The sequence below is a fragment of the Halostagnicola alkaliphila genome, assembly GCF_055379965.1.
Genome location: NZ_AP043826.1, coordinates 2,513,383 through 2,570,069 on the forward strand (window position 1 = coordinate 2,513,383; position 56,687 = coordinate 2,570,069).

Annotated in this window: 55 protein-coding genes and 1 tRNA gene (2 of these 56 only partly in view); 25 read left to right on the top strand and 31 right to left on the bottom strand. The window is 60.8% G+C overall.

Translation table 11 applies throughout. The annotated features are described in order from the left end of the window. Nucleotides 1-1,230, top strand: the 3' portion of a protein-coding gene (locus ACZ5C7_RS17840) for a cytochrome P450 (RefSeq protein ID WP_464377619.1). The gene continues 27 nt to the left of window position 1, outside the view; the window shows 1,230 of its 1,257 coding nt (coding positions 28-1,257); its start codon lies beyond the left edge, outside the window; it ends in the stop codon at nt 1,228-1,230. An 89-nt stretch (nt 1,231-1,319) separates the two neighbouring features. Here ACZ5C7_RS17840 and ACZ5C7_RS17845 read toward each other — a convergent pair whose 3' ends face one another. From ACZ5C7_RS17845 to ACZ5C7_RS17870, 6 genes are all read right to left on the bottom strand, one after another. Continuing rightward, nucleotides 1,320-2,174 carry a polysaccharide deacetylase family protein gene (locus tag ACZ5C7_RS17845; RefSeq protein WP_464377620.1) on the bottom strand — a complete coding sequence of 285 codons (855 nt, stop codon included), beginning with the start codon at nt 2,172-2,174 and terminating at the stop codon, nt 1,320-1,322. Nucleotides 2,175-2,296: 122 nt separating this feature from the next. Further along, on the bottom strand, nt 2,297-2,749 hold the full coding sequence (locus ACZ5C7_RS17850; RefSeq protein WP_464377621.1) for a DUF5518 domain-containing protein: 453 nt from the start codon (nt 2,747-2,749) through the stop codon (nt 2,297-2,299). A 373-nt stretch (nt 2,750-3,122) separates the two neighbouring features. Further along, nucleotides 3,123-3,737 carry a hypothetical protein gene (locus tag ACZ5C7_RS17855; RefSeq protein WP_464377622.1) on the bottom strand — a complete coding sequence of 205 codons (615 nt, stop codon included), beginning with the start codon at nt 3,735-3,737 and terminating at the stop codon, nt 3,123-3,125. 442 nt (nt 3,738-4,179) lie between these two features. Then, nucleotides 4,180-4,518, bottom strand: a complete 339-nt coding sequence (locus ACZ5C7_RS17860) for a hypothetical protein (protein WP_464377623.1) — start codon at nt 4,516-4,518, stop codon at nt 4,180-4,182. Between the two features lie 497 nt (nt 4,519-5,015). Continuing rightward, entirely contained in the window at nt 5,016-5,771 is a 756-nt protein-coding gene (locus ACZ5C7_RS17865; RefSeq protein ID WP_464377624.1) for an MBL fold metallo-hydrolase, read from the bottom strand. 73 nt (nt 5,772-5,844) lie between these two features. Beyond that, on the bottom strand, nt 5,845-6,582 hold the full coding sequence (locus tag ACZ5C7_RS17870; RefSeq protein WP_464377625.1) for a fumarylacetoacetate hydrolase family protein: 738 nt from the start codon (nt 6,580-6,582) through the stop codon (nt 5,845-5,847). 409 nt (nt 6,583-6,991) lie between these two features. Here ACZ5C7_RS17870 and ACZ5C7_RS17875 point away from each other — a divergent pair, with 409 nt between their 5' ends. Then, complete coding sequence (locus ACZ5C7_RS17875) at nt 6,992-9,319, top strand: PQQ-dependent sugar dehydrogenase (protein WP_464377626.1); 2,328 nt, start codon at nt 6,992-6,994, stop codon at nt 9,317-9,319. A 49-nt stretch (nt 9,320-9,368) separates the two neighbouring features. On the opposite strand, the gene ACZ5C7_RS17880 is transcribed toward ACZ5C7_RS17875, so the two are convergent. Next, nucleotides 9,369-10,217, bottom strand: a complete 849-nt coding sequence (locus ACZ5C7_RS17880; RefSeq protein WP_464377627.1) for a sugar phosphate isomerase/epimerase family protein — start codon at nt 10,215-10,217, stop codon at nt 9,369-9,371. Nucleotides 10,218-10,475: 258 nt separating this feature from the next. Between ACZ5C7_RS17880 and ACZ5C7_RS17885 the strand changes: the two genes are divergently transcribed. Further along, on the top strand, nt 10,476-12,782 hold the full coding sequence (locus ACZ5C7_RS17885; protein WP_464377628.1) for a PQQ-dependent sugar dehydrogenase: 2,307 nt from the start codon (nt 10,476-10,478) through the stop codon (nt 12,780-12,782). 128 nt (nt 12,783-12,910) lie between these two features. On the opposite strand, the gene ACZ5C7_RS17890 is transcribed toward ACZ5C7_RS17885, so the two are convergent. Together ACZ5C7_RS17890 and ACZ5C7_RS17895 are read right to left on the bottom strand one after the other, a co-directional pair. Further along, on the bottom strand, nt 12,911-13,870 hold the full coding sequence (locus ACZ5C7_RS17890; RefSeq protein ID WP_464377629.1) for a UbiA family prenyltransferase: 960 nt from the start codon (nt 13,868-13,870) through the stop codon (nt 12,911-12,913). A gap of 114 nt (nt 13,871-13,984) precedes the next feature. After that, entirely contained in the window at nt 13,985-14,785 is an 801-nt protein-coding gene (locus tag ACZ5C7_RS17895; protein ID WP_464377630.1) for a TatD family hydrolase, read from the bottom strand. A gap of 250 nt (nt 14,786-15,035) precedes the next feature. Between ACZ5C7_RS17895 and ACZ5C7_RS17900 the strand changes: the two genes are divergently transcribed. The 6 genes from ACZ5C7_RS17900 (at nt 15,036) to ACZ5C7_RS17925 (ending at nt 19,350) form a co-directional block, all read left to right on the top strand. Then, a complete protein-coding gene (locus ACZ5C7_RS17900) occupies nt 15,036-16,268 on the top strand; it encodes an inositol-3-phosphate synthase (protein ID WP_464377631.1) in 1,233 nt (410 codons plus the stop codon). A 61-nt stretch (nt 16,269-16,329) separates the two neighbouring features. Continuing rightward, the gene (locus tag ACZ5C7_RS17905; protein ID WP_464377632.1) at nt 16,330-17,685 is read left to right on the top strand and encodes an alkaline phosphatase family protein; all 1,356 of its coding nucleotides are present in this window, start codon (nt 16,330-16,332) and stop codon (nt 17,683-17,685) included. 160 nt (nt 17,686-17,845) lie between these two features. After that, nucleotides 17,846-17,920 (top strand) — tRNA-Glu (locus ACZ5C7_RS17910). Between the two features lie 447 nt (nt 17,921-18,367). Next, complete coding sequence (locus ACZ5C7_RS17915; RefSeq protein ID WP_464377633.1) at nt 18,368-18,637, top strand: PadR family transcriptional regulator; 270 nt, start codon at nt 18,368-18,370, stop codon at nt 18,635-18,637. A gap of 187 nt (nt 18,638-18,824) precedes the next feature. After that, the gene (locus tag ACZ5C7_RS17920) at nt 18,825-19,010 is read left to right on the top strand and encodes a hypothetical protein (RefSeq protein WP_464377634.1); all 186 of its coding nucleotides are present in this window, start codon (nt 18,825-18,827) and stop codon (nt 19,008-19,010) included. 112 nt (nt 19,011-19,122) lie between these two features. Then, entirely contained in the window at nt 19,123-19,350 is a 228-nt protein-coding gene (locus ACZ5C7_RS17925) for a DUF5795 family protein (protein ID WP_464377635.1), read from the top strand. A 68-nt stretch (nt 19,351-19,418) separates the two neighbouring features. Here ACZ5C7_RS17925 and ACZ5C7_RS17930 read toward each other — a convergent pair whose 3' ends face one another. Continuing rightward, entirely contained in the window at nt 19,419-20,291 is an 873-nt protein-coding gene (locus ACZ5C7_RS17930) for a UbiA family prenyltransferase (RefSeq protein ID WP_464377636.1), read from the bottom strand. 415 nt (nt 20,292-20,706) lie between these two features. On the opposite strand from ACZ5C7_RS17930, the gene sucC reads away from it, so the two are divergent. After that, complete coding sequence (sucC, locus tag ACZ5C7_RS17935) at nt 20,707-21,858, top strand: ADP-forming succinate--CoA ligase subunit beta (RefSeq protein WP_464377637.1); 1,152 nt, start codon at nt 20,707-20,709, stop codon at nt 21,856-21,858. Beyond that, nucleotides 21,855-22,727, top strand: coding sequence for a succinate--CoA ligase subunit alpha (gene sucD / locus ACZ5C7_RS17940; protein WP_464377638.1), 873 nt, complete (start codon nt 21,855-21,857; stop codon nt 22,725-22,727). Before sucC ends, sucD begins: the two co-directional genes overlap by 4 nt. Before the next feature lie 23 nt (nt 22,728-22,750). Here sucD and ACZ5C7_RS17945 read toward each other — a convergent pair whose 3' ends face one another. Beyond that, nucleotides 22,751-23,242 (bottom strand): pyridoxamine 5'-phosphate oxidase family protein, encoded by a 492-nt coding sequence (locus tag ACZ5C7_RS17945; RefSeq protein ID WP_464377639.1) that lies wholly within the window; start codon nt 23,240-23,242, stop codon nt 22,751-22,753. A gap of 137 nt (nt 23,243-23,379) precedes the next feature. Beyond that, entirely contained in the window at nt 23,380-23,754 is a 375-nt protein-coding gene (locus tag ACZ5C7_RS17950) for a hypothetical protein (protein WP_464377640.1), read from the bottom strand. A gap of 438 nt (nt 23,755-24,192) precedes the next feature. Between ACZ5C7_RS17950 and bioB the strand changes: the two genes are divergently transcribed. Next, complete coding sequence (gene bioB, locus ACZ5C7_RS17955; RefSeq protein WP_464377641.1) at nt 24,193-25,356, top strand: biotin synthase BioB; 1,164 nt, start codon at nt 24,193-24,195, stop codon at nt 25,354-25,356. A 111-nt stretch (nt 25,357-25,467) separates the two neighbouring features. Then, on the top strand, nt 25,468-26,583 hold the full coding sequence (locus ACZ5C7_RS17960; protein WP_464377642.1) for a transcriptional regulator: 1,116 nt from the start codon (nt 25,468-25,470) through the stop codon (nt 26,581-26,583). Nucleotides 26,584-26,674: 91 nt separating this feature from the next. On the opposite strand, the gene ACZ5C7_RS17965 is transcribed toward ACZ5C7_RS17960, so the two are convergent. Next, a complete protein-coding gene (locus tag ACZ5C7_RS17965; RefSeq protein ID WP_464377643.1) occupies nt 26,675-26,848 on the bottom strand; it encodes a DUF1059 domain-containing protein in 174 nt (57 codons plus the stop codon). A 584-nt stretch (nt 26,849-27,432) separates the two neighbouring features. Next, entirely contained in the window at nt 27,433-27,696 is a 264-nt protein-coding gene (locus ACZ5C7_RS17970) for a glutathione S-transferase N-terminal domain-containing protein (protein WP_464377644.1), read from the bottom strand. 193 nt (nt 27,697-27,889) lie between these two features. Between ACZ5C7_RS17970 and ACZ5C7_RS17975 the strand changes: the two genes are divergently transcribed. The 3 genes from ACZ5C7_RS17975 (at nt 27,890) to ACZ5C7_RS17985 (ending at nt 30,763) form a co-directional block, all read left to right on the top strand. Further along, nucleotides 27,890-29,524, top strand: coding sequence for a hypothetical protein (locus ACZ5C7_RS17975; RefSeq protein ID WP_464377645.1), 1,635 nt, complete (start codon nt 27,890-27,892; stop codon nt 29,522-29,524). Nucleotides 29,525-29,630: 106 nt separating this feature from the next. After that, nucleotides 29,631-30,386 carry an ABC transporter ATP-binding protein gene (locus ACZ5C7_RS17980; protein ID WP_464377646.1) on the top strand — a complete coding sequence of 252 codons (756 nt, stop codon included), beginning with the start codon at nt 29,631-29,633 and terminating at the stop codon, nt 30,384-30,386. 71 nt (nt 30,387-30,457) lie between these two features. Next, nucleotides 30,458-30,763 (top strand): hypothetical protein, encoded by a 306-nt coding sequence (locus tag ACZ5C7_RS17985; RefSeq protein WP_464377647.1) that lies wholly within the window; start codon nt 30,458-30,460, stop codon nt 30,761-30,763. Nucleotides 30,764-30,778: 15 nt separating this feature from the next. Here the strand turns inward: ACZ5C7_RS17985 and ACZ5C7_RS17990 are convergent, their stop codons facing one another. Further along, nucleotides 30,779-33,457 (bottom strand): heavy metal translocating P-type ATPase, encoded by a 2,679-nt coding sequence (locus ACZ5C7_RS17990; protein ID WP_464377648.1) that lies wholly within the window; start codon nt 33,455-33,457, stop codon nt 30,779-30,781. A gap of 116 nt (nt 33,458-33,573) precedes the next feature. Further along, nucleotides 33,574-34,374: a sulfite exporter TauE/SafE family protein gene (locus tag ACZ5C7_RS17995; protein ID WP_464377649.1), complete on the bottom strand. Its 801-nt coding sequence runs from the start codon at nt 34,372-34,374 to the stop codon at nt 33,574-33,576. A gap of 185 nt (nt 34,375-34,559) precedes the next feature. Between ACZ5C7_RS17995 and ACZ5C7_RS18000 the strand changes: the two genes are divergently transcribed. After that, a complete protein-coding gene (locus tag ACZ5C7_RS18000) occupies nt 34,560-35,981 on the top strand; it encodes an MATE family efflux transporter (protein ID WP_464377650.1) in 1,422 nt (473 codons plus the stop codon). A gap of 33 nt (nt 35,982-36,014) precedes the next feature. On the opposite strand, the gene ACZ5C7_RS18005 is transcribed toward ACZ5C7_RS18000, so the two are convergent. From ACZ5C7_RS18005 to ACZ5C7_RS18015, 3 genes are read right to left on the bottom strand one after another with little or no spacing between them, the layout of a single operon-like run. After that, entirely contained in the window at nt 36,015-36,848 is an 834-nt protein-coding gene (locus ACZ5C7_RS18005) for an undecaprenyl-diphosphate phosphatase (protein ID WP_464377651.1), read from the bottom strand. Between the two features lie 49 nt (nt 36,849-36,897). Beyond that, complete coding sequence (gene glmS / locus ACZ5C7_RS18010; RefSeq protein ID WP_464377652.1) at nt 36,898-38,808, bottom strand: glutamine--fructose-6-phosphate transaminase (isomerizing); 1,911 nt, start codon at nt 38,806-38,808, stop codon at nt 36,898-36,900. Nucleotides 38,809-38,810: 2 nt separating this feature from the next. Then, nucleotides 38,811-39,983 (bottom strand): sugar phosphate nucleotidyltransferase, encoded by a 1,173-nt coding sequence (locus ACZ5C7_RS18015; protein ID WP_464377653.1) that lies wholly within the window; start codon nt 39,981-39,983, stop codon nt 38,811-38,813. A gap of 113 nt (nt 39,984-40,096) precedes the next feature. On the opposite strand from ACZ5C7_RS18015, the gene ACZ5C7_RS18020 reads away from it, so the two are divergent. From ACZ5C7_RS18020 to ACZ5C7_RS18040, 5 genes are all read left to right on the top strand, one after another. After that, nucleotides 40,097-40,948, top strand: a complete 852-nt coding sequence (locus ACZ5C7_RS18020) for a TatD family hydrolase (protein WP_464377654.1) — start codon at nt 40,097-40,099, stop codon at nt 40,946-40,948. 130 nt (nt 40,949-41,078) lie between these two features. Continuing rightward, on the top strand, nt 41,079-41,657 hold the full coding sequence (locus tag ACZ5C7_RS18025) for a DUF2150 family protein (RefSeq protein ID WP_464377655.1): 579 nt from the start codon (nt 41,079-41,081) through the stop codon (nt 41,655-41,657). A gap of 103 nt (nt 41,658-41,760) precedes the next feature. Beyond that, nucleotides 41,761-42,387 (top strand): GNAT family N-acetyltransferase, encoded by a 627-nt coding sequence (locus ACZ5C7_RS18030; protein WP_464377656.1) that lies wholly within the window; start codon nt 41,761-41,763, stop codon nt 42,385-42,387. A 180-nt stretch (nt 42,388-42,567) separates the two neighbouring features. Then, nucleotides 42,568-44,250, top strand: a complete 1,683-nt coding sequence (locus ACZ5C7_RS18035) for an acyl-CoA mutase large subunit family protein (protein ID WP_464377657.1) — start codon at nt 42,568-42,570, stop codon at nt 44,248-44,250. A gap of 124 nt (nt 44,251-44,374) precedes the next feature. Beyond that, nucleotides 44,375-44,695, top strand: a complete 321-nt coding sequence (locus ACZ5C7_RS18040) for a hypothetical protein (protein WP_464377658.1) — start codon at nt 44,375-44,377, stop codon at nt 44,693-44,695. Nucleotides 44,696-44,851: 156 nt separating this feature from the next. Here the strand turns inward: ACZ5C7_RS18040 and ACZ5C7_RS18045 are convergent, their stop codons facing one another. Together ACZ5C7_RS18045 and ACZ5C7_RS18050 are read right to left on the bottom strand one after the other, a co-directional pair. Continuing rightward, nucleotides 44,852-45,421: a hypothetical protein gene (locus ACZ5C7_RS18045; protein ID WP_464377659.1), complete on the bottom strand. Its 570-nt coding sequence runs from the start codon at nt 45,419-45,421 to the stop codon at nt 44,852-44,854. Nucleotides 45,422-45,543: 122 nt separating this feature from the next. Next, a complete protein-coding gene (locus ACZ5C7_RS18050) occupies nt 45,544-46,128 on the bottom strand; it encodes a thymidine kinase (RefSeq protein ID WP_464377660.1) in 585 nt (194 codons plus the stop codon). Between the two features lie 135 nt (nt 46,129-46,263). Between ACZ5C7_RS18050 and ACZ5C7_RS18055 the strand changes: the two genes are divergently transcribed. Further along, complete coding sequence (locus ACZ5C7_RS18055; protein WP_464377661.1) at nt 46,264-46,920, top strand: hypothetical protein; 657 nt, start codon at nt 46,264-46,266, stop codon at nt 46,918-46,920. A 133-nt stretch (nt 46,921-47,053) separates the two neighbouring features. On the opposite strand, the gene ACZ5C7_RS18060 is transcribed toward ACZ5C7_RS18055, so the two are convergent. After that, entirely contained in the window at nt 47,054-47,989 is a 936-nt protein-coding gene (locus ACZ5C7_RS18060) for an HhH-GPD family protein (protein WP_464377662.1), read from the bottom strand. A gap of 116 nt (nt 47,990-48,105) precedes the next feature. Here ACZ5C7_RS18060 and ACZ5C7_RS18065 point away from each other — a divergent pair, with 116 nt between their 5' ends. After that, a complete protein-coding gene (locus ACZ5C7_RS18065; protein WP_464377663.1) occupies nt 48,106-48,429 on the top strand; it encodes a hypothetical protein in 324 nt (107 codons plus the stop codon). 128 nt (nt 48,430-48,557) lie between these two features. Beyond that, nucleotides 48,558-49,052 carry a hypothetical protein gene (locus tag ACZ5C7_RS18070; RefSeq protein ID WP_464377664.1) on the top strand — a complete coding sequence of 165 codons (495 nt, stop codon included), beginning with the start codon at nt 48,558-48,560 and terminating at the stop codon, nt 49,050-49,052. Between the two features lie 93 nt (nt 49,053-49,145). On the opposite strand, the gene ACZ5C7_RS18075 is transcribed toward ACZ5C7_RS18070, so the two are convergent. The 9 genes from ACZ5C7_RS18075 to glpR all read right to left on the bottom strand — a co-directional run. After that, nucleotides 49,146-49,976: a hypothetical protein gene (locus ACZ5C7_RS18075; protein ID WP_464377665.1), complete on the bottom strand. Its 831-nt coding sequence runs from the start codon at nt 49,974-49,976 to the stop codon at nt 49,146-49,148. Nucleotides 49,977-50,252: 276 nt separating this feature from the next. Continuing rightward, nucleotides 50,253-51,089, bottom strand: coding sequence for a class 1 fructose-bisphosphatase (locus ACZ5C7_RS18080; protein WP_464377666.1), 837 nt, complete (start codon nt 51,087-51,089; stop codon nt 50,253-50,255). Between the two features lie 64 nt (nt 51,090-51,153). Then, complete coding sequence (locus ACZ5C7_RS18085; protein ID WP_464377667.1) at nt 51,154-51,615, bottom strand: PTS fructose transporter subunit IIB; 462 nt, start codon at nt 51,613-51,615, stop codon at nt 51,154-51,156. After that, the gene (ptsP, locus tag ACZ5C7_RS18090; RefSeq protein ID WP_464377668.1) at nt 51,612-53,306 is read right to left on the bottom strand and encodes a phosphoenolpyruvate--protein phosphotransferase; all 1,695 of its coding nucleotides are present in this window, start codon (nt 53,304-53,306) and stop codon (nt 51,612-51,614) included. The genes ACZ5C7_RS18085 and ptsP overlap by 4 nt, the downstream gene beginning before the upstream one ends. Before the next feature lie 4 nt (nt 53,307-53,310). After that, nucleotides 53,311-53,601 (bottom strand): HPr family phosphocarrier protein, encoded by a 291-nt coding sequence (locus tag ACZ5C7_RS18095; protein ID WP_464377669.1) that lies wholly within the window; start codon nt 53,599-53,601, stop codon nt 53,311-53,313. Then, nucleotides 53,598-54,074, bottom strand: a complete 477-nt coding sequence (locus tag ACZ5C7_RS18100; protein WP_464377670.1) for a PTS sugar transporter subunit IIA — start codon at nt 54,072-54,074, stop codon at nt 53,598-53,600. Before ACZ5C7_RS18100 ends, ACZ5C7_RS18095 begins: the two co-directional genes overlap by 4 nt. Before the next feature lie 41 nt (nt 54,075-54,115). Further along, nucleotides 54,116-55,315, bottom strand: coding sequence for a PTS fructose transporter subunit IIC (locus ACZ5C7_RS18105; protein WP_464377671.1), 1,200 nt, complete (start codon nt 55,313-55,315; stop codon nt 54,116-54,118). 231 nt (nt 55,316-55,546) lie between these two features. Next, nucleotides 55,547-56,473: a 1-phosphofructokinase gene (pfkB, locus tag ACZ5C7_RS18110; RefSeq protein WP_464377672.1), complete on the bottom strand. Its 927-nt coding sequence runs from the start codon at nt 56,471-56,473 to the stop codon at nt 55,547-55,549. Beyond that, nucleotides 56,470-56,687: the final stretch of an HTH-type transcriptional regulator GlpR gene (gene glpR / locus ACZ5C7_RS18115; RefSeq protein ID WP_464377673.1), read on the bottom strand. 550 nt of this gene lie beyond the right edge of the window; 218 of the gene's 768 nt are visible here — the last part of the coding sequence; its start codon lies off the right edge, out of view; the stop codon is at nt 56,470-56,472. Before glpR ends, pfkB begins: the two co-directional genes overlap by 4 nt.

A 56,687-nucleotide genomic window follows, 5' to 3' on the forward strand; every position in this document is an offset into this window, starting at 1 on the left:
GTTGGCCAGCCACCGGAAGCTATCCGAAGCAGCGAGGGGCAGCTCTCGCCGTTCGGGTGGTACGCTGAAATGCGCCAAGATACCCCCGTCCACTTTGACGAGCAACGAGAGACATGGGACGTATTCGGGTACGAAGCCGTCAACCGCGTGCTCAAAGATCACGATGCGTTTACGGCCAACCGGTCTATAGACGATAGCGATCCACAGGACAGCAACAAAGGAGACGAGTCCTCGAGTAGCCGTGAAGACGATATGCCGATGCTACAGACGATGATTACGACCGACCCGCCGGAGCAGACTCGACTCCGAGGATTCGTCGACGAGCGATTCCAGCCGGGTGCAATACGAGAGTATCAACCGCGAGTGGAGGAGTTGACCAAGGAACTATTGGACGACCTCGAGGGGAAAGAGCAGTTCGATTTCGTCGACGAGTTTGCAATTCCGCTCCCCGTCATCGTCATCGCCGAATTGCTTGACATTCCCGCCGAACGTCGCGATCAGTTCAAAGCGTGGTCGGATGCGCTCGTTTCGCGACCCGAAGACGACACCGAGGCAGAGATGAAACGGGTACAAGGGGAACGACAACAGGCCCAACAGGAGATGGGGCGATACTTCGCGAAGTTGTTGGCGGAGCGTCAGGGGGGAGACGGTGACGACCTCATCACGCTCGCAGCGAACACTGAGGACCTGTCCAGAGGAGAGAAAGTCGGGTTCTGTATGCTGCTCCTCCTCGCGGGCAACATCACCACGACGAATCTCCTCACCAACGCGATCTGGTCCCTCGAAGAACAGGAGCTGACGGACGCGGTCCGCACGGGAGAAATCGACCATCAACAGGCCGTAGAGGAAGTGCTCCGATACCGCTCCCCGATCCAATCGTTGAAGCGTATCGCCGTCGAGGACGTCGAACTCAACGGAGCTCACATTCAGGCCGGAGACGTCGTCACGCTCTGGCTGGGTGCGGCAAACCGCGATCCCGAACGCTTCGACGCCCCGGAAGCGTTCCGACCGGACCGAAAGCCAAACCGCCACATCGCGTTCGGAACGGGGGTCCACTTCTGTTTGGGCGCACATCTCGCCCGGATGGAAGCGGACGTCGCCCTAAATCAACTGCTCGAGCGCTTCGACAGGCTGGATGCTGACCTCTCGAATCTCGAGCCGCTGAGCGGCCTCTACGGTCTCGAGTCGCTCCCCTGTGAAGTGAGCGAAAACGAAACGCCTGCACAATAGCACGGCTCCCGCAGTTGACGGGAGCGCGTGACCGGAACCGGTTTTCGGCGAGCGGTTTTCCTTGATTCTCCACACTCCGCCCGAAGCAGCTACTCGACACCGGTCGGATTGCGTTCGCGAAAGTCGTCGGCGACCGTTTGCATTCGCTCGAACTCGACGCCGTCTCGAGAGGACATGTGCTCGAACAGGTTCTCGAGTCTGGAGATCCGGTGTGCTTGCCCGATCACCTGCGGGTGGAGCGTGAGAACGTAGACTCCGTTATCGACGTTCTCGACCATCCAGTCGAACTGGTCGCGCCACTTCCGGAAGATCATCTCTTCGTCGGTATACCCCATCCGGTGGGGGTTGGCCCACGTGTAGGTAAACGGCGGAAAGTCGTCGCGCTCCCACGACGGCGGGAGCTCGACGATATCGGTCGGCTCACCCCGCTCGTAGGGTGCGTCCGCCGGCGCGCGCCAGCCCCGTCGAAGGTAGTGCGGTTCGAAATCCGCGGCCATCACGCTTGAGTCCCACTCGAAGCCGAGCTCGAGCAGGATATCGAGGGTGTGCTCGGAAAAGTCCCACGCGGGCGAGGCGTAGCCGGTCGGGCGCTCTCCCGTGAGCGCGACGATGCTCTCGATGCCGCGTTCGATGTCCGCTTTTTCGGCCTCCCTGCTTTCGTAACTCGAAGGGCCGCGGTGGGTCCAACCGTGGTGCTGGATTCCGTGGCCCGCGTCGGCGACCGCCTCGCAGGCCGCCGGGAAGCTCTCGATCGTGTGCCCCGGAATGCACCATGTCGAGGGAAGGTCGTGTTCGTCGTGGAGGTCGAGCAGACGGGGCGTTCCGACGTCGGCTCCGTAGACCCCTCGAGAGTGTCGCGTCGGCATGTCCCAGGCGTCGAACGCCCAGAGCCACGTCGAGACGGCGTCGAAGTGATACGAGACGCAAACCGTTGGGTTGGGCATGACCATTCGACGACGCACGGGAAAATATAGCTAACACGACCTCAATGGTGTCATAGAACGGTTCGCATACCTTCTTCACGACTACCCGACGAACGATAAGTACAGGTAGTACACATAGCACGCTAAGTAGCGAGTTGTCCGTTCAATAGACGATAATTACCTACTTTTCCAGTGAGCCAATTTCCGAGTATCGCACCGACCATCCCTACCAGTACAGAAACTCCAATACTGACGGCAGACATGAAAATAACAGCCATAATTTGAAAACCACCGAATCCTAGTGGCTGGCTCAATCCTGAGATGAACACAAGTAGGTCAAGGAACGGCCATAATACCGGTAGCGCAGCGACAAGCCCAGTTCGTTTCCCAATTTGACCGGCCTCTATCCCACGTCTATTGGCAAGGAATCCGACGAGTAAACCTGCGAAAAACATAGGAGAAACAGGGAGGCTGAAGTCGGGGTACGATTGCCAATAGAGGATGATTGTAAACGGAGTGGACGCGAGACCAGCAATGATTGCATATCGCCAAACTTCATCAGAGAGTGTATCTGAGATAGTCTGAAGGCGACTCATAGCTGTTTGTTTGAGATTATATGATATAAGCCCGTTGCTCACTTCGCACGTGTAGTGAACGGATAGTTCAGTCCAAATGGCTTGAAAGGAACACCATGGGAATCGTTCTATGACATCCTTCACACGACCTCACCACAGTGACTCTGGTATGTCCCTGAGAACACGAATCCAGAACTCAGTCGATGTTCGTGTAGATGCCCGGGTCATTCGCCGTGCAGGTCGTCCGAATTCTTCTGTTCAGTTGGAAATTCTTCTCTGTGACAGTATGTATAAATAGTCATCTATCTCCAATATCGCTATTGCGTACAAGACCTAGCGTCTGAATCACCGCGGGTAATAATCAATTCTTGGAGGGTAGAACTGATGAATATCATCATACAGGCTCAGCAACAATTTCATACTCTACGTCAGCGGGTATGAGCACTTCGAACGTGGCTTCAATTTCCTTGTCCTCACCTACACTTTCAAGCTTGCGAGGCGGTTCTTCCACATCATATCCTTGAGTATCTCTATACTCAAGTCTCAACTCTATCTCTCCAGCGCTACCAATATTTTTGAATATCGCTCCGTGAGAAGCTGGAAACGGTATAATACCAAATTCTATCTGATCCCACTGTGGCTGTTGTTCATTAGTAGCAGCGATTGACATCTCTCGCCTTTCATCTTTACTAAAATAAAAAGACCTCCCTACGTCAAAACTTCTATCTAAGTTGGGCGTCTCCTGAAAAGGATAGGGAACCCCGGGATTAGGTACTGTCTGATCACGAAAATACCATAATTCTACTCTAATGTTACCCTTCTCTCTACTGTTATGAATTGTTCCAGAATACTCGCTTTCATCAACAGTAGCAGACACCGCTCTTGGATCTGGAACAACAAATTCCTCAAATTCCATTTCTGGCTTGCTTGACCCAATGCACCCAGCCATTCCACCAATGCTTGCTGCAGTTACCCCGGAGAGAAATTCTCGCCGCTGCAAATCCTTCATGTATATCTAATGATGAGACAAGACTGTCATTTAGACATAATGGCCATTCAAATGTCATCAACTAAATAAACATCTGGAGAGATTTCTGCTCTACATTCACAAACTGGTTCTTGACAGGTACTAGGTAGATACAATTTTCTACGTTATCGACACTCTCCTGGCCATGTATTACGACCAAGTATGATGGAGTGTTTGGAGATAGAATTGCAGTAAGTACACTTAGTGGTCAAGAGAAGTTTTGCAAGTGGCGAGGAACTTGCTAACCCAACATGAGGGACAGAGCTGGATACGAGAGTTGTCTGTCGTCACCGAACTCACAAAACGTAGTTCAAGTACTATCTGTACTTACCGCGACTTTCACTCACAGAACAAACTAACGTACCGAGTTACGATCTTCTGGTACCGACGACCCGCGTAATGCCGACGGCCTATGGCTCGAGTCTTACTCGAGCAGGTCGCTCTCGACCCGACACCCACAGGGATACGCGTTGTGGTGGGTCGGGACGAGTTGGACGACCGCCGTGACTGGGAGTTCACAGTGCGGGCACTCGGGATGGGACGACGGGCTTTCGTCGGCCACCCGAACACCCATATTCGTCACGACGAGCGACACGCCGCGGACCTCGAGGCGGACCTCGACCGCTTTGCCACCCGATTCGACCAGTCGTGCGAGCGCTTCGGGATCGAACTCGCCGGCAAGCTGGTATGAATCTCGAGGGACGCCCTGTTTCTCGAGCGTTCGGACGATGTCCACAACCAGACTGTCTGTCGGTGCGGTCATCGCTTGTATTCACCTCCGAGCTCGTGAGCGGCGGGTAGCTGTACTCGACTTCGATTCATCTGTCGGACGGGATGTTTAAGCCCGCGGAGAAGCAACCGTATCATGGCAACTGACCCGTGATGGGTTCGGAAGCCACGTCTCGGGTGTCTCTACCACCCGGGGCATTTCAATACGAACGCCCCCTTCCGTGGAGTTTTGGCTTCCATTTGATCCAACGTTCTGTAGTGTCATATAACTACTGTTTCCAGGGAGAGATAATGTCGCTTCGGGAGGGGTGTATACACGTGAATGTGCCAAACTGTGTAACAACAAGCGCTACTGTGTTGGACAACACGACTGACGCTGGCAACAGGGATTCCACGTCGTTCGCGGATCGCTGATCGCGACTCGCGAGCAAGCGCGCGCCACCGCACGTGATTTAGCCGGCATGGTGCGGTAAATCCTTGCTCTGTACAGACTATGGGTGTCAAGCTCGGTCTAAAACCGAAACTGTTCAACTATCTACGATGAGGAGTTCCGTTCTGCGGATGAACTCCCTCGAGGACCACAGGAACGTTCCGACTCGCCACGTCGACGACGAACGCTTCCGCGTCAACCTCGAGCGATTCGTCCATATCGTACTGGATCGGACAAACGAGACGGGGTTTCATTCGCTCAGCGAGGGTTGCGGCCTCGTGTCTGTCCATGGTGTCGCCGCTGCCGATGGGCGGGAAGAAAACGTCGACATCTAACTCCTCGTGGTACTCGAGGGCGTCCGTATCCCCCGGAACGAACGCCTGCACGCCGTCGATGGTGACCGCGTAGCCACATCCCTCTCCGTCGGGATGGTATGGCGATCCGTCTTCGCGGGTGTGGGGACCGTCAGGTTTGTTGTACGCCGGCGTCGTAAACAGATCGAGCGGGCCGAGCACAAACGATTCGTCGGCGCGGACCCGCTCGACGTCGTATGAAAGGGCCGACGGATGCTCGACGGTCCCGCCGAGTCCGTCCTTTTCGCACCGATCGTCTCCCTGGCCGTCGATAGACTCGTGAATTACGACCATCGCGTCGTCGCGAGCGGCTCGTCGGATCGCGTCGGGGTCGTAGTGGTGTTCGTGGGTCACCAGAATCAAGTCGCCGTCTCGCGGCTCTGTCTCCTCGAGTGCACTCCGCCGAGTCGGATCGACGTAGATAACTGCGCCCGTCCGTCCCTCGAGTCGCACGGTCGCGTGGCCGAGCCAGTCGATCGTCACCGCGCCGTAGCTGACGGTCATGCGCGGTCGTTCGTTCGACGCGTCGAAAAACGTTGGTTTCGCCGATGGCGCTCGGTCGGCTCTGGCAGCCCGTTCAGGGAATTCGAACCGAATGCGAGAGCGTCCCCACCCCTTCGACTTCGATTTCGACCTCGTCGCCGTCCGAGAGCGCACCAACGCCTTCGGGCGTTCCGGTCGCGATTACGTCGCCTTCCTCTAAGGTCTGGTAGGCCGTGATCTCGGCGATCAGTTCCGGAATCGGGAAGATCAGTTGATCGAGCGAGCCGTCCTGTTTCAGCTCGCCGTTGACTCGCGATTGGACCGCCGCGTCGTCGGGCACTTCGTCCGGTGTCGCCAGAACCGGTCCGAGTGGTGCGGCGCCGTCGAAGGCCTTTCCGCGAACCCAATTTCGCTCTTCGGACTGGTCGTCTCGATTCGAGAGATCATTGACGCAGGTGAAGCCGGCGACGACGTCCATCGCGTCAGATACCGGAACGTGTCGGCACTGCTTCCCGATGACGACGCCGAGTTCGGCTTCGTGATCGATCCGGTCTTTTCCCGCCGGGACGGTTACCGTGTCGCCGTGGCTCGAGACCGCGTTCGGCGGTTTCAAGAAGAGCATCGGCCGATCCGGGAGATCCGATCCCATCTCGTCGGCGTGGTCGGCGTAGTTGCGTCCGATACAGACGATTTTCGAGGGCTCGGTCGGCGAGAGGATGTCGATCTCCTCGGCGTCGAAATCGTAGCTCTCGTTCGCGAAGTGGATGGTTCCGCTCTCGAGTTCGCCTCGTCGAACCGCACCGGCCGGATCGCGGAATCGGACGTATTTCATGTACGCTGGAGTTCGGTGTAGGGATAGAAAAACGTTGAGAAGCCGGACGGTGATCGTCGACAGGAGTTCGGTCGGTGGGTAAGACCCGCGTTTTCGGGGACGGAGATAATTGTATGCACCGCCTGACGACGACTCAATCCGGCTGTGTGTGACGAAAACCAGCCGTTAAATCGATGAATCGTCCATAGCGGCGCTGTTACTCGTGAAATCGTTAGTGTATCTTATTGGCGTTCCCGCAGACTGAGCGCGTAGGACGGGTGGATTCGCGGCGGGACGACCGGGTGATCGAGTCAGGGCGAGACGACGATTCCACGACTGTCCCGGATCCGGCAGTGCGAACGCGATTCCAATTCGGCGCGAATGCGGTTTCAGTTGCATGCGTCGCCCGTCCACCACTTCACGAGAGACCATGAATCCACCAACCGAACGTACGAACAGCGAGCACGCCAGGAGCACGGCACAGACGCGACGAACAGTTCTTTCGGCGTTGGCAGCCTCCGGAGCCGCAGCCGGCCTCGGAAGCGTCGTCAGCGCACAGGAAGACGAACCCGAAGAGATCATCCTCCTCGGCCCGACGCCGGGATGGATCGGCGTCGAACCGGAGGAAATCGAAGACGAAGAGAATCCGACCCTCGAGTTAGAGGCTGGACAGACCTACGAAGTAACGTGGGAGAACCCCGACGGATTGCCTCACAACTTCGCCATCCTCTCGGCCGACGGCGAGCAACTCGTCCGGAGCGAGATCATCGAAGAAGCCGGCGAGGAACAGACCGTCGAGTTCGAGGCCACCGAGGAGATGGCCGAGTATTACTGCGAGATGCACCCCGATACGATGCGAGGCGACCTCGTGATCGGCGACGCCCAACCGGAAGACGAGGATCCGGAACCGCTCGAGGATATCCCGGTCGCGGGCAACTTCCCCGAGGGCGAACGCATCGGTCTGCAGCGGGTTGCGGAGGACTTGCCCGGATTGACCGGCATGGAGTACATCGAGGGCGACGAGCAAGACCGGAACTTCATCGTCACCCAGACCGGTCAGGTCTATATCCACTACGAGGACGAAGCGGCGGTCGACGACGACCTCGACGAAGAACCCAACGACGTTGCGGACGACGAGTACGAAACTGATAACGAAGACGACCTCGAGGAGGGCGAACCGGCGAACGGCGACGACCTCGAGGAGAACGGGGAGGAACAGCCTCGAGATCCCGAGGAGGACGAAGAACCAGTCTTCGAAGACGACGAAGACGAAATCGAGGAAGACGACGATGTCGCGGTCGACGACGAAGACGGTCTTGATGACGATGACGAGGAGGACGACCTCGACGACGAGGCGGAGCCGGACGTCGCGACGCCCGACGATATGGAGCTGTTTATCGACCTCAGTGACCGGATCGTCGATCTCGGTATCCTCGACCTACAGGACTACGACGAGCGCGGACTCCTCGGGCTGGCGTTCCACCCCGACTTTCAGGAGAACGGCCAGTTCTACGTTCGGTATAGCGGCGAACTACGCGAGGGAACGCCGGAGGACTACGATCACACCGATATCCTCGCGGAGTTTCAGGTGAACGACGACGGCGAGGCAGACCCCGACTCCGAGCGGGTCCTGATGGAGATCCCACAGCCCCAGGACAACCACAACGGTGGCGCACTCGAGTTCGGCCCCGAAGGATACCTTTACACGTCGGTCGGCGACGGCGGCAACGTCCACGACATCGGACTCGGCCACGTCGAAGACTGGTACCCCGAGAACGAGGGCGGCAACGGACAGGACACCGAAGAGAACCTGCTCGGGGGGATCCTCCGGATCGACGTCGACGCGGAGACCGACGCCGAAGCCGACGGGCCTGGCGACGGCGCGTACGCTATTCCCGACGACAATCCGCTCGTCGAACTCGACGACCAGCTCGACGAGTACTACGCGTGGGGCTTCCGGAACCCGTGGGGGATGACGATTCAGGACGACGGGACGATATTCGTCGCCGACGCCGGTCAGCACCTGATCGAGTCGGTTTACATCGTCGAGTACGGTGGCAACTACAGTTGGAACGTCAAGGAGGGGTCGATCTGTTTCAGCCCCGAGACGCCGATCGATCCGCCCGCGGAGTGTCCCGACGAGACGCCCGAGGACGTTCGGGGCGGGGAACCGCTTCGGAACCCGATCGCGGAGTACCAACACCAGCGCGGCACGGAGGCGTTCATCGACAGTTCGGTCGTCGTCGGCGGCTACCGCTACGACGGCGAGGACATCCCCGAACTGCAGGGCAAGTACGTCTTCGGAAACTGGAGTGCCGAAGGCGTCGTCGCCGCGGACGGCGAACTGCTTACCGTTACGCCGCCGGGCGACGAGCAACCCGAAGAAGTCGGGCCCTCCCCTGAGCGCTGGGATCTCGAGGAGCTGGTGATCGAAAACGCAGAGAACGAGTCGCTCAACCGGTACGTCTATAACGTTATGCGCGACGAAGCCGGCGAGCTGTACGTCCTCACGAACTCGGATTACCGCCCCGACGCCGAAACCGGGGAAATCTACAGAATCGTCCCTGAGGACGAGGGCGAAGATGTTCCGGCACCCGAAGACGCCGAAACGGTTGACGAAGACGCGATGCCCGACGACGAAGACGAAACGCCGGACGACGAGGAGCTACCCGACGACGAAGAAGACGAAGTGCTAGAGGACGATACCGAAGACGACTACGAAGAAGACGCCGCCGACGGTAACGAGAGCGACGACTGATTCCCCCGTTTCGTCCGTTCTTGGCGCGGTTCGACTCCTTTTGGCGGTGCTATACGTACTCCTCGAGCGCCTCGTAGGCCTCCTCGGCCGCTCGGTCCGGTTCGTCGGGATAGGTGTATAACTCGAGCGTGACGAACCCGTCGTAGCCGATGTCGTCGAGTGCGTCGAAAATCGCGCGGAAGTCGAGGTCGCCCTCGCCGGGGATCCGATGGTAGTGTTTCCCTCGCCTGCCGCCGACGATGTCCTCGAGGTGGACCCCGGTAATCGATCCGGCGCAGGCGTGGATGCTCTCGACGACGTCCTCGCCGTAGACGGCGGCGTGGCCGAGGTCGAGGTTGACGCCGAGAGACTCGCGGCCGACCTCCTCGATGAGTTCGAGCGTTTCCGCCGTGTTCTCGATCAACAGCTCCGGTTCGAACTCGATACCCACTTCGACCCCGTTAGCCTCCGCATACTCGAGGATTTCCGCGAGCGACTCGAGGAGTAACGCCCGAGCGTCCTCCGGGAGCGTCCCCGGAAGCGGGCGACCCGTCGCGAGACAAACCGCCGGCGCGTCCACCGTACTCGCGAGGTCTATCGCACGTTTCGTGTACTCGACGCGCCAAGTACGTGACTCTTCGTCGGCTCGGATGACGCTCGGTTCGAAAAAGGACGACGGCGGCGCGTCGTCGTAGTACCCCATCGCCGTGTTGGCGTTGATATTCGAGACGGCGAGGTCGGTTTCCTCGAGCGCTTCGAGGAGCGATGTCTGGTCGGCGTCGGTAAAGCGGGGAAAGTACGCGTGGGGCTCGTCACCGAGGATTTCGACGCCCTCGTAGTCGTACGCCCCGATACGGCGAACCGCTTCGGGGAGGGGAAATCGCGTGTAGGCGTTCGTCGAAAAAGCGAGATCGGTCATAGCGTCGATACCACGGTGAGGTATTAATTCGTTGGCCCGAAATCGCCTATTTCGTCGTGGAACGACAGGTTCGACCGGCGACACGTGACTGAACCCGCCACTGCGGCCCGATCCGTGGTCCGAACGAACGAAAACGCACAGCGAGCGGTAATAAGCGATGTATACCGCTCGAGCGGTTCCCGATCGGAGAAGTCTGCGTTTTCGTTCCAAAACGATGGCTCCGCTTATTCTTCCAGTTATCTATTGCTAACTGGCATCATGGCACAACGAAATAGCGATGCAAACAGTGAGAGCACATGGGACGGCGTCCCGTTCGCCCCGACGCGGCGGACGGTGCTGAAATCCGCCGCGGCAACGGGCGTAGCCGCGTCCTTGGCTACCGTCGGGACGGCACAGGAGGGCGAAACGTTCGAGCTTGACGGCTTTTCCGAGGGCTGGGTCGGACAAGCCCCCGAGGAGATTGCAGGCGAAGAGAATCCGACGCTCGAACTCGAGGTGGGACAGACCTACACGGTCGAGTGGACGAACGCCGACGGGACGCCGCACGATTTCGTTATTTTGAATGCGGACGGTGACGCCATCGATGGCACCGAAATCGTCACCGAACAGGGCGAGGTCGTTACGTTCGAGTTCGAGGCGACCGAAGAGATGGCGGAGTACTACTGCTCGGTTCACCCGGCCGAGATGCGCGGCGACATCGAACTGGCCGACGTCGAGGAGCCCGACCCGGACGAGGAACCCGACGAAGAGCTCCTGATCGAGAAGGGGCCGACCGTCGGCCTCGAGACCGTCGCGGAGGGTCTCGACTCCCCCATCGATTTCCAGATCGCAGACGAGGAAGCCGACCGGCGGTTCATCGTCGACCAGCCCGGACAGATCTACGTCCACGGCCCCGACGGGCTCGAGGATGAACCGTTCCTCGACATCGCGGATCGAGTCTCGATCGATGTCGACGACTTCGACGAACGCGGCTTGCTCGGCATCGCGTTCCATCCAGAGTTTCAGGAAAACGGGCGATTTTTCCTCCGCTATAGCGGCCACCGCGGGACGGTAACGCCCGCTTCCTACAGCCACACCTTCGTGGTCTCCGAGTTCCGGGCCGGCGACGACCTCGAGTCGGCGGACCCGGACTCCGAACGCCGACTGATGGAGGTTCCCGAACCGCAGTTCAACCACAACGCCGGACCGCTCGCGTTCGGTCCCGACGGCTACCTGTACGTCGCGATCGGCGACGGCGGCGACGGCGACGACACCGGGCCTGGTCACCCGGAAGACTGGTACGCCGAGAACGAGGGCGGGAGCGGGCAGAACACTCGAGACACGCTCCTGGGCGGGATGCTCCGGATCGACGTCGACACCGAGGAGTTCGGGAAGCCCTACGGCATCCCCGAGGACAATCCGCTCTACGAGATGGACCTCGAGGAGACGGAGGAGGAAGCGCCCGAAGACGAGGAAATTGACGAAGACGAGGACGACGTGACCGACGACGAAGCGATCGACGAAGACGATGTCGATGATGACGAGGAGGAACTCGAGGACGACGAGAACGGCCGTGAGGAAGAAGTTCAAGAGGATGAGGAGGACGTTGACGAAGACGACGAAAACGGTCGGGAAGATGAAGTGCAAGAAGAGGAAGACGACGGCGCAGACCCCGACGACGAGGACGAGCCGGAACTAACCGGCGAACCCGGGCACGCGGAGTACTACGCTTGGGGAATGCGCAACCCGTGGGGGATGTCGTTCACCGACGACGGCGAACTGCTCGCCGCCGATGTCGGACAGCTGCTCTTCGAAATCATCAACCACGTCGAGCGCGGCGGGAACTACGGCTGGAACGTCAAGGAGGGCGTCCACTGCTTCAGCACCGACAATCCGGGCGAGCCACCGGCGGAGTGTCCCGACGAGACGCCCGAAGACGTGCGCGGCGGAGAACCGTTACTCGATCCCGTGATCGACTACCCGCAGGAGTACGACATCCAGAACATCGGTAGCGCAGTCGTCGGCGGCCGGATGTACACCGAAGGCGGTCTCGAGGGCCTGCAGGACGGATACGTCTTCGGCGACTGGAGCGAGAGCTTCGAGGAGCCCTTGGGCAAACTCTTCGTCTCGCACCCACCAGACGGATGGGAAGAGGGGGCGCGACCGACGGACGCCGACGCCGAGTCGTTCGCCGATCAGGTTCCCGAAGGAACCGACCACCCGCTGTACGAGGAGGAGCTCTGGGAGGATCTCTGGCCCGTCGAACAGCTTCGGATCGACGCCGACGACGATCTCGTCCGCGATGAGGACGAACTCGATCGGTTCGTGCTCGCGTTCGGTCGAGACGCGGAGGGCGAGATATACGTCCTCACCACCGAGGAAAACTTCCCGAGCGGCGGCACCGGTGAAGTCCACCGTCTCGTTCCGTCCGACGAAGACCCGGAGGCTCCCGACGACGACCCCGCAGATCCCGACGACGAGATCGGGCCCGACGAGGACGATCACGAGGCCACGGACGACGATGAACCGATAGACGAAGACCCCGACGAGGATCCCGAGTCAGGAGCACAAAACGGCGATACCTAGATGGGCGGCCCGATTTTCTTTCGGAATAAACGATTCCGAAGAAGACGACGACGGAGACAATCGTCACACACGGGTTGTTCCACGCAGCGAGCTGTGTCGTGTACGGTTGTCCTACGTAACGAGCTGTGTCACGTAACGTCGAACACACGAGACAGCGCGACCGCCGGAACCAGAAAGGTGGCAGTCGCCAGCGCCCACTCGAGACCGGCGACGGCAGCGAACGCCGCGTCGAGGAGCACGAGCCCGAGGATACACGCGCCGACGGCCGGGCCGATCGTCGACGGAATCGGGTCCGCGTACGCACGGCGAAGCGGGCGACCGATCCACCAACAAAACGCTGCGGCGAATGCGATTGCCGCCCCGGTCTCCGAGGGCGGCGGCTGGATGGCGAAGAGATTCCAACCGAGGACGAGAAGCGCCGCGACGGCACCGCCGGCGGCGACGACCACGAGACGCCGGCTTCCACCCTCCGTTTCTCGAGACGCCATGAACGTGACCGCGGCGATGTAGCAGACGATGACGACGGGGACCGCGAGTGCGGTCGGGGAAAGCTCGAGAACCACCGCACCCGCGGCGGTCGTCCCCAGGAGGACGTTCAGCCCTCGAGTCGCGCCCATCGCAAGAAACCCGGCCGTCGTCTCCTTCAGCATGCCGTCGTAGCCGACGATGGCGACCGCGACCGCTCCGGCGACGGCCGCGCTCGCCCACCCCCCGATCGCAAACGCGGCGACGACGGCGACGGCCAACAGGCCGAATCCGAACCCGAAGGCGATTTCTCGAGATACGCGACCGGAGGGGATCGGACGGTCCGGTCGCTCGCGCGAATCTACGTCGGCGTCGAACGCGTCATTGAGCGTCGTTCCACCCGCGTAGAGGACCATCGAAACGACCGCGAGTCCGGCGATTGCGGGAACGGACGGTTCGTACCCGGCGACTGCGACCAGCGCGGCTCCGAGGATAACGTCCGGCGGCGCGGTGAAGAGGTTCGGAAGCCGAACCAGCTCCGCGTACGTTCCGAGCGTGCTTCGAGCGTTCGCACCTTCCGTCCCGCCGTCACCGGACTCCGTCTCGAGCCCCCCGCCGGCCACGCTACGTCCACCCGCGTTCCTCGAGAGACGACATTGCATCGCGGGTCGTCTCGACGGGCGTTTCCTCGAGGCTGTCCGATCGAAACGCGTTCGTAGCAAAGCCGAACTGCATCCTTACGGTTCGTACTCGAAGTTCGGCGACCGGTCGAAGAACTCGTAGGGGTTCTCGAAGACCACCTTTCGAACCTCCTCGCGGTCCCAGCCGCGGTCGATCATCTTATCGCGAGCCTTCGGCACGGCCAGCGGGTCGGACGGATCCCAGTCGGCCGCGCTGTTGAAGATCATCTTGTCGGTGCCGTACTCCTCGAGCAGATCGATCGCCGCGTCGTCTTCGATCTTTCCGGGATAGAGGGTGAAGCCGATCCAGCAGTCCGTTCGAGTCGAAATGTCGACCGTGTTTTCGGTGTTGTGATCGATAATGATCCGCTCTTCGGTGAGCCCCATTTCGTCGATGATCTCGACGATTCGTTCCGTTCCAGCGGGTTTGTCGGTGTGGGGCGTGTGGATGATTACCGGCAGTTCGCGGTCTTCGGCCATCTCGAGCTGTCGGCGAAACGCCCACTCCTCGTCGTCGGTCACCTGGTCGAACCCGATTTCGCCGACGCCGACGACGGGGTCGCGGTCGAGATACTCCGGCACCCGTTCGAGGACCTCCTCCGCCATGTCGCGGTAGTTCGCCTCCTTGGGCTCGAGGCCAATCGTGACGTAGTGGTCCATCCCCGCAGTTCGTTCCGCGCGGTCGGTTTCGTGTTCGATGATCTGTTCGAAGTAATCGAAGAACGCCCCGGCGTTGTGTTTGTCTTGGCCGCTCCAGAACGCCGGCTCGACGCAGCACTCGACTCCCGCTCGTCGCGCTCGCTCGTAATCGTCCGCCGAGCGCGATACCATGTGCATATGTGGGTCGATAATTCGCATATCCGTACTCCTTGTCGGCCCCGCTTTGAGGTGTGCCTTCGTTCGATCGAAAACGTACAATTTCACGACGTTTTTCACGGGAAAAGCGACTTTACTCGCGCTATGCCGGCCATAACAAAATCCGTTCGGTCCCGACCCTTCTCGAGATGCCCAGTAGCTACTCCGCGATCAGTCGCCACTTCGAATCGGCAGCGAGGAGGTCGGTCGAATTCCCTCCGAAGACCGCTTCGAATTCGCTGCGTGATCGGCGATGACTCAGCGCTCGGCGGCCGATGGTGCTTCGAACGAAGCGAATCCAACCCGAACCGGTGTTTGGCTCGTCGGCGCTCGAGGCAACGTCGCCACGCTGTCGATCGTCGGCGCACGCGCGATCGCTTCCGGCGAAACCGGAACGACAGGAATGGTGACCGAGACCGAGCCGGTTTCGAACCTCTCCCTTCCGCCCGTCGACGGCCTCGTCTTCGGCGGCCACGATATCAGTACCGACTCGCTCCTCGAGCGCGCTCGCCGCCAATCCGAACGAAACGGCGTTCCCGATGCGGAGACGCTCGAGGCCGTCGAAGCCGACCTCGAGGCAATCGACGAACGGGTGGAAGTCGGAACCGCGATCAACTGCGGTGCGGCCGTCTCCGAAGGAAGCGAGCAACTGGACGAACAACTCGCTATCCGGGAAGTGATCGAACAGATTCGATCCGACTACGCCGCCTTCGAAGACCGGCACGACCTCGATCGAGTGGTCGTCGTCAACGTCGCTTCGACGGAGCCGGAACTCGAGGATCCCGACGCGTACGAAACGCGAGCCGCGCTCGAGGAAGCGATCGACGCCGACGACCGCGAGCTTCCGGCGAGCGTGCTCTACGCGTACGCGGCGCTTTCGGAGGGCCATCCGTACGTCAACTTCACGCCCAGCACCGGTAACGTCCCGGGCGGGATCCGCGAACTCGCCGCCGAGAACGAGGTCCCGCACATGGGGCGTGACGCGAAGACCGGCGAAACGCTGGTCAAATCCGCGCTTGCACCGATGTTCGCCGGTCGAAACCTTCGTATGCTCGCCTGGGAGGGTCACAATATCCTCGGAAACGAAGACGGGCTGGTCCTCGAGGACGAGGCGAACAAAGCCGGTAAACTCGCGAGCAAGGGCGACGTCCTCGAGTCGATCCTCCCCGAGATCGAGCACAACCGCGTTCGGATCGACTACACGCCCTCGCTCGCCGACTGGAAAACCGCCTGGGATTTCATCCACTTCGAGGGGTTCCTCGAGACGGAGATGAAGATGCAGTTCACCTGGGAGGGGTCCGACTCCGCACTGGCGGCACCGCTCGTCCTCGATCTGGTTCGGCTGATCGCCTTCGCCGACGAGCACGGCGAAGGCGGACTCCAGCCCCACCTCGCCTCGTTCTTCAAAGCCCCGATCGGCGTCGACGAACACGACCTCTCGAGGCAGTTCGACGATCTGTACAGCTACGCTCAAGCGCACAGCTAACCACCTCCCCCTCGTACAACCCGCTGACCGCACCACCCGCTCACCCGTTGAGACTAGTAACATGATCGACGCTTCTGATTCCGCCGACCGCGTTATCGTCCTCGACGTCGTTGGATTACAACCCCAGCACGTCGACGAAGAACACACGCCCGCGCTTCACTCTCTTCTCGAGTCGGGCGGCCTGACGGACCTCCATCCGGAGTTTCCCGCCGTGACGATCCCCGCACAGACGACCCTCGCGAGCGGGCTCACACCCCGCGAGCACGGCGACGTTTCGAACGGCGAGTACGATCGGGAACGCCAGGAGGCCGAGCTCTGGGAGCGAGACCGCGCCGATCGAACCAGACTCTGGGAGTCCGCGAGCGACGCCGGACTCACGACCGGCGTCCTGTTCTTCCAGCACCTGATCGGTACGACGGCCGACGTCGCCGTGACGCCGTCGCCAATCGAGGACGAGGACAACAACATCCTCGAGATGAATTGCTGGACCAACCCGGATGACTTCTACGACGAGTTGCGAGCGGCGTACAACCACTTCCCGTTACACAGCTACTGGGGCCCCGGCGCGAGCGCGGAGAGCACCGAATGGATCCTCTCGGCCGCACGGGAAGCGGTGGATCGATTCGATCCCGACCTGCTCTGGGTGTACGTTCCCCACCTCGATTACGTCGGGCAGGCGGACGGGCCGTCCTCGGAGGAGTTCCTCGAAGAGCTCGCGGTCGTCGACAAGTTGCTCGAGGAGTTCCTCTCAGTCCTCGAGGCGACCGATCGCTGGGACGAGACCGCAGTGAACGTCGTAAGCGAGTACGGTTTTCACGATGTCGAGAATCCGATCTTCCCGAACCGGGCGCTTCGCGAGGCGGGGCTCGTCTCGGTCGACGGGGACGACGACGTCGACCTCTCGGCGTCGGACGCCTTCGCGCTAGTCGACCACCAGATCGCGCACGTCTACGCCGACGGCGACGCGCTCGCGGACGCGAAAGCCGTTCTCACGGAACTCGAGGGAATCGACGAAATTCTCGAGGAGGAGGGAAAGCGAGCCCACGGCGTCGACCACCCGAATTCGGGAGACCTCGTTCTCATCGCCGATCGGGATGCGTGGTTCCAGTACTTCTGGTGGAGCGATCGAGCCGACGCCCCGGACTACGCGACGGAGATGGACATCCACAAGAAACCGGGGTTCGACCCCTGCGAGCTGTTTTTCGGCGACGAGGGACTGACCACCCTCGACGCGTCGAAGGTCAGCGGCTCTCACGGCAGGGTCGACGAAGCCGCCTACGGCTGTTACGGGTTCGGCGGTCCGGCCGCGCCGGTGGTCGACGCCGACGAAACGATGGCGGCGACCGCAGTCGCACCGGCGATAGCGGAACTGCTCGATCTCGAGGATGACGTCCTCCCGGACGCTTCGGGAGACTAAGGAAGGCCTTCGGTGGCGCTCGGACTCGAGTGAGACAGGGTGCGTTACTCCCTGCCACTGGAGGCACGGAACGGAACGCTTTTTACTAGCCCCCGGCAACGATTGGGTGTAGCTTCACAAGACCGCACCGAACGATGGTACGGTGACGAAGCGACAGATCGCTCCGTTGGTGTAGTCCGGCCAATCATTTCGGCCTTTCGAGCCGATGACCAGGGTTCAAATCCCTGACGGAGCACTCTTCTGAACGAACGAAGTGAGTGAACAAAGGAGCGCACGCTCAGGGATTTGAATGAGACCAGTCGTGCGAAGCGAAGCGAGCACGTCTGGGCGTGGTTCAAATCCCTGACGGAGCAGTTCTGGCGAACAAATTCGCGAGCCGCAGTTACTGTGCGTCAGATAATTCACACACCGGGTTTGGCGGCCAGATCGAAACGCCAATTCCCGAGTAATAACAGCCTAAGTAGTACCGACTGTAGATAGACGTTGGTTACATCTGTAATGTCCACAGGGCGGACGGCTGTTTCACCTACTACGTGACGAGTATGTCAGTGAGAACGGACGGACGATTCTCGAGTTGGGTCGGATTACGCAACGATGTGTCGCCCCTAACAACTCGAGCGATACCCTACAATCCCGTACGAAAATAATAACAAATACTAGATCAGTGGCAGTGTTTCGTGGAATGAACGATCTCACCGGGTTTCAACGAGACTTGTTGTACGTCATCGCCGGCGCCGATCAACCGTCAGGACAGGATATCAAAGAAGAAATCGAGAAGTATTACAGCTCGGACATAAACCACGGCCGGTTGTATCCGAATCTCGATACGATTGTGAATAAGGAACTCGTCGAGAAAGGCCAACTCGATAGGCGAACAAACTATTACTCCATTACGGATGCTGGCGAACAGGAGATCGTAGAACGCCGCGAGTGGGAATCGCAATTCATGTGAGAGATCGTTCCAGAGAGTATCCGGCTTCGCCGCTCGAGTTTCCCATCGGCACTAGCTTGACGGGGGCCATCGACGGTAAATGAGCGGGTGGAGAGACCTGACCGCTGGCGATCACAACGCGACCCGTGGGACGAGTTCGTTCACTCGTTTCCGTTCGGAATGGTGACGTAAACCGCCTCGGGGTCAAGTGGTTCGAGACGCGGAGCGTCTCGTCATCAAGCGAAACCTCTGGTTTCGCGGACAGCGAGGGATCTCCGATCCCTCGAGCAGTCGGCGTAAAGCGCCGACGACCTCGGGGAACCTCGTTCCGCTCAGTCACGGAAATCGAAAATTTCCGTACGACCCCGAGGCACTCGGCTTGCTCCGCCTGTAGACAGGAATAGTCCTCATGGGGATGAATGGTGAATACTATATCATTTAACCAGTCGGTGGCGACTATTCGAGATGTTGAAAGGCTTACGGGCCTCGCACACGGACGAGGGAGCATGACTGGAAATCGTGTCGTTCAGGGACGGATGGTCAACGCGCAAAAACTAGCGGAACTCATCGAGGGCGACTCCGTGATGGAAACCGATTCCATCGAAGAGGCGGACCGCTCGTGTCCGGAATGCGGCGAAAACGTCCTGAAGGTCGGCTACATGCCCTCGGTTACGGAGTTCGTGACCGGCTGGAAGTGCCAGGAGTGTGACTGGAGCGACACCGACAGGGACTGATCGAGTCGACCGTCGAACGCACTAACTTCGGGCGCCCTCGTCGAGTTGACACTCGCCGGACGGGACGCTCACCACACCAGAATTTCCAAAACGAGCACGCAACAGACGAGAAAAATCTGTTCGCCGTCGACGACGAACCCGTAAAAGAGCGGCCCTCGATCGCGGGTTGCAAACGGAATGTAGCCGCCCACGTAGGCGTTAAAGGCCAACAACACGAGAAACGTCGTGGGGATCAAACCGGTCGAGACGGCGAGAAGGACGCTCGAGGCGATAGCGACGTTCAACGCCTGTGAGAGGACTCGAGTCCCTCGGGGATTGAATACCACCGGAACCGTTCTGATCCCCTCCGCCCGGTCGCCTTCGATGTCTTTGATGTCGAAGACGATAGCCGCGACGGTCAACATCGCGGTTACGTAGCCGGCGAGAAAGAGAATTCCCGGTGTCTCGAGGATGTCGTAGTAGACGCCGACCCCAAGCGGAATGAGTCCCCAAGCGAAACCGACGGTCAGGTTTTTCACGAGAAAGAGTTTCTTGAGCCGAAGGTACGAGTACGCAATCGCGACGAGCAGCGGGATCACCATGTATCCTGCACCCGGAAGGTCCAACACGACGGCGACGCCGATCGCGAGGACGTAGAGGCCGACGCCGAGGGTCAACAAGAGACGCCCGTATCGTCTCGTAAACGCCGCGCGATCGGGGACGTTGCGTTCGTCCTCCTCGAGGTCGGTAAATCGATTGAGACTGTAGACGAACATCGTCGCGGCGAAGACGAGAAACAGCGGAATTGGATCGACTTCGCGGTTCAGCAGGACTATCGTGACGAGGGCGATGCTCGTCGCGGAGAGCGAAATATGAAGGTTGCTGTGGACGAGAAACAGAGCGAGCGCTTCGAGTCTGGAACGGGCTGACTCGAGGCGTGTGGACGGCGTGAGGGAAACCACGTCTGGTGCTGCTCTCGTATACATTCGGGTGCAGCGGACGCATTAATGCTGGGATGCTGGTACCGGGACGAGCGCTCGGTCCGTCGCGGAACGTTCGATCGACTGATGGTGCGGGCAGATCCAATTTCGGGAACAATCAAAAAGTTGTTCACCTGTTAATTAAGCTCGTATTTTCAACCAGACAATAGCCCTGAATGAGTACTGTGATACCATCAATCAAGGACGTTCTTCGGTGGGAGATAACTACACAGATGTAGATCACAGAAAGTATGGATTGTAATCTTACGGAAGTAGAAGGGCTCAACCGGCGGGACTGGAACAATCTGAAATTACGTGGGTGCGTGACAGGGCAACGGCTCTCGCGAGCGGAAACTGCCATGATTTAAGCAACGTGGGAACAGCCGTTCGAATGGATATGAAGCTACACGAGTATCAGGCGAAGCAAGTCTTCGCCGACGCCGGGGTTCCGACGCCGGAGTCGAAGCTCGCCTCCGACGTCGACGGCGTCGTCGCCGCGGCCGAGGAGATTGGATACCCAGTCGCGGTCAAAGCGCAGGTACAGGTCGGTGGCCGCGGGAAGGCAGGGGGAATCGAGCTCGTCGACGACGAGCAGGAAGCTCGCGAGGCCGCCGAGTCGATTCTCGGAATGGATCTCAAGGGCTACCACGTCGACCGCGTCCTCGTCGAGGAGGCAGTCGACTTCACGAACGAACTCTACGTCGGCATCACGATGGACCGCGGCGAGGGCAAACCCGTCGCGATGGTCTCGACTAAGGGCGGCGTCGACATCGAAGCCGTCGCGGAGGAAACGCCGGAAGCCATCGCCCGCGAACACATCGACCCCTCCTTCGGGATGCATCCATACCAGGCCCGGAAGGCGGTCTACGACGCTGGCGTCGACAGCGATATCGCACGAGACGTCTCGAGCGTGCTCACGACGCTCTATCAACTCTGGTCGGACCGGGACGGCGCCGACGCTGAGATCAACCCGCTGATGGTTACCAGCGACAACGACGTTATCGCGGCCGACGCCGTGATGAACATCGACGAGGACGCGCTGTTCCGCCAGCCCGAACTCGCCGAGATGGAAGACGAGGCGGCGAGCGGCGACGCGCTCGAGCAGAAAGCAGACGAGTACAACTTCGACTACGTCCGACTCGAGGGCAACACGGGAATCATCGGCAACGGTGCCGGCCTCGTGATGACCACGCTCGACCTCGTGGACCACTACGGCGGCGAACCCGCGAACTTCCTCGACGTGGGCGGCGGCGCGAAGGCGGACCGGATCGCGAACGCGCTCGATATGGTGTTCTCCGACGAGAACGTCGATTCGGTCGTGTTCAACATCTTCGGGGGCATCACCCGCGGCGACGAAGTCGCCAAGGGAATCAACGAAGCTCTCGAGCAGTTCGACGAGATCCCGAAGCCGGTCGTCGTGCGACTGGCCGGGACCAACTGGGAGGAAGGCATGGAAATTCTCAACGAAGACCTCGTGACGGTCGAACAGACCCTCGAGGACGCGGTTCAGCGTGCCGTCGAGTACGCTGACGAGGTGAACGAACAATGAGCGTATTAGTCGACGATGACACGCGCGTGGTGGTACAGGGCATCACCGGCGGGGAAGGCAAGTTCCACGCCGAACAGATGATGGAGTACGGAACGAACGTCGTGGCCGGTGCGGTTCCCGGCAAAGGAGGTCAGGAAGTCGCCGGCGTCCCCGTCTACGACACCGTCGACGAAGCCGTCGAGGAAGAAAACGCCGACACGTCAGTTATCTTCGTCCCGCCGGCGTTCGCCGGCGACGCGATCTTCGAGTCCCTCGATACGGACCTCGACCTCGCGGTCGCGATCACCGAGGGAATCCCGACTCAGGACATGGCTCGAGTGAACAAGCGGCTCACCGAGACCGACACCCGACTCATCGGCCCGAACTGTCCCGGCCTCATCACCCCCGGCGAAGCCAAACTCGGCATCCTGCCGGGCAACATCTTCGCCTCGGGCGACGTCGGCCTCGTCTCGCGCTCGGGAACGTTGACCTATCAGGTCGTCGATAGCCTCACGAATCGGGGCATCGGCCAGACCACCGCGATCGGTATCGGCGGCGACCCGATCATCGGCACCGACTTCGTTGATGCCCTCGAGCTCTTCGAGAACGATCCGGACACGAAAGCAATTGCCATGTGCGGCGAGATCGGCGGCGAAGACGAGGAAGAAGCCGCGGCGTACATCGACGAGCACGTCGACACGCCCGTCGCCGGCTTCATCGCCGGCCGAACGGCTCCGCCAGGGAAACGCATGGGCCACGCCGGTGCGATCGTCTCCGGCTCCGGGACCGGCACCGCAGAGAGCAAGATCAGCGCGCTCAACGACGCCGGCGTTCCGGTCGGCGACACGCCCGAAGAAGTCGCGGACCACGTCGAAGGCTTCCTCGAGTAGTCCGGACGGCTCGCTCGCGACCGTTATTCGCCCTTTTTTGTGCCGTTTTCGAACTCACGCATTCGTTGAGAGAAATCCCAGCCGTAGACCACCGACGGTTCGATGGTAATCGTCACTTCCTCGCGGTCTCCGCTGAGCAGGGTTTGGGCGAGCGTCGATTCCTGCCCGCCGAGGTACCGCTCGACGAGCGACCGGAGAACGTTTTTTTCGGGGTCGGGTTCGATCGTTGCGATCCCGCGGCCGCGGACGCCCGTATATGGGGGCTGATTCGTGGATATTTCGAACGAAACCTCGGGATTTTCGGCGAGGTATGTTACCACCTTCGCCTGCGCACCGGTCGCACACTCGAGGACCCACTCCTCGCTCGTGTCGTCGTCGAGCGCTCGAGATCGGTACCACATCGAGAGCATCCACGGATTTCCCGACGGCGTCCGACAGCCGATTCGAATCGGGATCGTCTGCTCGGAAAGGAAGCTCGCTATCGTCTCTCTCGAAAGGGAGCCGCGGACGTTCATATCCACTCCGACGACCAAGAGGGGTATAGAATCAGTCCCTCAAAAAGTAGGCTCACTCGCCTCGATCCGACGGCATCGGCGACTCCGAGTACACTCGAGTGAGCAATTACCCCCGCTATCGATCAGTAGTCGAAAGCTCAATCGCACGAATAATTCAATGTCAGTTCGCCATCGGAGAGTTGAATCACGTTTATCCCGCTCAGTTCATCACACGAGGGGAACTCCGTTTCGGGAGCGACGGGGAGTTCCTCGATACTACCGTCGCTCGCCTCGGTGATAACGGTGGACGGAGTCCCGGTAAATTCGTCCGTTTCAACGCTGTCGGTGGGAACACGATACTCGTCCTCCAACAGCAACTCGTCCGCTCGAGTCCGGATTTGAACTGCCACCGACCACGTCTCCTCGTGCATGTTACTCACTCGAAGTCGGAGTGGGTCGTCCGAATCGGAGAGACACCCAGCAAACAGCGGGAGCGAGCCGACGGTAACGGCGAGAAAACGGCGACGGTTCATGGTTGGAAACACCGTTCGGTAAAAACGCTGCTGTTTCTGTCGCTATTTGCATACGGATTGTGTGCTTTCATCTGTCCTCTTAGCCAGATACCGACAACAGAGCTGATGAGAGGGCGATTTGTGGTTTTGATCGGTTCAACGCGTACCGGATGTATCGCTTCATAGTAATCGCAACCAACATGACAGAGAGTAAAAATCCAATCCTATACTAATACTATCAATATCAATAAACAAATGGAGATCAAACTCGTTTTAACATTCTACCATTTTCGCCGAGAAGCAGAATCTTTGGGGAATTCTTCAGTTGTATATGTACGAGTCAGTGATACCACTGGCTCGTTCGTTCGGACCCGCAATCAAAACCAGATACCGCAGCCCACATTTCTCGAGAGACGACTGTCCCCAAGAATTATATCTTCGTCAACTATCCTAGGGAGTGTGGTTTACGAGACGCAGAATCCGACGATCGACGACGCACTCGAGCGGGTGTTCGCCGGCGAGCGCCTCGATCGGACCGACGGACTGGCGCTGATCGCACAGCCGGTCGAGCCGCTCGCGGAGGCGGGGGCCACCGTCCGGGATCGCTTCGGCGACGGCACCGTCGACTCCTGCTCGATCGTCAACGCGAAGGCGGGCAACTGCGCGGAGGACTGCGGCTTTTGCGCGCAGTCGGTCCACTTCGACACCGGTATCGACACGTACGACTTCCTCGGCCCTGAGAAGATCCTCGAGGCCGCAAAACGCGCCGAACGCGACGGCGCACAGCGCTTCGGCATCGTCGTCGCAGAACGCGGCGTCTCGAAGGAACACCGTCCCGAGGAGTGGGCGGAAGTTCTCGAGTCGATCCGCGTCGTTCGCGACGAGTGCGACCTCGAGGTCGACGCCTCGCTGGGGATTCTCACCCCCGAGGAGGCCGATATCCTCGCCGAAGAGGGGATCAATCACTACAATCACAACATCGAAACCTCGCCGCGGTATTTCCCCGAGATCATCGATTCGCACAGCTTCGAGGAACGAGTACACACCCTCGAGGTCGCCAAGGAGGCGGGGATGGACCTCTGTGCGGGCGTCATCCTCGGGATGGGTGAAACCCCAACAGATCGCGTCGACGCGGCGATATCGCTCCAGGAGATCGGCATCTCCTCGCTCCCGGTCAACGTGCTCAACCCCGTCGCGGGGACCCCGCTGGCCGAGCAGGGCGTCGAGATCAGTACGGAGGAGATCATCAAAACCGTCGCGGTTTACAAACTGCTCCACCCCGAGTCGCGCGTTCGGCTCACGGGCGGGCGCGAGGTCAATCTCGAGCCCGAGGAACAGCACCTGCCGCTCGAGGCAGGCGCGGACGGCCTACTTACCGGAGACTACCTCACGACCGAGGGCCAGTCGGCTGGCGAGGACATCGAGATCATCGAGCGCGCGGGTCTCGAGCCGAATCAGTCCGTCAACGAGTTTGATCCGGAAGCGGTGAAGGCTCGAGGGCGACGGACGACCGAGGAATCCGCCGGTGAGACGGCGGCAGGGACGGCCAGCGAGGCGGCGGGAACGGCGACGAGCGCGACGACCACCTCGGACGCGAGGAACGCAGAATCGAGCGACGACTGATACGGACTGCTGTAACGATTTGCCGGCGCAACCGCAAGACGGGTCGAGGTTGCGCCGGAAATGACTTACAGTAGTCCGTATGAAAGCGACCGACACACAACACACTCAACGATGAACGACACGACGTTTGCGGTGCTCGGAACGGGAGGAATCGGCCGACGAACGCTCGAGGTGAGCCAGCACAAGGACGGACTCACGCCGGTTGCGGCGTGTGATCGTCACGGCGTGGCGATCGACTTCGACGGATTAGATGTCGACGAACTGCTCGAGGCGACGGAGGGGAACATCGACAGCGGACCCCAAAGCGGTTCGAACGAAGTTGATGGTAACGATGCTGAGAGAGACGACTCTGACGGCGATGATCTCGCGACCGACGGCGGGGCAACCGCGACTGCGGGCGTCAAACAACACGGCGAAAACGCGGGCGTCGTCGCCTCCGAGCAGGCCCGTCCCTCGGAGGATTCGATCCAGGCTATCATCGACCATGGAGACGGGATCGACGCCGTCCTGCTCGCGCTGCCGAACTACGAACACGATTTCATCCCGCGGGTCGCGGATCGCTTTCTCGAGGGCGGATACTCCGGCGTCATGGTCGACGTGCTCAAACGCTCTCGAGTCATCGGGATGCTCGACGATCGCGCGGAGGCGTTCGAAGACGCCGGAATCACGTTCGTCTGCGGTGCGGGTGCAACGCCGGGGCTTCTCACCGGCGCGGCGGCGCTGGCCGCCCAGTCGTTCGTCGAGATCGAGTCGGTCGACATCTGGTGGGGTGTCGGCCTGAAATCGGGGTACGAAGACAATCGCGGAACGGTTCGCGAGGACATCGCCCACCTGCCGGAGTATGACATCGAGACCGCGCGAGATCTTTCCGAGGCCGAGATCGAATCGATCATCGACGACCACGACGGCGTCATCGAGTTCACCGATATGGAGCACGCCGACGACGTCCTGCTCGAGCGCGCGGGGATCTGTGATGCCGAGGACGTTACCGTCGGTGGGATCCTCGACGTCGAGCACGACGAGAAACCGACGACAACGACGGTCTCGGTGACCGGAACCACCTTCGACGGCGAGACGGGAACGAACACGTTCGAACTCGACGACGCGACGAGCATGGCTGCGAACGTCAACGGGCCGGCGATCGGCTACCTGAAGACCGGAATCCGGCGGAACCGAGCGGGCGAGTACGGCGTCTTCGGACCCGCCGAGCTGATGCCCGGATTTTGAGGGGCCCCTCGAGTGCGATCTTTTTTAGAAGCTGCCGAACTCGGTGCGCCGAAGCGAGAAGAGATAGTCGGAGATCGACTTCGCCTGCTCGTTAGACGACTTGCAGGTGGTCCTCGCGAAGTTCCTCGTCCGTCATCTCTTGTTCGTGTACCTCTTGCATGTGTTTCTGGGCCAATTCCACCGCCTCCTCTTCGTTTTCCGATTGGATGATGAACCGGCACGTATCCGACACCGATTCGCAATCGAGTTTGTGTGCATCTGTCATCGAAATCACTCCCGCTCTATCCCTGGAGAGCAGTGACGGTACTTACAGAATGTTCTCTGTGACCAAGCACCAAGATACGTAGTACAGGAAAGTACTTAACCATCATTGGTGGAAGCAATTCACGTTTGGTTTGGAGTGTCCACCGAAGTATCCAATTATTCGCTACCGATTTACAGGGAGTGAACTGGTATCCAAACTTCGCGGTGAATAACTCCGTTCGGATCGCGACGAAACCAGACCGCGAAACGATCGACTAGACGGTTCGTCGCAGCCCTGGGCGAGGTGATGGTGGTGCCTCGCCCAGGTGGAAAACCCATGGTATTCGCCTTGACGGTCTCACGGTCACGTCTTGCGTTCGGCAATGGGTAGGGGTACCGTATCGCTATCGCGTTCTGGCCCTCAGTGGGCCACCCGATTGCACGCGGAGCTATTGTAACACTGTTTGCCAAGAACTCGCAAGGGTTGGCAACTCCGTCTCGAGGAGGGAAATGTCTCTCGAGGAAGAAACCCACGGTTGCTGAACGCCCGACGACAAGTGCCGGCTTCTCTGGCGACAAGGGTGAATTTTAGCTACCTATACCCCCTCAGCTGTAGTGTGTCTCGAGGTATTCGATGATCTCGTCGCTGTCGTATCTGGCCTCCTCTCGATTCGAGTCGACGAGATAGGGAATCTGGTCTTCGCCGCCCAGTTCGGTCATCGACCGATAGGTTTGTTCGTTGAGAACGTCGCCTCCCTCGTCGCCGGGCAGCCGAGGATTGTGGACGACGTAGGAGAGACCGAGATCGGTGAGTTTCTCGCGAACGTTCGAACTGTGCGGACAGCCTTCGGCCTGATACAACTCGAGCATTGTCTGTTGAACGTGGAGTACCCGGGTAAGCCTTGAGCAGGAAACAGACGGCAAGCGGGGAACGACTCACTCTTCGTGTCGCTCTCGAGATTTCTCCGAAGTCGGTCTAAATCCGATGGCAAAGAATATGTATCATCCTTCTCAATACTCTATTATACCTGACATGATCTGTCACGGGAGCCGCTGAACGAATATGAGGTGGCTCCGCATCGAAGAGAGCGTCCTGATCGCGCGCACTGAGTGGAGACGCAGTCGGCGTGAGTCCGACTCCGGAAACCTGTGGACGGGTCGACGCGCTTTCCTCGTGGTGGCGCTGGCTATCAGCGGAGTGTTCGGCGTGAGTGCACACGCCGTCGGAACGGCGATCGCCTCGGCACAATCAGTCCACGTCGACGAACTGGGAATCGGCGCATCTATCGCGTTTGTCCTGCTCGTTTGGCGGAGTTCGGAGATCACGCACAGACGATTCGAACGCCTGGATTCCGACTTCCTGTTGACAACCGTCCCGGCGAGAGCGGGTGCCCTGGGGGTGCTCATTTTCGTGTTCGCTCGAGTGGCCCGTTACCTCGCCGGGCCGACGGTCGCCGTTGCGGTCGGCACCGCGATTGGGCTTCGATCGCCGCTGGTTGCGTTTACGATCACGGCGGCGATTGCCGGGCTGGTCGCGGTCGCCGTCTGTGTCGGCGTGGTCGGCAGGCTCGCCGTCGGGTTCGTCGGACGGCGATTGGCTCGAGGAGGATTCTACAGGGATCTGGCCGCCGTGTTCGGCTGGCTCCCGTTTCTCGTCGCGTGGCTCGTGCTCCAGGAGACTTCGCTGTCGCTCGTCCCGCTGTTTGCATCCCTCGAGTCCGTTCCGATAGCGTGGTTCGTCGACCTCGCGTTCTTCGGCGCGACTGATCTGGGTGCTGATAGCGCTCGCGGGGTGGGTGCAATCGGCGCAGTCCTCGTGACAGTTCCCGCTCTCGCCGGCGCGACGACCGTCCTCGTTCGGCGCACCTGGGAGCGCGAACCGGACGATTCGACGCCGACTCACGGCTCGCGCTCGCTCGTCGCGCCGGGACGACTCGAACGACTGTTCGGCGATTACGTATCGCGTCCCGCGCTCACCGTCGCCCGAGAGCGCTGGCTCATGGAGCGACGTGTTCCGCGAGGACTGCTATCGATGGGGTACACGTTTCTCTGCGTCTTTTTCCTCGCTTTGCCCGCGCTGATTCTCGGCGGGAGCGCGAACATCCCCCTGTTGTATTTCGCGCTCATGGTCGGCCTCTCGGCCGGAATCGCGTTCGGTTCCGATCCGGTCGGCACCGAGTACCGCGTCATGCCGATGCTCTTGACGACGGTCCCGGCGCGGCAGTTCGTCACCGGTCTCGTCTTGCTCTCGACCGTCGCCGGTGCTGTTTTCGCGATCCTGATCGCTCTGGTCGGATTCGCCAGCCCGGTCGGTGTTTTCGAGACGATTCTAATCGTCATCGGTACCGTCGCCTTCAGCGCGTGTACCGCTTGCGTCGGCCTCGCGGTCGAGATGGACGTCGAGCGCTACGAGTTCGTTCCCGTCCCGTTTTTCTTCACCGACGTGCCGATATACGCGGAAATGGGATCGAAGTGGCTCCGCCGACTCGGGACGATTTTCGCAGTCGTCTCGCTCGCGGCGATGCCGGCGTTACTGGGAAATATCGAGCCGGTCTACGAATGGACGGCAACCGTCGGAATCCCGCCGAGATTCGTGCAATTCATCTCGATACCACTGACAATCGGTCTCACTATTTGGATCGCAACGTCCGCGTACCAGACCGCCATCGAGCGATATCGGTCGTATCAGATACGGTGAATCGGATGACACAAAATGCACTTCACAACAGTAGGTGGCGACGTATTTTACGAACGATCGAACAGACTCAAAAATCGGACCAATCAGCCAGGAGCCCGATACCGAAATGAGTGATACCCACGCGATCGCCACGGACGAACTGACCAAGGAGTACCTCGAGACGACGGCCGTCGACCAGCTCAGTCTCGAGATCGAACCGGGAACGATCTACGGGTTTCTCGGCCCTAACGGGGCGGGGAAGACGACCACGATCAAGATGCTAACCGGGTTGATACGACCAACCAGCGGTTCCGGTCGCGTCGGGGGAGCCTCGATCACCGATCGAGAGGCGCTGATCGACCACATCGGCTACCTCCCCGAATCACCGCCGATACACGAGGAGCTCACGGCCCGCGAGCAACTCGAGTACCACGGCGGATTGCGCGGCATGGACCCCGAGGAAATCGAGGAACGGATCGGCTCGCTGTTCGAACGACTCGACCTCGCCGAAGATGCCGACAATCGGATCGTAACCTACTCGAAAGGAATGCGCCAGAAGACGGGACTCATCCAGGCGATCACGCACGAACCGGACGTCGTCTTTCTGGACGAACCGACGTCGGGGCTCGATCCGCGGGCGGCCCGAACCGTTCGTGCGGTCATCACGGAGTTAGCCGAAGCCGGAACGACCGTCTTCCTTTCGACGCACTTGCTCCCGGTTATCGAACGCCTCGCCACCGAGGTCGGGATCCTCTACGAAGGCGAACTCGTCGAAGAGGGGCCTCCTGAGGCGCTCGTCGAACGCATGGAAACCGGCGAGGATTCGACGCTCGAGGACGTCTTCCTCGACGTGACGACGACCGACGAAGAACGGTCCGAGTGACCGACGCGGTCGGAAGACATGACCAAAATATAAGTTGTTGAATAGCTTTTATTCAACTAGTTGACCCGAAGATGATCGGAACGACACCGGACCGCGAAATCGTCGACTGGGAACGATCGGACGACGATGGCACGACGGTTTACACCATCGAATACAGCGGCCCCGTTACCGAGCCGAAGGTCCAGTCCTCGACGTTGTTTGGGACCAGTACCGGCGGGCCGGTTCCGGCCGGTGACCGCCAGATTCAACTGCCGGACGGCGAGGCGCTCCCGGCGAACGAGCTTTCGTTCGACGCCGACGGAACGACGCTTCACGTCCGTCACGGCGGGGAGTCGGCACTCGGTCGAATTCGTCGAACCCTGTTCCCGTGGTTGTAAACAGAGTCACCGATTCTACTCGTCCTCGAGCAACGCTCGGGACGAATTCGTCACGACGAGTAGACTGCTCGCACCCATCGCGACCGCGGCGAAGAGCGGGTTGAGCAGTCCCGTCACGGCGAGGGGAATCGCGATCCCGTTGTAACAGAACGCCCAACCGATGTTGCCCTTGACGCGCCGGTCGGTCGCTCGAGCGAGTTCGAAGACCGTCTCGACCGACGTGAGGTCGTCGTCGACGAGCGCGACGTCCGCAGCGTCGGCCGCAATCGCCGTGCCGCCACCCAACGAGATGCCGAGATCGGCCGCCGCGAGCGCCGGCGCATCGTTGGTCCCGTCGCCGACCATGACCGTCTGGCCCGTCCGTTTCAGCCGCTCGACGGTCTCGGCTTTCCCCTCCGGCGGCACGCCCGCGAACACCTGATCGACCGCGTCGTCCTCGCGGAAGCGGCCCGCGGCTCGAGCGTCGTCGCCGGTCAAAACGACGACGTCGATGTCGGCATTCGAAATCGCGGTCAGCGTCTCGTGCCACTCCTCCCTGAGTTCGTCGCCGACGACGATCACGCCCTCCGCCGTTCCCTCGCGACCGACGGCGACGGGAACCCGTCCAGTTTCGCGCTCGTCTTGGATCCGTTCTGCGATTTCCTCGGGGACCGTCCAGCCGCGCGCCGTGAACAGGTCCGGGTGACCGACCACGATCTCCTCCCCGTCGACGACGCCCGAAACGCCGTTTCGGTGGCTTTCGAACGAGTTGACGAGATCGTCGGACGGAGTCGTTGGGTCCGACTCCGGCTTCCGTTCGCCCTCGAGCGAATCCGTCGACTCGTCCTCGGTTCGCCGTCGCTGTCGCTCGTACGCCGTGAGCTCCCTTTGCTCCGTCTCGTCCACGACACTCTCCTGGGGCGTTCCGCCGTCCGAAACTTCCTCGGGGGGTGTTCCGCCGTCCGCGATCCGCTCCGGTCGATCCCGGGCGCTCGCGATGGCTTGGCCGATCGGGTGCGCTGACCGGGACTCGAGCGCCGCGGCCTTCTCGAGGAGGTCCGAATCGAGACTCGTCTCTCCGTTTTCGTCCCAGCCCGTCTCGACGACGCTCATCTCGCCGGTCGTCAGGGTCCCGGTCTTGTCGAAGACGACCGTGTCGGCGTTGCGGATGCGCTCGAAGACGCTGTCGTCGAAGACGACGATCGAGTTGGCCAGCGCGTCCCGAATCCCGGCCGCGACCGCGAGCGGGGTCGCGAGCCCGAGCGCGCACGGACAGGAGACGATCAGAACGGTCAACCCGACGAGCAACGCGCCGGCGACGCCAGCTCCGAGGACGAGGTAGACGGCGGTAACGACGACCGCGAGAACCAAGACGAGCGGGACGAAGATCGTCGCCAGTTTGTCGGCGAGTTTCTGGATGCCGTGACTCGAGCTCTGGAGGTCCCAGACGAGCTCGGTAATTCGGTCGAGACTGCTCGTTGCGTCGGGACCGACGCGAACCGTTATTGCGCCGTCCGAAGCCATCGAGCCGCCGACGACGGCGTCGCCCTCGGCCTTTCGAACCGGGAGTGACTCCCCGGTGACGACGGCCTCGTCGATCGACGCGTCGCCGTCGACGACCTCTCCGTCGATCGGGATTCGCTCGCCGGTCCGAACCAGCACGTGGTCGCCGGCCTCGAGTTGCTCGAGGGGCACGTCTTCGGGTTCCTCGATTGGCACGTTCTCGGACTGTCCGTCGAGTCGGTCGCCGTCCACCGACCCGCGTCGAACCCGGCGAGCCTCGTCGACCTGCACGGAGGTAAGATCCGAGAGACGCTCGGTCGCCTGACGCTTGAGCGAGGACTCGTAGTAGCCCCCGACGGTGACGATGACGATGATGGCGACGGTCACGTCGTAGTAGATGTGGTCGCCGCCGACGATGATCGACAGCGTGCTGTAGAGGTATGCGCTGAGCGCGGCGATGGCCACGAGCAGGTCCATGTTCGGCCGTCGCGTCTTCGCGCTGACGTAGGCTCCCTGCAGGATCGGCTTCCCGGTGATCGCCAGGATGATCGTCGTCAGCGCGGCGATGACGAGGTAAAACACCGTCGCGCTCTCGCTCGCCAGCGCGCTCTCGATGAACTCCGTCGTCTGCTCGTCGTAGAACAGGCCGCCGAAGTAGACCGGATAGATGAGGACGACGTACTGAAGCATCACCATCATCCCCATCAACACACCGACGATGACCCGTCCCATCGCCCAGTTATCCGCCTGCCGACGGCTGAACGCGTCGTCTCTCGAGTACGCGCTGTAGCCGAGCCCGCTGATGGCGTCCTGTAGCTCCGCTTCGGAGACGGTATCGGGATCGTGATCGATTCGAACCGTGTCCGTCACATAGCTCGAGCTCGCGTCGCTGACCCCGTCCGTCGCCGTGGCGGCCGATTCGATGAACGCCTCGCAGGTCGCACAGTGCATGCCGTCGACCTCGAGAAACGTCGCGTCGTGATCGTCCGGGACATCGGGATCGGCCTCGAGTTCTTCACCACGCTGCTCGGACTCCTCTCGACGCTCTCGAACGTCGGCAGCGTCGACGTCCTCGAGATCGCCGAGCGCGTCGTAGACGTCTCGACAGCCGACACAGCAGAACTCGTTCCCGTCGCCGTCGCTGACGTCGACTCCCTCCGTTGGGAGCGCACAGAGCGTACAGCCGGACTCGGGTGGGTCGGTTGCTGTCATCGGTGAAGTTTCGTTCGTTCAGTTCGTGTCAGTTCGTTCAGTTTGTGATGATTCGATCAGGCCGTAGTGAGGGGCCTGTGCGTGGTGATTCAGTTGGTTCGTGATGATTTTGTCAGTTAGTGGTGCTCGTGACCTCCCGCTCCCGGCGCGTCGATACCGTCGTAAAACGGCAATTCCGGATGCGGAACTGGGTAGCCGAGACTCATCAATCCGTGTGCGAGCAGGACGTAACCGAGGACGACGAAGGCGACGCCGAGCAAGCGGTGGACTCGGCGTCGGTGACCCGCATCGACGGCGTCGATGACCGTCCCGTAGGCGAACACCGCTGGAATCGTTCCGATACCGAGCGCGGCCAGTGCGAGGCCGCCACCCAGCGGCGAGCCAGTTGCGAACGCATAGAGAAATGCCGGATAGAGGATCGGGCACGGGAGTAGTCCGTGAACGGCTCCGAGCCCGACGATTCCGGGACCGTTCGCGAGCCGGTCGACGTGCGTTGCGAGCCAGGCACTGACCCGCTCGAGGCCGGGAATCGAGACGCCGCCGGTCGTCCGTCCGAGGAGATAGTATATTCCGGTCGCGACGATGAAGCCACCGACGAGGACGCCGATCCCGCCGCGGGCGAGGTCGACGACGGGTGTTAGTGAATCCGTCGTGATGAATAGCAGACTCCCGACCGCGCCGAACGCCGCGCCGAGAAGGGTATAACTCGCCGTTCGACCGATGTTGAACAGCGCGTGCTGACGAACTTCGTAGGTGCTCAGATGGCCGCCCGCTCGAGCGTCCGACCCGCCGTCGTCCATCTTGCCCGCGTAAATCGTTACCAGCGGCCCGCACATTCCGATGCAGTGAGCTCCGGCGAGGACGCCGATGAGGAGAAACAACGCCACGTCGATGCCAAGGAATGTGAACGGGTCCATGGGAAATCCATCCTCGAGAGATCGCTCGTACCCGACCTACCAACTGGAGGTGGTAATGGGTTTCGTTGTTTCCCATCGGACCGTAACGAACGCCGGAGGATCACCGCTCGATCGAAGCGGCGGTACTTCCGGGTCACCTTTCCGCCAACTCAATACTTAATCCCCGGACGTTTGAATTCGGAAGTGTGTTTGTCGTCGTCCTATCACTTGCCAGCCACCGATTCTGGCGAGTCTGGAGACGAGTGTTTAGCCTGTCGTGGCCGGTGATGGCCGAACAGGTGCTCCGGACGCTGATGCGGACGACGGATCTGATCGTCGCGGGGCTCTTTTCGCCGGCGGCGGTCGCCGCGGTCGGGCTCGCGGATATCTACGCACGATTCCCGCTTCGGTTCGGAATCGGTATCGGGGACGGTGCGATCGCGCTTTCGAGTCAGGATACCGGCGCTGATGCGGACGCCAACAGAAATCAGGCGGTGACACAGGCGCTGTTGATCGGGATCCTCGGCGGGATTCCGTTCGTCCTGTTCGGGCTTTTTCTCAACGAGTACGCGATCGCTATTCTGGGTTCGCTCGCAGAAGAGGGCGCGATGGCGGACGTGATCGAGTACGGTAGCACGTATCTCATGATCATCATGGTGTCCGCGCCTGCGATCCACGTTAACTTCATCGCAGCGCGCTCGATTCACGGGACCGGCGACACCAGAACGCCGATGTACGTCAACGGCGTCGTCAACGCCCTCAACATCGTCGCAACGGTCGGTCTCGCGCTCGGACTCGGCCCGATTCCGGAACTGGGCGTCGTCGGAATCGCACTCGCGACCGCGGTCTCGGACTCGCTCGGCGCGTTCGCCTTCCTGTTGATTCTCTGGTCGCCGCTCAACGAGATTCGGTACGTCGTTCCGCGACAGTTGGTCATCACCAAGCAGCTCATCCTCATCAGCTGGCCGCGGATCGCCGAGGGTCTCACCGAGATGTTCGCCGAATTCCCGTTCAACGCAATCTTGCTGGCGTTCGGTACTGAAGTCAACGCGGCTTACCACATCGGTCGCCGAATGTACCAACAGGTCGCCTCTCCGCTGGCGAGGGGCTACGGCGTCGCGGCGAACATCATGGTCGGACAGTCGCTCGGCCGAGGAGAACCCAAAACGGCGTTTTACAACGGCGCGGCAGCAACCGGACTGAGTACGCTCACGGTCGGCGGCTTCTGCCTCCTGCTTTTCTTCTTCGCCGAGCAGTTCGTGCTCGTGTTTACGAACGATCCGGCGACGGTTGGCTACGCGAGTGGATTCGCGCAGGCCTACGCCATCGCGGCGGTCCTGATCGCCGCCTACCTCACCCTCGCCGGATCGATTCGCGGGGGCAGCGAGACGATTCCGCCCTTCATCGCCCGCGTCATCGGAACCTTCGTCTTCCTGCTGGGCTTTACCTACGTCTTCGGCGTCGTCCTCGAGTACGGCGTCGTCGCGGCCTACGTCGCGGTCGTCCTCGACTTCGTCTTCCGGGTGGCCTACCTCGGCGTCGTCTTCTATCGTCGCCGGTGGATCGATCGGGGGACCTCGATGATGCGCGAACGGGGCAGTATCGAAGAGAATCCGGCGGAAGATTGACTCCGTCTCATCGACGCCCTTCGTCGCCACGTGTCAGGAAACGAGTAGCGTCACGCCGCCGCCGCCGACGATCGCCAGTCCGCCGAGACCGAAACAGACGATCCAGAAGGGAATCCGTTCGACGATTCTCATGAGGAGCCCGATCGTCGCGTAGCCGACGATCGCGCTCGTGGCGACGGCGATGGCGGCCATCTCGAGGCTCACTCCCGGGACTCCCCCTTCGGTAACGAAGATCAATGCGCCCGCACCGATTCCGGTCGGGATCGAAAGCAGAAAGGAGAGACGGAACGCCGAGGGTGCCTGGTACGACCGGAATAGCAGGACGCTTGTGGTCACTCCCGATCGGGAGATGCCGGGGAGTATCGAGAGCCCCTGGAAACCGCCGACGATCACGGCATCACGAAACGTCGGGTCCTCCCGTTCGGCGAGATCCACCGACTTGGAAGCCAGTTCCAACACGCCGGTCAGGACGAGCAAGACGCCGATCGCGGCGATGAACAGTCCGCCGCTGAGTTCGCTTGCGATATCGACGGCGAGAAAGTAGATTGGAAGGCCGATCAGACCGGTGGCGACACAGGCGACGACGACGAACGTCGTCACCGCGTTCGGTCCCGTAAACGCCGATCGGGGCCGCCACTGGGGAACGGCCTCGAGGCTCTCGAGGATTTCGTCGCGGTAATACAGCGTTGCAGAGAGCGTCGTTCCGAGTTGCAAGAACAGCGCGAGTTGCAGGGCGTGATCCGGGGAGATGTCCATCAGGGTGAGAAACAGCGAGAGGTTCCCCTGGGAGGAAACCGGGAGCCACTCGACGATTCCCTGGACGATCCCGGCGAGGATGGCGACGATGAGATCCCAGTACTCGTTCATCGCTCGCTCACCCAGCGAGATCGATTTCTTCCCCGCGGCGAGTCGGCGGTCATTCGACGGTCACGCTCTTAGCGAGGTTTCGGGGCTTGTCGATCGATCGCCCCATCGTGTTAGCGACCCAGTAAGCGACGAGCTGTAACTGGACGTTCGCGAGAACGGCCGCACAGCGCTCTTCAGTTTCGGGGATTCGAAGAACGTAATCCGCGTAGCGCTCGACGTCGGCCGCACCGTCGGTAACGACGACCACCGGTGCGTCTCGAGCCTCGACTTCCTTGATGTTCGAAATCGTCTTCTGTGCCGTCTGCCCGTCCCCGGTCACGACCGCGAAGACCGGCGTGTTCTCGGTGACCAGCGCGAGCGGACCGTGTTTCAGTTCGCCGGCAGCAAACCCCTCGGCGTGTTCGTAGGTAATCTCCTTGAACTTCAGTGCGCCCTCGAGGGCGACCGGGTAGTGCAAGCCCCGTCCGATGAAGAAAAAGGCCTCGGAGCCGACGAGTTCCTCGGCGATCGGTCGGACATTCGAGGTGTCGAGGACGGTCTGGACCTGATCGGGAACGGCGCGCAACGATTGGACGTCAGCGTGGGAGGATCGGCCGCTAAGGGCGGCGTTCAACAGCGAGAGGGTGATCTGTTGACTGGCGAACGTTTTGGTGGCCGCAACGCCGATTTCCGGGCCCGCTCGGATATACAGGGCGTGATCACTCGCTCGAGCGGCGGAACTTCCGACGGTGTTGGTCACGGCGAGGGTCGTCCCACCAGCGCGGTTTGCCTCCCGGAGCGCGCGAAGTGTGTCCGCCGTTTCTCCGCTCTGGGTGATCCCGACGACGAGCGTCGCGTCGTCGACCGGCACGCGATCGGTCGTGTACTCGCTCGCGATGGTGGCCGTCGCGTGTATCCCCTCTCGCTGCAACAGCGATGCCCCGTAGAGTGCGGCGTGGTACGACGTTCCGCACGCGACGAACTGTATCGGAGCGCCGAACTCCCGGTCGACCAGTGCCTCGATCGACTCGAGCGTGACGGCTCCCCGAAGCTCGTCGACCCGGCCGCGGAGACACTGTCTGAGCGCCGAGGGCTGTTCGTGGATCTCCTTTAACATGTAGTGGTCGTAACCGCTCTTTCCGGTATCCTCGGCATCAAAGTCCACCGTTTTGACCGTCTTCTCCACGGTCGTTCCCGCAGCGTCGCTAACTTCGTATCCCTCGCCGTTGAGGCGAACGAACTCCTCGTCTTCGAGGTAGATGACGCGGCTGGTGTGCTCGATGAACGCCGGAACGTCGCTCGCGAGGAAGTAGCCGCCTTCGGTTCCGGTCGGCCGTTCGTCGCCGTTCCCGGTGCGTTCGTCGTCGTTCTCCCCGATTCCGAGCACGAGCGGGGACTCCTTTCGCGTCGCGTAGACCGTCTCGTCGCCTTCGAAGACGGCTGCGATCGTGTAGCTCCCCTCGATCCGGTCGATCGCTCGACGGAACGCCCGTTCGTGGACGGTAATTCCTCCGTCGTCCGGAGCGCCCTCCGCATCCTCGGCCGACTCGAGGTACCGACCGATAAGATGGGGGACGACTTCGGTGTCGGTTTCGCTCTCGAAGGTCACGCCCTCGGCCGTTAGCTCGTCTCGAAGCGTCTGATAGTTCTCGATGATGCCGTTGTGGACGACCGCGACGCGCCCGTCGTCGTCGGTGTGTGGATGCGCATTCGTATCCGTCGGCGGGCCGTGGGTGCTCCAGCGGGTGTGTCCGATGCCGACCGTCGGTTCGCGAAGCTCCGAGACCGGGAGCGTCGATGTGAGCTCCTCGAGTTCACCCTCGGATTTGTAGACGTCGACGTGGGAATTCGCGAGCGCGACGCCGGCCGAGTCGTATCCTCGGTACTCGAGTTCCGAGAGCCCGTTGAGCAGAACGTCGATCGCGTCGGGAGCGTCGCGGTCGTCGAACGCCGATCCGACGTAGCCGATGATTCCACACATCGCTATCGAACCTCCGTGTCGGATTCGATCGAACCGCTCACCGCCGTTCCCGCGTGGATAGTTACTTCGGAGCCGACGATCGTTCCCGGCGCGTAGGTAACGCCACCTCTGTCTCGCGTGCGATCGGCGAGTAACGCGCCCAGCCGTTCTTCCTCGTGGATCGTCGTCTCGACCCGAACGTCGCCGGGACCGCCGACGACCGTCGATCCGTTCCCGATTTCGACGCCTCGACCGGTGACGCAGTCGACGACTGTGGCGTTCGTTCCGATCCGCGTATCCGAATCGATGACGCTGCTTTCGAGCGTCGCGTTCGATCCGACGGTGACGTTGTTTCCGAGCGAGACGTACGGCCCGACGACCGCGCCGGGGCCGATCACACAGTCCGGAGCGATAATCGACGGCTCGAGGATCGTCGCCGACTCGTGAATGTGCGCGGAGGACGCGATAGCGCTCTCGACGGTCCCCGTTTCGAACAGCGTCTCGGCGACCTCGAGGAGATCCCACGGATACGTCGCGTCGATCCACTTCCCGTCGGTCTGGGCCGCGTTGACGGTTTTCCCCCGCTCGAGCAGGCGGGAAAGTCCGTCAACCAACGAGTATTCGCCGTCGCTCGAGTCTACCCCCGTTACGATCTCGACCGATTCCGGTTCCAGTACGTAGACGCCCGCGTTGAGCCGATAGTTTCTGTCGTCGGTCGGATTCTCGACGAGTTCGGCAACGCTGCCGTCTGAATCCACGATGACGCCGCCGTATTCCGCGACGTCGCTCGCGGAGATCACCGCGATAGTTCCGGCCGCATCCGAGCCGTGTCGATCGATCGTGTCCTCGATAATCGACGCGTCGATGAGCTGGTCGCCGTTGACGACGAGCGACGTTTCGTCGACGGTCGGCATCGCCGCCTCGAGTGCGTGGGCGCTGCCGAGTTGTTTGTCCTGGATCGCGTACTCGATCGGGACATCTCGGTAGGTCGACCCGAAGTGAGACTGCACGGCGGTCCGTCCGTAGCCGACGACGACAATTAGCCGCTCGATACCGGCGTCGATGAGTTCGTCGAAGACGTGCTCGAGGATCGGCTTCGTCGCGGCGGGCAACATCGGTTTGGGTCGATGTCTGGTCAGCGGTCGAAGACGTATTCCCTCGCCCGCAGCCAACACGATTGCAGATCGAACGGTCATTGAATCGGTAGATGGTACCCGTTGGTGTATGTTTACTGGTTAGATCCCTGCAACGTCGCGGGAATCGGTGCGAAGTCGGTGACTTTTCACTCGAGGCGACCCCATATCCGCCCATGATCGACGAGGAGACGCCGGTGCTCGACAACCACATGCATCTGGACCCGGATCACGGCCGCGGTATCGAGGCGGTCGAGGACTTCGCTCACCTCGGCGGGACGCACCTGCTGGTCGTCAACAAACCCTCCTGGCACCTCGGCGTCGAGGCGGACGAAGGCGAGGATTTCCGGCCGGTCTTCGAGCGAACGCTCGAGGTCGTCGAGGAGGCCTCCGAAATTCTCGACGGGCGGGCGTGGCCCGTCCTCGGCGTTCATCCTGGGCTCGTCTCGCGGCTGGTCGACGAGCGCGGATACGAGCCGAAAGCCGCTCGAGACGTTATGCAGGGCGGGATCGATCTCGCCGCCGAGTACGTCGAATCGGGCGACGCGCTGGCGCTGAAATCGGGCCGTCCGCACTACGATGTCGACGATGCCGTCTGGGAGGTTTCCAACGAAGTCATGCGCCACACGTTCGATTACGGGGCAGCCCTCGAGTGTGCGGTTCAGTTACACACCGAGGCGAGCGAGGCGCTTCCGGACGTCGCCGATTGGGCGGAGAAAGCGGGACTTCCAGCCCACCGCGTTGTCAAACACTACGCCGCGGGTCGACTCGAGGGCCCGACACCCAGCGTCATGAGCGAGAAGGACCGTCTCGAGGTCGCGGCCGAGCGCGACGAGCCGTTCCTGATGGAGACCGACTTCGTCGACGACCCGGACAGGCCGGGTGCCGTGCTCGGCCCAAAAACGGTTCCTCGACGGGTTCGCTGGCTGCTCGAAGAAGGCCTCGAGGAGGCGGTCCGAATCGCTCACGTCGAAACGCCCGAGCGCGTCTACGGGATCGATACGAGGGCAACGCTCGGAGACACGTAGCGGGCGAGAGTGTGACTCGGACATCGTTCACTCGAAACGTCAGTGACACACAGCAAACTCACGCTTTAACACTTCCAGGGGATGACGCATGTAGAGAAAGGCATTTCAAGCGGCCGGTGTAGGTGTGAGTATGAGCAATCCCCCGACGGAGTTTTATTCGGCAGAACGATGGCAAAACTGGATCGGCCGCATCCAAGACGAGGACATCGATCCGGAAGACGAGGACTCGGCGCGCCTGCTCTTGAATCTGCAGGACGATACGGCGATCGCCATCGCGAAAATTGTCGCGGCCTACGACGACGGGGAAATCGACCAAGAGACCGCACTCGAGGAGATCCAGGACGTTCGAGAAATCGTTCTCTCGGAAGTCGACCTCGAAGACGAAGAGAAACTAATCCTCGTCGACGGCGTTCAGACGAGTCTCGTCTGCGTCTTCTTCGCCGCCGAGGAGTACGTCGCCGACGGGCCGGCCGAAGACGGGCACGTCAACGATTACGTCGGCGCTGCGGCCGACGCCGAAGCCGAGGAGGATCTCGACGCCGCGCTCGGTTACGCCGCACAGGCAGGGACACTGATCATCGACGGGGAAGAACTCGACATGACGATGGCGGAGGAACTCGAGTACGGCCTCGTCACTGAATGGATTAACGGTCTCGACAGCTTACAGAGCGCGATGAGCGATCCGGAAGTCGTCGAAGAAGACGAATAAGCACTCGAATCAGTTCGTTTTGCAATCCACAGTCAGCATCGGTGTGATTCCCGTTATTCTCCCCCCATAAACGCTTTAGGGTGCCGGTCACGTACGTCGAATCATGTACGTTCGGGACGCGAAAAACAGGGAGGAGGTCTGGCTTCTCGATCACATCGAAGCGATGGGTCTCGACGAAACGTCGTTTCGCTCTCGAGATTACGTCGTCGCGATCGACGAACAGTCAGGGGCGAAAGCGGGATTCGCCCGAATTCGCGTCCACAAAGCCGACAGCGACTTGGAAGCTGGCGACGCTGAGCGATCCGAGGACGATCCGACCGAATACTGTGAACTGACGAGTATCGGCGTCCTCGAGAACTGGCGCGAACAGGGTGTCGGCGCACACATCATCGAGCGACTCGTCGAGTACGCTGGAGACGACGGGTTCGAAACCGTTTATGCCCTCACCAGCGAAGCGGACTACCTGCGGCAGTTCGGCTTCCGTCGAATCGAAGCGGGTTCGCTTCCCGAACCGCTCGTCGACAGGCTCGAGAAAAAGCGAGACGGCATCGACCCGGAGGCGGTTCCACTCGCGCTCGATATCGAATCATTCGAGCTCCCGGACCGGCTCAGGGAAGCGTTCAAGCAAGCAACAGAACGCGACGGATCGTCGGAATCGACCGAGGAGTCACCCGAAGACTTCGGGATCGATTCCAATTCAGCGACCTACAAGTATGATACAGGACGATAATACGCAGATGATGGAGCCAGGTTGCGCCCGAAAGGGGATAACAGAACGCACGCATGAATCGCTGCTCGAGCAATTCATCGAAGCTTTCGGCTGTTCTCGAACGATGCTATCCGGAACCGCGAGCGGCGAGTCATGCGCGTTTATTAACCTTCAAGCCCCACCCCGCCAAGGGAGTCTATAATGTTCGACCCTGACGATCTCGAAGAGATTCGCACCGGGCGCGAAGCATGGCAGGAGAGCGAAGTCGAACCGGTGATCGAACGGTTCGGGGAGCGAAAAGAGACGTTTACGACGGACACGGGCGGACAGGAGGTCGATCGACTCTACACACCCGAGGACGTGGCGGAGTTAGATTATCAGGAAGACCTCGGCTATCCGGGCGAGCCACCGTACACGCGGGGCGTCTATTCGACCGGCCATCGGGGCCGCCTCTGGACGATGCGCCAGTACGCCGGATTCTCGACGCCCGAAGACACGAACGAACGGTATCACTACCTGCTCGACCAGGGTCAAACTGGGCTTTCGATGGCCTTCGACTTGCCGACTCAGATGGGCTACGACTCCGACGCTGGGATGGCCGCTGGAGAGGTCGGCAAAGCCGGCGTGGCAATCGACTCGCTCGAGGATATGCTCACCGTCTTCGACGGAATTCCGCTCGACGAGGTGAGCACTTCGATGACGATTAACGCCCCCGCGTCGGTACTTCTCGCCATGTACATCGCGGTCGGCGACCATCAGGGCGTCGACCGGGAGGAACTTCGAGGAACGATCCAGAACGACCTCCTCAAGGAGTACATCGCCCGGAACACCTACATCTACCCACCCGAACCGTCGATGCGGATCATCACGGACATCTTCGAGTTCTGCGCCGCGGAGACGCCGAAGTTCAACACCATCTCGATTTCCGGATACCACATCCGCGAAGCGGGTGCAACCGCCGCCCAGGAACTCGCCTTTACCCTCGGAGACGGCATCGAGTACGTCGAAGCGGCAATCGACGCCGGGCTCGACGTCGACGACTTCGCACCACAGCTGTCCTTTTTCTTCAACGGCCACAACAACATCTTCGAGGAGGTCGCGAAGTTCCGCGCTGCCCGCCGAATGTGGCACGATATCATGGACGAGCGGTTCGACCCCGACGATCCGAAATCGAAGCAGCTCAAGTTCCACACCCAGACGGCCGGATCGATGCTCACGGCCCAGCAGATCGAGAACAACGTCGTTCGCGTCGCCTATCAGGCGCTCGCAGCGGTGCTCGGCGGAACCCAGAGTCTCCACACGAACGGCAAGGACGAGGCGCTCGCCCTGCCGACCGAAGAATCCGTGCGGACCGCGCTTCGGACCCAGCAGATTCTCGCCCACGAATCCGGCGCGGCCGACACCATCGATCCGCTCGCGGGGAGCTACTACGTCGAGTCGTTGACCGACGAGGTCGAGTCCGACGCCTACGACCTCCTCGAGGAGGTCGACGAACGCGGCGGCATGCTCGAGGCGGTCGAACAACAGTGGGTTCAGCGCCAGATCCAGGATACGGCCTTCGACCGACAGCGCGAAATCGAGGAGAAAGAACGGGTTATCGTCGGCGTCAACGAGTTCGAAGTCGACGAGGAACCAGCGATGGACGTCGAGGAAGTCACCGAGGAGGACGAGCGCCGAAAGGTCGACGGGCTCGAGGACGTTCGCGCCGAGCGCGACGACGAAGCGGTCGAGGCGACGCTCGAGTCCCTCCACGAGGCGGCAAACAGCGACGAGAACATTATGCCCTACATCATCGAGGCGGTCAAAGCCTACGCGACCGTCGGCGAGATCTGTAACGTCATGCGAGCGGAGTTCGGCGAGTATCAGGCCGGCGGCGCGGTCTAATTTAGGAACCCGAAATGCCGGTATTCAGGGACCCGAAGTGCGGTAATTCCCGTCTGCCGCCTCTCCGGGTTCTCGCCGGAAACAGACGGCGACGTTTTATATCGAATCGGGTTCGAAAGGACGTATGTCCAATAGTGATGACCTTTCGGTATTGCTCGAGGATCTGGAAACGACGGACTCGCTCGCGGAGCTACAGGCACACGTCATGCTGGCGAACGCCCACTTCGAGGACCAGCCGTCGATCGAACTTCCCGAGACGACTGCCGAAGCCAGCCCCCAAATTGCAGGAGACCTCGAGCAGTGGCTCGAGCGGCTTCGGGAGCGACTCGACGAACTCGCGAGCGCACAGTCGGCCGCCAGCTATTCGGTCTCGATGAGCGGAAATCTGACCGGTCCGTCCGTTTCGGTGTCGATCACGTTTCAGGTCGAACCATCGACGGAATAGCAGCCGAAGCATCACACCGACTCGCTCAGGTGTCCCTCGGGGATATCGAACGTACGGGAGAGTGCGGGTAGACGGAAGAGTGCGGGCAGACGTTCAAAACGACTCGCCGCAACCGCGGTGTAAAAATCGTGACGGTACTGTCGGAAATCACGGCCGCTATTCTTCGATCTCTTCGTCCGTTTCGTCTTCCTCGCCGTCTTCGACCGTCGCTTCTTGCTCGTCCTCCCTTTCCGACTCGTCGTCGAACGACGCGCTCGTCGCCGGTTCGAACTCCTCGATCGGCTCCCACTCTTCGTCGTCGGATCCTCGGCGGCGACGCAACAACTCGAGGCCGACGATTCCGACAATCAGGAGAAAAATCCGCGGAAGTCGGCTCGACCCGCCTTCTTCGTCGGCTTCGGTCTCGGACTTCGATTCGGAGTCGGATCCCGCCGATTCCATCGTTTCGCTCACTTCTTCAGTCGCCTCGCTGAGCGCTTCCGGTTTCTCGACGTCCTCGAGCGGCGTGTCCTCGGTGTCTAACTCGCCGCTTCCGATGAGATAGCCGATTGCGACGCCAATACCGAGCAGGCCGCCCGCTACCGGGAGCGCCCGACCGCCCATCGAGCCGGCTCCTTCGGATTCCTCGACCGCCTCGAGAATCGGCTCTCGCATCGGCGAATCCATTCCTTTACTGACGGCTTCTTTGACGAGGAGGGTCGATAGCGACTCGTCCTGTTGTTCCATGTCGGGCATAATCTGGCCGACAACATCCCCCTAAATAGTTCTGTCCAACGTTCCGATCGGGATGGCGTTTTCGCACCGGCGTAGTATCGACGTACTCGAACCGGGACGCAAGTAAAGAGAACTTACTCCTCTCGAAGCGTGTGACAGTGGCGACAGCGCGCCTCGTAGGACTCTTCGGCTCCGACGAGGATCGTCGGGTCGTCGACGTGTGCGGGTTCGCCGTCGACGAAGCGCTGATTTCTGGTTGCTGGTTCCCCACAGACCGCACAGATCGCACGGAGCTTCTCGACGTACTCGGCCACGGCGATCAGTTGGGGAAGCGGATCGAAGGGCTCACCGCGGAAGGTCTGGTCGGTACCGCTGACGATCACCCGTCGACCATCGGAAGCGAGTGCTTCGCAGACATCGACCAGCGAGTTCGAAAAGAAGTTCGCCTCGTCGAACGCGACGACCTGCTCGCCGTTGCACTCGGCGAAGATCCGCTCGAGATCCGTCTCGGGATCGATCGGGATCGCATCCCAGCTCCGGCCGTCGTGGGACCCGATTGCCTCGTCGCCGTATCGCTCGTCAATAGCGGGGGTGAACACCGCGACCTCCTGACCGGCGATCTCTGTGCGGCGCAATCGGCGGAGAAGCTCCTCCGTTTTACCCGAAAACATGCTCCCCGTGATGACTTCGATCCACCCGCTGTTCGTGATCGCGTGCATCGATTTCAACGGGGAAACGCGCGGTTAAATGTGTTGCTGATTCAGACCATCCGGAACGTCCCGCGATCCGAACCGATCGAAGATGAATAAAGCCTCACATAACGAAACCGGAACATCTCGAATCAGGTGATTGCAATGAGCGTCATCCGCCAACCCGAAGTTCTCGGTCAAACGACGAGACGACGGGTTATCGGAGTGACCGCCGCGATTTTCACGACTGCAATCGAAGCGATTGCGGTCGGATCGTGGTTCCTTCTCGTCGTCCTCGAAACGCGGACCGTCTCGACCACCCTCGCTGGCGTGGGAATTCTCTTCTGTGGTTCGCTGTTACGTGCGTCCGTCTTCGGAGCGACCACGAGCGAACTCGGAGATCTTATCAAGCCGCGTCGACTCGGTACCGCGGTATTCGTCACCGCCGGGTGGACTCTCTGGTTGGTAGTCGCCGAGTGGTTCGGTGGCATCACCGGCGTCCTCGCGGCGGGGTTCGTCCTCGTTGGCATGTTGACAATTCACTTTTCGATGGAGCGACGAGTGTTTCACGGTGCTCGCCCCGCCAGTCGCCTCCCTCGCCTTCGCTGTGCCGTCGTCCCTGCATTTCTCACCACGGTAGGTGCCTCGGCGTTGCTGTCGTCGGTCTGGTTCGTCGACTGGTCGGTCGTCTCGCCGCCCATTTCGCTCGAGGTGACCCAGGTCGTTCTCCACGTCGAGGCCGTCCAGATCGCGTTCGCGCTGTTTGCACTCGTCATGTTCCTAGCCCACCAACAGCGGTTCACGATCACGCTCGAGCCGTGAGTCGATTCGAGCGATCGCAATTCCAGGAGTCGGAATTCGAACACCCGAGACTCGAGCGGTCGAAACTCGGTTACCCGAGGAACAGTTGTATTCGCGATCGTCCTAGAGTTGCGTGATACGCCCATCCTCTGCCTTACAGTCGCGCGATACGCCCGTCATCCCCTTTCTCGAGTTCGACCAGCCCGTCGCTCTCGAGGTCGGTGAGGATCCCCTCGAGCCATTCTCGGCCGTGCTCTCCGTCGGGGGTGTAATCGACGCGAATTCGGTGTCCGAGGGTATCGATCTCGAGTTCGTCGTACTTCTGGAGGGTGCCGATCACGCGGCCGCGGAACTGTCGTCGACTGCCGTCGAACGACGGCTGGGTTGGAACGTCCGGTGCCGTAAAATCACCCGTGGCGTACGCGCTACACCACTCGCGCCACGGACAGCCGGCTTCGTCACACCGCGGGGTCTGCTCGCAGGCGACCCCGCCGAGTTCCATAATCGCGTTGTTCCAGACCCGCGAACGGCCCTCCGGCATGAGTCGATTCGCCGCCTCCTCGAACGCGTCATCGTCATCCGGAATATCGAACGTCCGGTACGCGACGCGTTTGACGTTCGTATCCACGACGGCGTCGCCGTTGTTGAACGCGAAGCTCGCGACCGCGTTAGCTGTATACGGCCCGACTCCCATCAGGTTCTCGAGCTCGTCGGGCGTCTCCGGAAACTCGCCGTCGTACTCCTCTTCGACCTGACCAGCCGCTTCGTGGAGGTACTTCGCTCGATTGTTGTAGCCGAGGCTGTGGGACGTCCAGAAGCCGACGACATCCGAACGATCCGCGGCCGCGAGGTCCGCCGTCGTCGGCCAGCGCTCGAGAAACTCCTCCCAGGCCTCGACGACGCGACCCAGTTGCGTCTGCTGGCTCATCACCTCGCTGACGAGGATTTCGTAGGCGTCGTCGGTCTCGCGCCAGGGAAACGACCGGTGATCGTCTTCGTACCAGTCGATCAAGGCCGAGCGAACGGCCGCAAGGTCGTCGGGAAGCGTCCACGTAGACTGCCGGTCTTGATCCGCTTCCGCGTCTGTCATCGCCGGAGGTTAGGGAAGGGGCGGCTTAGGCGTGATGATCTCGCGAGCCCGAAGAAACGGGGAGTCCTCGAGGCGAGCACGAAAGCCATATACGCCGTTCTCGAGTCCACCTGCATATGAGCCTCGACGAGCTGAACGACGAGATTACGGAGTCGTATTCGAATTTGGGAGACGAGCTCGATGTCGCGCTGGATCGCGAAACCAGAAACGAACTCGCACTACTTGAGACCGCCTTAGAGCCCGAACAAACGGACGAGCTCGTCCGCCGTGCGGTTCACATGCTCTTTCAGTCGGCCGTCGAAACCGGTAACCTCGATTTCCACCTTCGATCGGGCTACGACGTGACCTACGATGAATATCTTTCAGGAATGACGTTCGAGGAGATGACCGGCGCGGATAACTACCCGACGATGGACGACGAGCGGCGGTATCAGTTCTGACACGCGTAACTCTCGAAGAGCGCCTTCGAACAACCAGAACCGAATAGTACCGCGATAAGGCCGATATTCGGACAGTACGGGTTTCGTGACGAGTATATTATGTGTGTTGGTAACCTATATCATGGGTGATGAAACAGAGATACATCGCCGGAGCCGTCGCTGGATTCGTCGCACTACTCGGGCTCTTGTTCGCGCCCCAGGGTCCGTTCGGTGCGACCGTCTGGCCAGAACCCGCCCACGCGGCGGTGCCCACGAGCGCACAGTTCCCACTCTTCGTCGGTCTCGGCCTGTTCGAAACGGTCACGATGGGCCTCGGAGTCGCGTTCCTTCTGTTCGGATGGTCGTACACGAAACGGGTTTTTGCCGCCACACCGCGTCTCGCGATGGGGGCCCACGTGAGCATCGCGTGGTTGCTCGGTAGCTGGTGGCTTCACGACAACCTGCACATGGTGTTGGGAAGCGAAAACCTCTGGTACCTGCTGGCACTCGAGTACGGGTTCCACGTCACGCTGATGATCGCCGGGGCGATCCTCGCGCTCGCCGTCTATAAGGCGGCCCGCGAAAACGAACCGCCCGAATCGCGGTCGGCCGACACGAGAGGAGAAACGACCGGTTCGGACTGACCGCAACCGGTTGTTTTTCCGCGTGGCCAACACCTCTGATCGCTTCGCGTACACGACGCGCGTTGACCGACCTTGCCAGATCTAATTCGGTTATCAACCTGAACGACGGACGCTCCTCGAGATACTCAGAACGACTACCAGCAGAACTGTCAGAACGACAGTGCCGAACGAAAAGCCGGGGATCGAATCGTCGGCTTCCGAATCGCTTTCTGTCTCCGTTCCGTCGCCTTCTTGCTGTTCCTCCGGCGGCGCGAGTTCGCTCGGAATCTCCTCGCCGCCGCCCGTCTCGGCGAACGTCTCCGCGTGACCGAACGCCTCGAGATCGCCGTGGTCGTACGCGTCGTGGTGATCTCCACCGCCATCGATCTCGACGGAGAGATCGGTGCCGGTGACGGCCTGCGGATAGCTATCCGTCAGCATGACACCGGTCTCGCCGAACTCGAGCGAGGCCTCCGACGGCGGCGCGTCCTCGGCCACTCGAACGGTGAGCGTGGCGTACTCGCCGGCGTTCGTCGTCCCGCCCGCTGGCGGATCTCGGTACTGTAACGCCTCGGCGATCGATCCGTCGTCAGCGATTTCGGTCCCCGTACGGACCTCGGTCTCTCCCTCCTCGAGCCACGTTCCGGTCTCGATATCGGTGACCTCGAGGTAGTCCGGGTGGGCGAGTGCGAGCAATCGAACCGACTCGACCTGCGACTCGAGTCCGTACCCGCCGTGGCTCTCGAGGGTGACGGTCACGTTGAACTCCTCGCCGGGTTCGGCCTCGATCGTTTCCGGTTCCGGCGTTACAACGGCCGGACCGTCTCCGGCCGACGCGGGTCCCGCGAGCGCGCCGACTCCGAGAGCGAAAACGAGCACCGTTCCCGCTCCGATCGCGAGAATCCAGTTGCCGGTTGTCTCACCGCCGTCGCCGAATCCGTTCATTGTTCCGTCACTCTATCCGTCACGGTAAACGAATTGTCTCGTTTTGCAGACGGTGAAATCAGCGAGCCAGCTTCGATCGAGGTTCAGCGAGTCTCGAGTGTCGATGGGCGATCGGAACTGAGGAAGACTGATCGGGGACAAAACAGTCGAGACACGACCATTTACGTCGCTATCCGAAGAGCCAAATTCGGTAGTTGGGGTCGTTTCTGCTCGTACACAGTCCTCACGACGCGCAAGAATATGCGTCCAAAAAGACGACTCACGGTGGCAAGACTGTCACGACAACGTCGACTCCAAGAAACCGATCTGCTCGGCATTGCCGAAGTAGGCTGGGATATGCTGGTGGAGATCCTCCGGACTGCGATCGAGGATCGATCCTCGACCCGTTGAAGAACGTCCGCCAGCGGTCTCGACGATATATGCGATCGGGTTGGCTTCGTACTGGAGTCGGAGGTCACCGTGAGAACCCGACGACCGTTCGGGATATCCAAGCAGTCCCCCGTTGACGAGCAAATGGGTGATATCTGCAACCATCGCACCAGTATATCGAAGTTTGTAGTCGCGATGCAGTTCGCTCCAGCATTCTCGGACAGGTTCCGGCCACTCGTTCGTTGCGCCGGCGAATCCACAAATCTCGCTCTTGTCGGGGATGACCACCGGATTTGAGTCGACGATTTCGCCATCGTCGACGACGTACCGAGTTACCGATTCGTCGACGGCAACGGTAACCGTTGCAAACGGTCCATAAAGGACAAACATACCGGCGACCAGATCATGACCGCTCGCCGGAAGCGGTGCGTCATACACACCGACCACCGTTCCAACGATGTTGTTCGATTGGAGATTCGACGATCCATCGAGCGGATCGATGGCAACGCTGAACCCGTCACCGACGTTCTCAACGCCTTCACGTTCTTCGCTGGCGAATGTCCCGACTGCGTCAAGGGACGCGATCTGGTCACGGAATAGACGATCGATCTGTCGATCCGCAGACGACTGGATGTCACCACTGGGGTTTTCCGTCGTCGTCTTCCCGCGGGCTTCCCGAAACTTCTCACGTACTTCGGGTATTACTGCCGCGATCGCATCGACGAGTTGGCGTACGTCGGTCATCGAGACCACCCGCTCATCGAGACCGGTACTGAGCTCGTATCCGATTCCGTTCGACCCGGTGCATTCACGAGAATAGCCTCCGGAGGCGTGCGAAAAGTCCCTTCGATGGGTCTCCCCCGAGCTGTTCGGTTTCGGTATCGCTCGCTGAGGTTGTGGCAGTCTCCCCGCTGTTCTCCGGGGCAGCGTCGCTTTCGGCAACCTCGGTGGCATCGGCTTCGATGCCTTCGGCCCGTTGAAGCGCCTGCTCGATCAGTCCCTCGGCGTCGTTAACCGCGTCCTTGACGGTTCCCTTGACGAGTGGTTTGCCTTCAAAGCGGTCCTGATTGACCGCCGTATCCGCGGCGATGACAACCGCCTCGGCACCGGCGATTTCGTCGGACGTTAATTCGTTTTCGGCGCCCATTGCGCCTTGGACCTCGACTTTGATGTCGTGGCCCTGCTCTTCGGCAGTCGTCTCGAGGTTCTCTGCTGCCATCTGGCTGTGTGCGATACCGGTTGGACACGATGTGATTGCGACGAGTTTCATTGGTTGTGGCGTTGAATTCGGTCGATAACTTGTTCTCTGGTCGTTGCCTCGAGCGCCCGTGACGCGTGCTCGGCCGCCGCATCGGTATCGACCGATTGGACGGTCGCTTTGACGTCTGGGATGGTGACCGAACTCATGCTGAGCTCGTCGAGACCCAGCCCGACGAGGAGCTCGGTCAGTTCCGGATCGCCGGCCATCTCTCCACACATACCAACCCACGCGTCGTTTTCGTGGGCGGCTTCGATGGTTCGGGCAATTGCCCGTAACACGGCTGGTCGGCGTGGATCTCGGAGATCCGCGACGCGTTCATTTTCGCGTGCCGCGGCCATAACGTACTGGGTGAGGTCGTTCGTCCCGATACTGAGGAAGTCGACCTGTTCGGCGAGTTCCGGCGCGGCGAAGACGGCACCGGGGGTTTCGATCATCACGCCGAGTTCGGGAACCGCATAGTCGACCCCCTCTGCCTCGAGCGTCTCAGCGACCGTGTCGACCGTCTCGAGCGCGGCTGCGAGTTCCTCGGGTGTCGCGACGACCGGGAACATGATCGACAGTTGGCCATCCCCGGTTGCAGCCGCCCGAAACAGTGCGCGAAGCTGCGTCTCGAAAAGGGTAGCGTCGGGTCCGAGCGATCGGCGAATCCCTCGCTCGCCGAGGAACGGGTTCTCCTCTTCAGGCAGGTCGAGGTAGGGAATCGGCTTGTCGCCGCCGATGTCGAGCGTTCGGACGACGACGCGGCCATCCGGGAACGTCTCAAGGGCCTCCGTATACGTTTCGTACTGTTCGTTTTCGTCGGGTGCTTCCTCGCGATCGAGGAACAGGAATTCCGTGCGGTAGAGGCCGATTCCGTCGGCCCCCTGAGCCTTCGTCCCCTCGAGTTCGGCGGGCTGACCGACGTTTGCCGCGATTTCGATTTCGGTTCCGTCGGCGGTCGTTACCGGCTCCTCACGGACTTCCACCTCGCGAGTGGCCCGTGCCGACTCGCGGCGCTTCTCGCTCGGCTCAACGACGAGTTCACCGGCCTCCCCGTCGACGACCACTGTCGCGTCGGCGGCGACATCGTGGAGTTCCTCGCCGATGCCAACGACTGCGGGAAGGGCCAGTGAGCGAGCGAAGATCGCCGCGTGGGACGTTCTGCCACCGGTTACGGTAGCGAATCCGGCGACGCGTTCGGGATCGAGCTGAGCGGTGTCACTTGGCGTGAGCCGTTCGGCGAGCACGACTGTCCCTTCAGGAAGGCCGCCAAGATCAACGTGTTCACCGTCGGTGAGGAGCCGAATGAGCCGATCACGAACGTCGCGCAGATCATCGGCCCGCTCGGCCATCCGCCCGTCCATTCCCTCGAACTGTTCGATCGGGTCGGCAAACGCCCGCTGGACAGCGTGTTCGGCCGGTAGACCGTCCTCGATCGCACTTTCGACACCGTCTTCGATCTGTGGATCCTCGAGGAACTGCACGTGCGCATCGAAGACTTCGGCCTCTTGCTCGCCGACGCGTTCGGCAGTCCGTTCCCGTTCGCGTTCTAATTCGTCTCGAGCGGTTTCGCGTGTGTCCGCGAACCGTTCGCGCTCGACGTCTGGCTCGACGGAGACATCGTCGGGATCGGGAAGTTCAGCGGTGGAACTGTACCAAACGACCGTCCCCACGTCGGAGCGAGGCGTCGCCCCAGTACCCGCAAGCGTACGTTCTGACATCTGCTTAGCTGTCGACATCGGCAATCTCACCCTCGGGTGTGGTCAAGACGCGCTCGAGGGCATCGAGCGTTGCTTCTTCGTCGGGACCGTTCGCGACGAGCCGAACGTCCTCGCCGGCTTCGGCACCGAGGCTCGTGACCGCGATCATGCTCCCGGCCGAAATGAGCTCATCCTCGTCAGTATGGCCGACCTGAACGTCGGACTCGTGATCGTTGACTGCCTCGACGAACGTCGCGGCCGGTCGGGCGTGCAATCCGGCCTCGGGGACGATCGTCACGATTCGTTCGGTGCTCATGCTACCGCCTCCTTGAGGACGGCCTGTACGTCTTCCGGCGTCTCCGCGTCATAAAGCCCGTCCCGCGTCTCATCGTGCATGAGTGCCCGTGAGAGGGTACTGAGAATGGAGAGATGGTCATCAGCCCCGGATTCGGGAACGAGAATCATGAAAATGAGTCGTGCGGGCTCGCCGTCCATCGAGCCGAAGTCGACGCCCTCCTCCGAGCGGGTAAACGCCACGGACGGCTGGCTAACGGCGTCAGTTTGTGCGTGGGGGATCCCGATCCCCATGCCGACGCCGGTCGTCGTCTCTTCTTCTCGAGCGAGCAGTGCCTCGAGAGCCGTCTCGCGGTTCTCGACGCGGCCTGCATCGACGAGTAAGTCCAGCAGATATTCGATGCAGGCCCGTTTGTCGGCGGGTGCCGAGTCGAGCGTGATCTGATCAGTTGAGGCGAGCGTCTCGATACGATCCTCGGTGAGTGTTTCCGTCATAGTGAGTGTGTGGTGGTGAACGGTAGTTAACTATCGGTGGCTTAGTCGTTGGCTTGCGTCGCTTGAGTGGCTGTGCTAGTTTCGGTTTCAACGTCGGCAACCGTCTTCTCGAAGTCCGGCTTGATGGCCGTCGCGACGGCCGCGGTTACGATCGTCCCGAGAGCGATACAGCCGAGGAACAACAGTGCGCTGTTCGACAGGAGGAACACGAAGATACCTCCGTGAGGTGCGGGCATTGTAATCCCGAGCCAGAGCGCGGCTGCTCCGGCGGTTGCGCTGCCGATCATACAGCTCGGGATAACTCGCAGCGGGTCGGCCGCAGCGTACGGAATCGCACCCTCGGTGATGAACGACAGGCCGAGCGGCACCGCCGCTTTGGCGTTCTCGTACATCTCGGCGGAGTACTTCTGCGGTGCGATGAAGTTCGAAAGCGCCAGTCCGAGCGGTGGCGTCATGCCGGCGATCATCACCGCGGCCATCGGCCCGAAGATCTGGTCACCGACGAGCGCAGCGCCGAACACGTACGCGACCTTGTTGATGGGGCCGCCCATGTCGGCAGCCATCATCGCCCCCAGAATCGCGCCGAGAAAGAGCGCGTTTGCTCCCGTCATTCCCTCGAGGAAACTCGTCAGCGCATCGTCGACGATTGCGATCGGGACTCCCAACCCGACGATCACGAGCGGCGCTAACAGCGCCGTAGTGAACACCGGAATAATCAACACCGGCATCATCGGCTCGATGACGGACGGCACTGCCCACCCCTTCATCCACCGTGCAACGTAGCCGGCTAATAGACCCGCAACCAGCGCACCGAGGAACCCGGCGACGGCGCCGTCGGCCGTAAAGCCCACGAGCGACCCCGCGGCCTCGATGATGTGTTCCTGCTGGATTACCCACGATAGCATAAAGCCCGGTGCCAGTCCGGGTCTATCCGCGATCGCATACGCGATGTACGCTCCCAGAATGGGGACCATGATCGTCAGACCGAGATCCCCGATCTCGGCCATGTACCAGGGGAGCGTTCCGGTTTCCTCGAAGACAGACTCCGTCGTCGTCCCTGCGCCGGGCATCGAGAACCCGAAGACGGTATCGGGCAGTTCGGCGATCATAAACGCCACTGCAAGGAATATCCCCCCGATCGTAACAAACGGAATCATGAACGACACGCCGGTCATCACGTCCTCTTTGACTGAGGTGACGTGTGAACGGAGTGTGTCCTCTGCTTTGTCTACTGGTGGCATGCTCTGCTATATATCCTCTGTATTATTCAATATAGTCTTCGAATATGATTCTTTCCGACTTATTAGTATGGATTAAATAGAGACGTGTTCATTCAATCCGTTGTATGATATGACGAGAGACGCGGGGTTTCGAGCTATAAATGGAAAATAGCTAGATAGAACGTAGGTCAGTTATCAATCATAGATGAACACACACTGAGTGGATTTGTAGTATTCGATCACAAGCAGTCGCTACCTATCCGGGCTAATCCCTCGCGCCGAGATGGAGACGCGATTGGTTGTACCCGCTACGTCATCGAGCGGCGGGATGTCCGTTCCAGGAACCGAGACGACGCGCGAAGCGACCGCCATTCCAGCCCGAAGTGCCTCCCGATCCGTCGCTCCTCCATCGAGTGCGGAGAGAACGCCCGCCAACAGCGAATCGCCAGCACCGACCGTGTCAACGACCTCTGTGTCGACTGCCGCGGCGTGGAAGCAATCATCGGGTGTTGACATGATCGCCCCATCAGCACCCAACGACGCAATCACTCGATCGTAGCCCATTCGACGAAGCGCTTCGACTGCGTCGTAGCAGTCATCGAGAGAACTAACCGAACTTTCGGTTGCCGTAGCGAGTTCCTCACGATTTGGTTTGCAGAGTGCATACGATGCGTTCAGCTCTTCGAGGAGGGGCCCACCGACGTCGACTACCGTCTCCCAGTCTCCAGCCCGAGCGATCCGATCGATAGTGTCGGGACCGAGACCTGGCGGGAGACTGCCGCCCACGACAACGGTATCTGGACTTTTGTGCTCGACCGTGTCGAGAAGGTCGTCGATCGCACTTTGGGACACCGTCGGTCCATCGTGATTGATCTTGAACTCGGCGTCATTCGCCAGTATCGTGGTATTAAGTCGCGTTCGCCCATCGATTTCCACGAAGTCACCGTTGATCTCGCCATCGGCCAAGCTGTCGCGGACGAATTTTCCGAGGAAGCCACCGACGACGCCCGTAGCGACCGTCTCCGTCTCTAGTTCGACGAGATACTTCGAGACGTTGATCCCCTTTCCGCCGGGATCAACACGCGCGGCGTCTGCCCTCGCGACTCGATCAGGAACGGGGAAGCGATCTACTTTGAGCGTGTGATCGACCGCGGGGTTGAGCGTTACTGTCAGGATCACTGCTCGACCTCCTGGATGACTTCCACGTTCGCAGATTCGAACGGCTCGTACTGTTCCTCGGACAGCGTCGTATCCGTTACAAACATGTCTATGTCCTCTAAATCGGCAAATTTCACGAAGCTCTGTTTTCCGATTTTGGAACCATCGGAGACGAGCACGACTCGGCCCGCGTTCTCGATCATGAGCGATTTCAGCCGGGCTTCGTCCTCGTTCG

Bases quoted from the DNA above. Each gene is read 5' to 3' on its own strand.
- ACZ5C7_RS17845 (WP_464377620.1), bottom strand. From the start codon at position 2,174: ATGCCCAACCCAACGGTTTGCGTCTCGTATCACTTCGACGCCGTCTCG.
- ACZ5C7_RS17850 (WP_464377621.1), bottom strand. From the start codon at position 2,749: ATGAGTCGCCTTCAGACTATCTCAGATACACTCTCTGATGAAGTTTGG.
- ACZ5C7_RS17855 (WP_464377622.1), bottom strand. From the start codon at position 3,737: ATGAAGGATTTGCAGCGGCGAGAATTTCTCTCCGGGGTAACTGCAGCA.
- ACZ5C7_RS17860 (WP_464377623.1), bottom strand. From the start codon at position 4,518: ATGACCGCACCGACAGACAGTCTGGTTGTGGACATCGTCCGAACGCTC.
- ACZ5C7_RS17865 (WP_464377624.1), bottom strand. From the start codon at position 5,771: ATGACCGTCAGCTACGGCGCGGTGACGATCGACTGGCTCGGCCACGCG.
- ACZ5C7_RS17870 (WP_464377625.1), bottom strand. From the start codon at position 6,582: ATGAAATACGTCCGATTCCGCGATCCGGCCGGTGCGGTTCGACGAGGC.
- ACZ5C7_RS17875 (WP_464377626.1), top strand. From the start codon at position 6,992: ATGAATCCACCAACCGAACGTACGAACAGCGAGCACGCCAGGAGCACG.
- ACZ5C7_RS17880 (WP_464377627.1), bottom strand. From the start codon at position 10,217: ATGACCGATCTCGCTTTTTCGACGAACGCCTACACGCGATTTCCCCTC.
- ACZ5C7_RS17885 (WP_464377628.1), top strand. From the start codon at position 10,476: ATGGCACAACGAAATAGCGATGCAAACAGTGAGAGCACATGGGACGGC.
- ACZ5C7_RS17895 (WP_464377630.1), bottom strand. From the start codon at position 14,785: ATGCGAATTATCGACCCACATATGCACATGGTATCGCGCTCGGCGGAC.
- ACZ5C7_RS17900 (WP_464377631.1), top strand. From the start codon at position 15,036: ATGACTCAGCGCTCGGCGGCCGATGGTGCTTCGAACGAAGCGAATCCA.
- ACZ5C7_RS17905 (WP_464377632.1), top strand. From the start codon at position 16,330: ATGATCGACGCTTCTGATTCCGCCGACCGCGTTATCGTCCTCGACGTC.
- ACZ5C7_RS17915 (WP_464377633.1), top strand. From the start codon at position 18,368: ATGAACGATCTCACCGGGTTTCAACGAGACTTGTTGTACGTCATCGCC.
- ACZ5C7_RS17925 (WP_464377635.1), top strand. From the start codon at position 19,123: ATGACTGGAAATCGTGTCGTTCAGGGACGGATGGTCAACGCGCAAAAA.
- sucC (WP_464377637.1), top strand. From the start codon at position 20,707: ATGAAGCTACACGAGTATCAGGCGAAGCAAGTCTTCGCCGACGCCGGG.
- sucD (WP_464377638.1), top strand. From the start codon at position 21,855: ATGAGCGTATTAGTCGACGATGACACGCGCGTGGTGGTACAGGGCATC.
- ACZ5C7_RS17945 (WP_464377639.1), bottom strand. From the start codon at position 23,242: ATGAACGTCCGCGGCTCCCTTTCGAGAGAGACGATAGCGAGCTTCCTT.
- ACZ5C7_RS17950 (WP_464377640.1), bottom strand. From the start codon at position 23,754: ATGAACCGTCGCCGTTTTCTCGCCGTTACCGTCGGCTCGCTCCCGCTG.
- ACZ5C7_RS17960 (WP_464377642.1), top strand. From the start codon at position 25,468: ATGAACGACACGACGTTTGCGGTGCTCGGAACGGGAGGAATCGGCCGA.
- ACZ5C7_RS17965 (WP_464377643.1), bottom strand. From the start codon at position 26,848: ATGACAGATGCACACAAACTCGATTGCGAATCGGTGTCGGATACGTGC.
- ACZ5C7_RS17970 (WP_464377644.1), bottom strand. From the start codon at position 27,696: ATGCTCGAGTTGTATCAGGCCGAAGGCTGTCCGCACAGTTCGAACGTT.
- ACZ5C7_RS17975 (WP_464377645.1), top strand. From the start codon at position 27,890: ATGAGGTGGCTCCGCATCGAAGAGAGCGTCCTGATCGCGCGCACTGAG.
- ACZ5C7_RS17980 (WP_464377646.1), top strand. From the start codon at position 29,631: ATGAGTGATACCCACGCGATCGCCACGGACGAACTGACCAAGGAGTAC.
- ACZ5C7_RS17985 (WP_464377647.1), top strand. From the start codon at position 30,458: ATGATCGGAACGACACCGGACCGCGAAATCGTCGACTGGGAACGATCG.
- ACZ5C7_RS17990 (WP_464377648.1), bottom strand. From the start codon at position 33,457: ATGACAGCAACCGACCCACCCGAGTCCGGCTGTACGCTCTGTGCGCTC.
- ACZ5C7_RS17995 (WP_464377649.1), bottom strand. From the start codon at position 34,374: ATGGACCCGTTCACATTCCTTGGCATCGACGTGGCGTTGTTTCTCCTC.
- ACZ5C7_RS18005 (WP_464377651.1), bottom strand. From the start codon at position 36,848: ATGAACGAGTACTGGGATCTCATCGTCGCCATCCTCGCCGGGATCGTC.
- glmS (WP_464377652.1), bottom strand. From the start codon at position 38,808: ATGTGTGGAATCATCGGCTACGTCGGATCGGCGTTCGACGACCGCGAC.
- ACZ5C7_RS18015 (WP_464377653.1), bottom strand. From the start codon at position 39,983: ATGACCGTTCGATCTGCAATCGTGTTGGCTGCGGGCGAGGGAATACGT.
- ACZ5C7_RS18020 (WP_464377654.1), top strand. From the start codon at position 40,097: ATGATCGACGAGGAGACGCCGGTGCTCGACAACCACATGCATCTGGAC.
- ACZ5C7_RS18025 (WP_464377655.1), top strand. From the start codon at position 41,079: ATGAGCAATCCCCCGACGGAGTTTTATTCGGCAGAACGATGGCAAAAC.
- ACZ5C7_RS18030 (WP_464377656.1), top strand. From the start codon at position 41,761: ATGTACGTTCGGGACGCGAAAAACAGGGAGGAGGTCTGGCTTCTCGAT.
- ACZ5C7_RS18035 (WP_464377657.1), top strand. From the start codon at position 42,568: ATGTTCGACCCTGACGATCTCGAAGAGATTCGCACCGGGCGCGAAGCA.
- ACZ5C7_RS18040 (WP_464377658.1), top strand. From the start codon at position 44,375: ATGTCCAATAGTGATGACCTTTCGGTATTGCTCGAGGATCTGGAAACG.
- ACZ5C7_RS18045 (WP_464377659.1), bottom strand. From the start codon at position 45,421: ATGGAACAACAGGACGAGTCGCTATCGACCCTCCTCGTCAAAGAAGCC.
- ACZ5C7_RS18050 (WP_464377660.1), bottom strand. From the start codon at position 46,128: ATGCACGCGATCACGAACAGCGGGTGGATCGAAGTCATCACGGGGAGC.
- ACZ5C7_RS18055 (WP_464377661.1), top strand. From the start codon at position 46,264: ATGAGCGTCATCCGCCAACCCGAAGTTCTCGGTCAAACGACGAGACGA.
- ACZ5C7_RS18060 (WP_464377662.1), bottom strand. From the start codon at position 47,989: ATGACAGACGCGGAAGCGGATCAAGACCGGCAGTCTACGTGGACGCTT.
- ACZ5C7_RS18065 (WP_464377663.1), top strand. From the start codon at position 48,106: ATGAGCCTCGACGAGCTGAACGACGAGATTACGGAGTCGTATTCGAAT.
- ACZ5C7_RS18070 (WP_464377664.1), top strand. From the start codon at position 48,558: ATGAAACAGAGATACATCGCCGGAGCCGTCGCTGGATTCGTCGCACTA.
- ACZ5C7_RS18075 (WP_464377665.1), bottom strand. From the start codon at position 49,976: ATGAACGGATTCGGCGACGGCGGTGAGACAACCGGCAACTGGATTCTC.
- ACZ5C7_RS18080 (WP_464377666.1), bottom strand. From the start codon at position 51,089: ATGACCGACGTACGCCAACTCGTCGATGCGATCGCGGCAGTAATACCC.
- ACZ5C7_RS18085 (WP_464377667.1), bottom strand. From the start codon at position 51,615: ATGAAACTCGTCGCAATCACATCGTGTCCAACCGGTATCGCACACAGC.
- ptsP (WP_464377668.1), bottom strand. From the start codon at position 53,306: ATGTCAGAACGTACGCTTGCGGGTACTGGGGCGACGCCTCGCTCCGAC.
- ACZ5C7_RS18095 (WP_464377669.1), bottom strand. From the start codon at position 53,601: ATGAGCACCGAACGAATCGTGACGATCGTCCCCGAGGCCGGATTGCAC.
- ACZ5C7_RS18100 (WP_464377670.1), bottom strand. From the start codon at position 54,074: ATGACGGAAACACTCACCGAGGATCGTATCGAGACGCTCGCCTCAACT.
- ACZ5C7_RS18105 (WP_464377671.1), bottom strand. From the start codon at position 55,315: ATGCCACCAGTAGACAAAGCAGAGGACACACTCCGTTCACACGTCACC.